The organism is Cobetia sp. Ld8 (assembly GCF_045066615.1).
GTDB classification, from domain to species: Bacteria; Pseudomonadota; Gammaproteobacteria; order Pseudomonadales; family Halomonadaceae; genus Cobetia; species Cobetia amphilecti.
Genome location: NZ_JBISHF010000005.1, coordinates 230,687 through 283,840, shown reverse-complemented (window position 1 = coordinate 283,840; position 53,154 = coordinate 230,687). Strand labels below are relative to the sequence as shown.

The window sequence follows — 53,154 nt, the reverse complement described above, 5'->3', positions numbered from 1 at the left end:
GCCTCTAAGCATCATCAAGCGGTGAGGAGCGTTGCTCGATCACCTGTTCCGTAAGGAGTGCGGCGTATTCTAGCGAATCGCCCGGAATTGTCAATCGATGATTTCGAAGCGGGCTTCAAAAACATCAAGCAAAACAATCACCTGCAAACCTCTTTCACCGCTGGTGACGCCATGCGTCCCCGGCAGCGGATGCGTACTTTACGCACGAACCGCCGTGAGGGCAAGGGATTTTTGGCAGCAATGTCCAAAAGAGTGCAAAGCGGGCCCATGCGTTTCTCTAGCGCCATCAGGACGACATCTCGAAGGGGACCACATGGAGAGCCCTCTATATAGTCAGTTTTCTACCGGCGCTTCCAGCGCCGCCCCATCAAGCGCACCTTCCATCCCCCCCTCAACACGCTTCTTCAAAAGCTTCCCTGCAAGACATGTGAGCCGCTGCATGCGCGACAGCATCGGCCAGCGCACTTTCTCGCCCAGCCGCCATCTGGCAGACACTGCCCACGATGATCAGGCACGGTGTCGGCAATGGATGCTCGGCCAGACGACTCACCATATTGCCGAGCGAGCCATGCAGGGTCTGCTGCTCGGGAAGGCTGGCATTGGCGACCAGCATCATCGGCCAGTCCGCCGGCAGTCCATGACGCTGCAACTCATCACAGATCACCTCGAGACGATTGAGCCCCATATAGAAGAGAAGCGTTTCATCGCGACGCGCCAGCTGCTGCCATTCAGGCTGCTCACTCTTGCTGCAGAGCTGAGCGGTCACGAAACGCAGACGCTGTGCATGCGCCCTGTCCGTCAATGGCATTCCCAGGGCAGCGGCCGCACCGGAAGCCGCGGTGATGCCCGGCACGATATGACGCGTGATGGCGGCATCATCGAGGGCCGCGAGCTCTTCCCCCATGCGGCCGAAGACACCGGGGTCACCGCCCTTGAGGCGTACGACCCGCATGCCCTCCCCCGCCAGGCGTACCATCAGCGCACCGATCTCATCCTGCGGCACACTATGATTGCCGCAGGCCTTGCCGACGTAATAGCGCTCACAGTGCACCGGTAGCTGAGCGAGAATCTCATCGCCGACCAGGCGGTCATAGACCACCGCATCCGCGGCATTCAGCATTCGCCAAGCCTTGAGCGTCATCAGGTCCGGATCCCCCGGCCCCGCGCCCACCAGCGCGACCTGGCCCGGAAGAAACGCCTCCCAGGCGGGAGAAATCCCGTTGGCATCGCTGCGCGCTGGCGCATGCCGATTCTCGCCACGCCAATCGCGCCGCGACACCAGGCCGTCGGTCAGCCGTGCCATGAGAATCCCGAGAGACTCTGCACTGCTGGATACCGATATCAGGTCACGCCATTTCCAACGAATCAGTCCGCTCATCGGATCGCTCCTCTTCCACAAGACGTTTGAGTTCAGGCAGGCAGGAACCGCAGCGAGTGCCGCAGGCCAGTCGCGCGCCCAGGGCTTCCACGGAACCGTCACCGGACTGGATGGCCTGACGAATGGTCAGTTCGCCGACCTGATGGCAGGCGCAGACCATCGCCCCGACGTCCGCCTGCCCGGAGAGACGGCCGGCCAGCAGGCTGCGCCGCTCATGCGCGGAGAGCTGCTCTGATGCGAAGCACTCGCCCAGCCAGGCGATATTGGGTTGGCGATCGAGGTGTGCGTCACCCGGCATCACCTTCAGCCACCAGACAAGACGCCCATCACGAAAGCCCGCTGCGCTGATACCACCCTGGGCGGCGTCCTGTGCCCAGAGCCCCGCCGAGACACCCAGATGGCTTTCGCACCAATGCTGCCAATCCGGCTGACCCTGACCTGCCAGCTGGTAGCGCACCAATGCCGATTGCGGAATACGCGCCCAGTAGCGTCCGTCGAGCTGGGCCACGGCATCTGCCAGATCCTCACGCCCGGCCAGAATGGAGGGGGCGATCAACAAGGTGGCCTGCCACTCGCACGGCAATGACTCGACCTCGACCGCGCCATGCTTGGATTCCGGCTGTCCGGAGAAGGGATCGACGAGCCCCGCCAGCAGCGCACCGGCCCGAGCGTGACTCGCGAAGTGGTCGCTCCAGTGCATCGGAATGAATACCTCCCCGCGACGCTGACCACTGCTGATGCGGACGCGAGCCCGATAATCTCCACGCAGCCCGCCCTGCTCATCACGCCCCTTGAGCTGCGCGAGACCGCCATCCTGCAAATCACGAGCCGCCGCATCCTGCGGATGAAGCTCCACGAAAGGCTCGGCACGATGATTCATCAGGCGAGCACTGCGCGCGGTGCGCGTCATGGTGTGCCACTGATCACGGATACGCCCGGTATTGAGGCGCAGCGGCGCCGCATCGCTCAGCGCCTGTTGCGGCAATTGCGGTACCACGGGCACCAGCCGTGCGCGCCCATTGGGTGTGTTGAAGGTGGCATCCTCGAACAGGCGCGGCGTGCCGATCAGCTCGCCCTTGTCCCCACGGCGTACCGGCCACTGGATCGGCTTGAGCGCGTCGTAACCCGCGCGATCCAGCTCCGCCAACGGCGCGATGTTGAACAGCCGCTTGACCGAGGAAGTCGCCGATGGCTTGCGACCGGCCTTGAGACGCGGCGCAGAATTGCGAAACCCCGAGAGGCGGGCGTGCTCACGAAAGATCGCGTGGGGGCCCGAGTAGTCGAAAGCCTCCTGAAAGCCCATGCGCTTTCCGACCTCCGCCAGCTGCCACCAGTCATGACTCGCCTCACCCGGCGGAGTTAGCAGGCCACGCTGACGCGAGATGCAGCGCTCGGAGTTGGTGACGGTGCCATCCTTCTCGCTCCAGCTGCTGGCCGGCAGCACCACATCGGCGTACGCCAGGGTGTCACTGTCGGCCATGCACTCGGAGACGATCACCAGTGGGCAGGCCGCCAGCGCCGCACGCACTCGTGCGCTATCCGGCAGGCTCACCGCCGGGTTGGTCGCCATGATCCACAGTGCCTTGATCTCGCCACGCCCCAGCGCCGCAAACAGCTCGACCGCCTTGTGACCAGGCCCCTCGGGCAAGTTCGATGCCTTCCAGAACTCGCTGACCAGCGCCCGCGCGCCCGGCGTGTCGTAATCCATATGTGCCGCCAGCTGGTTCGCCAGCCCACCGACTTCGCGGCCGCCCATCGCATTGGGCTGCCCGGTGATGGAGAACGGCCCCGCGCCCGGCAGTCCGATCTTGCCGCCTGCCAGATGACAATTGATGATCGCATTGCCCTTGTCGGTGCCACTGGTCGATTGATTCACGCCCTGGGAGAACAGCGTGACCACGTGCAGCTGGGTGGCGAACCAGTAATAGAAGGTCTCGAGACGCTCCACATCGATATCGCAATCCCGCGCAATCGCGGAAAGCGAGCAGTCGTCACGCTTCGCCTGCTTGAGTGCCGCATCGAAACCCTGGGTGTGGGCCTCCAGATAGAGGCGATCGGTGCGTCCGCGCTCGGCCATATAGGCCAGCAAGCCATTGAAGAGGCGCGCGTCGCTGCCGGGGCGAATGCCTAGGTACAGGTCCGCGATCTCGCAGCTGTCGGTCAGGCGCGGGTCGATCACCACGATACGCAGCAAGGGATTGTCGATACGCGCCTGCTTGAGGCGCTGGAACAGCACCGGGTGATTCCAGGCCAGATTGCTGCCGACCAGCACCACCAGCTCGGCACGTTCGAGATCCTCGTAGCTGCAAGGCACGGCGTCTGCCCCGAAGGCACGCTTGTGCGCCACGACCGCCGAGGCCATGCACAGCCGCGAATTGGTATCCAGGTGCGGTGTGCCGATGAAGCCCTTGAACAGCTTGTTGGCGAGGTAATAGTCCTCGGTCAACAGCTGCCCCGACAGATAGGCGGCGATGCTGTCCCCACCCTGGGTGCTGCGCAGCTCACCGAAGCGAGCGGCGATCAGGTCCAGCGCCGTATCCCAGCTCACCTCTCGCAGCACGCCTGCGGCATCGCGTATCTGAGGCCGTGTCAGACGGCCGCTGGGTGACAGTGTCTCGGCAAGCGCAGACCCCTTGACGCACAGACGCCCGTAATTGGCCGGATGGTCGTTGTCGCCGCTGACGGCGGTGATCCTGCGCTTGAGCTCACCGCCCTCCTGCACCTGGGTTTCCAGCTCAAGCGATACGCCACACCCGACACCGCAATACGGGCAGGTCGTCGAGGCGCTACAGGGGGAAGACTCACTTGTGCTCTGGGGCTTGCTGGCCTGCATCGACATCACTCCCTGGTGCAGTAAGCATGAAAAAAGGCGCCTGATGACCCGCCACGTAATGTGCGGTCATCAGGCGCCTTTGCCTGTCGTTGTCAGTCCTGGTCTGCCCTGCAGACTGACAATGGAAACTGACGGTGGATACGGTCTCGTCATGCCGATGGGTGCGCAATCTCGTCTTCGAGACGTCGACATGGCGTGCATGATTGAAGAGCCGCCGTTGGCCGGTTCGCGAGTCTCGCAACAGTGAAGCTTGCGGAGTCGCGAACCCTCAATCAGGTATCACACCAATGACCTGACAGACGCACTTAACAGACCAACCCTGACCAATCACCAGAAATAACAATCACTTGGCCGTCATAAGCTACCGAAGCAGGAGGCGAACAGCGCGAGACGGCCAGCGCCAGGCACCGCTGACGCACCAGCCATGTGCATCAGCGCATGCGACTGCACCAATCCCTGCCTTGATGCCACCCACAACCGCGACCGACTCGACCATGGCAGGACCTCGCCTCGAGCATCTGCAACTGCAAGTGGATGAAAAATAGCGACTTTCTCTGAAGCGGCACCGAATTCGCCTGAGTATCGGCAGGTTGGGTCAATGACGACCCCGAATCGCAGGTCTCGCAGCGCATCACTCCGATGAGTGACATGCAGCAGCCAACGGTCCGCCAGACCTGCCGCAGTTGTGGGTGACATCGACATCGTCACCTGAACACTGCAACTCGCTATCCAATGCTTAGCCCTCATCTTCCAGGCAAAGGCGCCTGCTTGACGTCGTGATCATCACGGCGGCAAGCAGGCGCTTTTTTTATGCGTCCAGAACGTCAGCGCAAGGAGGCAGAATGCATCCGTCATCTACCACCCGCGAGCCTACGCCAGCACTGGTCATCATCGGCCACGGCATGGCGGCGCAGAAGCTGTTGGAGCAGCTGGTCTCGCTGAGCCCTGATCAGCAGCTGCCCTGGCCGGTCACGGTGATCGGCGAGGAGCCCAACCTCCCCTACAACCGCATTCAGCTCTCGCCGCTATTGGCCGGCGAGACACAAACCGAAGGCCTGATCAGCCAGCAGGCCGACTGGTTCTCGCGGCACGGCATCACACGAATCAGCGGCGACCCCGTCAGCCAGATCGATCGCGCCACCCGCTGTGTCGAGACCGCCAGCGGTGGCCGCATCCCCTATCAGCGGCTGGTGATCGCGACCGGCTCACGCCCGGCGTTACCCCTGCCTCTGCCCGCTCACCTGCCAAAGGCGTCGTCCGCCAATGACTGGCCGCCGGGACTGATGGGCTTTCGCGATCTGAAGGATGTCGAGCAGATGCAGGCCGCCTGCCTTGCTGGACGGCAGGCGGGCGCCGGCGCACTGGTCATCGGCGGCGGGCTGCTCGGGCTCGAGGCCGCCGAGGGCCTGCGCAAGGGTGGCCTTGAGGTGACGCTGCTGCAGCGCAGCGAGCGCCTGATGAACCGTCAACTGGATGAGGTCGCGGCCGGACTGCTGGAGCAGGAACTTCGCGAGCGTGGCCTCGACATCATCACTGGCGCGCACCTCGAAGAGTGGCTCGAGTCGCCGGTGGGCCGCATCAGCGGCGTACGCCTCACGGATGGCCGCGAACTGCGCGCCGGACTGACCATCGCCGCCACCGGCATCCGCCCCGAAATCGAGCTTGCACGTGCTGCGGGGCTGACCTGTCAGCGCGCCATCCAGGTCGATGGCTACCTGCTCACGAGCGATCCACACATTCACGCGCTGGGCGAATGCTGTGAGGTGGCTGGCGAGACCTTCGGCCTGATCGAGCCCATCTGGGCGCAGATCGAAGTGCTCGCCCGCCAGCTTCTCGTGCAACCGACTCCGCCCTATCGCAATGTGCCACTGGCGACGCGTCTCAAGGTCAGCGGCATCGACCTCTATAGCTGCGGCGAGCTTGCCCCCCAGCCGAATGACGAGGTGCTGGTCTATCAGGACCACTCCCTGGGCGACTACCGCCGACTGCTGCTGCGCGAGGAGCGCCTGGTCGGCGTGGTGCTCTACGGCGACGTCAGTGCCGGCAACGCCCTGTTCGAAGCGCTCAAGGCCGGTACGCCACTGACCCGGATTCGCGAAGACCTCCTGCTGATGCCGGCAGAAGCCCTGGCAGGACTGACCCAGAACGGCCCGCCGACGGCGCCCGATGACCCCAGCGGGAAGCCGGGCACTCAAGACATGACAGACCAGCATCGTGATCGCGACACCACAAACAAGACCGACAAGACCGACAACACCCCTGACACCTTCGAGGAGGCCGCATGAAACACCTGATCATCATCGGCAATGGCATGGTTGGCCATCACTGCGTCGAGCAGCTGATCGCACTGGGCGCTACCGCGCACTACCAGATTCATGTCTTCGGCGAAGAACGCCACATCGCCTACGACCGCGTGCATCTCTCGGAGTATTTCACCGGGCGTGATGCCGAATCTCTCGCGCTCGGCACCGCCGACGACTACCGCAAGGCGGGCGTCACCCTGCACCTCGACGAGTGCGTCACCGCCATCGACCGCGATGGCGGCCATGTCATCACCACGCGCGGGCGCTACCCCTACGACAGCCTGGTGCTGGCGACCGGCTCGACCCCCTTCGTGCCGCCCATCCAGGGCCTCGGTGAGCCGGGAAGCGAGGCCGCCGCCAGCAATCGTCTGGTCTACCGCACCCTGGAAGATCTTGATCAGATTCGCGCTGCCGCCGATGGCAAGACACATGGCGTGGTGGTCGGCGGTGGCCTGCTCGGGCTGGAAGCCGCCAATGCCCTCAAGTCACTCGGCCTGGAAGCGCATGTCGTCGAATTCGCGCCACGCCTGATGCCGGTGCAGCTGGATGAGGATGGCGGCCTTGCGCTCAAGCAACACATCACTGCGCTGGGCGTGGGGGTGCACCTCAATCGCGCCACCACCGACATCGTGCCCGGCGAGCACCATCAGTGGCGGATGAACTTCGCCGATGGCGAGTATCTGGAGACCGACCTGATCGTGTTCTCCGCCGGCATCCGTCCTCAGGACGCGCTGGCACGCAGCGCCAGCCTCGAGATCGGCGAGCGTGGCGGCATCATCATCGATGACGAATGCCGCACCTCGGACCCGGAAATCTTCGCCATCGGCGAGTGCGCTCTGTGGCAATCACGCATCTTCGGGCTGGTCGCGCCGGGCTATCAGATGGCACGCGGCGTGGCGTCCCTGCTGGCCGCCAGCGCTGGCGATGCCGCAAGCGCCTCTCAGGAGAGCTTCCGCTTCCAGGGCGCCGACATGTCCACCAAGCTCAAGCTGCTGGGCGTGGATGTCGGTTCCATCGGCGACGCCCATGGCAAGAGCGAGGGCGCGATCAGCTATCGCTACTGTGACGAGGCCGACGGCGTCTATCGCCGCCTGATCGTCTCGCAGGACCGCAAGCAGGTGCTGGGCGCGGTACTGATCGGCGACAACTCGCGCTACGACACCCTGCTGCAGTACGTCACCAATGGCATCGCGGCGCCCAAGGACCCGGCGGCACTCATCCTGCCGGATGCCAGTGGCGAAGCCATCACGCTGGGCGCGGATGCCCTGCCCGACAGCGCCACGCTGTGCTCCTGCCACAACGTCTCCAAGGGCGATGTCTGCAGCGCCATCGATGCCGGCAACAGTGATCTGGGCGCCATCAAGGCCTGCACCAAGGCCAGCACCGGCTGCGGGGGCTGTGCGGCGCTGCTCAAGAAGGTGGTGGATGCCGAGCTGGAAAGTCGTGGCGTCGAGGTCGATCGCTCACTGTGCGAGCACTTCGCGCACACGCGTCAGGAGCTCTACTCGCTGGTGCGCGTCGAAGGCATCGAGACCTTCGCCGAGCTGATGGCCAGCCACGGCCGCCATCCGGATGCCTTGGGCTGCGAGATCTGCAAGCCGGCGGTGGGCTCGATTCTGGCCTCGTGCTGGAACGCGCCGATCACCGAGTCCTCGCACATTCCGCTGCAGGACACCAATGACACCTTCATGGCCAACATGCAGAAGAACGGCACCTATTCCGTGGTGCCACGCATCCCCGGCGGCGAGATCACGCCGGACAAGCTGATCGCCATCGGTGAGATCGGCAAACGCTACAACCTCTATACCAAGATCACCGGCGGTCAGCGCATCGACCTCTTCGGTGCCCAGCTGCATGAACTGCCGGATATCTGGAGCGAGCTGATCGCCGCTGGCTTCGAGACCGGCCACGCCTACGGCAAGTCCACCCGCACGGTGAAATCCTGCATCGGCAGCACCTGGTGTCGCTATGGTGTGCAGGACAGCATGGCGATGGCGCTGACGCTGGAAGACCGCTACAAGGGCCTGCGTTCCCCGCACAAGCTCAAGTTCGCCGTCTCCGGCTGTACCCGTGAATGCGCCGAGGCCCAGAGCAAGGATGTCGGCGTGATCGCCACCGAGAACGGCTGGAACCTCTATGTCTGCGGCAACGGCGGCATGCGCCCGCGTCATGCCGAGCTGTTCGCGACCGATCTGGATGACGAGAGCCTGATTCGCACCATCGACCGCTTCCTGATGTTCTACATCCGCACCGCCGACCGCCTGCAGCGTACTTCCGTCTGGCGCGAGGGCCTCGAAGGCGGCCTCGACTATCTGAAAGAGGTGATTCTCGAGGACAGTCTGGGGCTCGGCGAGACCCTCGAAGAGCAGATGCAGCAGGTGGTGGACCGCTACGAATGCGAATGGGCCAATGCGCTCAAGAGCCCCGAGAAGCTCAAGCGCTTCCGCAGCTATGTGAATGACCAGCGCCCGGACCCTGACGTGGTCAATATCGTCGAACGTGACCAGATTCGCCCCGCCAGCCGCGATGAACTGGCCAGTGGCAACCTGATCATCAGCGACGGTGGCGCCCGCGAAGCAGTGGCAGAACATCAACCTCAGTCAACGACCCACCTGGCCACGGAGGTACGCTCATGACATCGCCTGCACTCGCCACGACATCTACCGATCCGCTCTCCAGCCCGTCCTCTGCAACACAGGACACCTCTGCCACGGCACAGACGCCGCTACGCTGGGTGACACTCTGCCAGCGCGAGGACCTGGTGCCGGGCTCCGGCGTGGCCGCCTGGCTTGAGGCGGACGGCCAGGCCTGCCAGATCGCCCTGTTCACGCTGCCGGCCACAGCCGATAGCGATGACCTCACGCTGTTCGCCATCGACCATCATGATCCGGTGTCAGGCGCCAACGTGATTGCCCGCGGCCTGCTGGGTGATCACGCCGGAGAGCCACTGGTGATCTCGCCACTCTACAAGCAGCGCTATCGACTCAGTGATGGCCAATGCCTGGACGACGACACACTCGCATTGACGGTGTGGCCTGTGCGTCTGGCTGGCGGCGAGGTACAGGTACAGTGCCAGCGGGCAGACGATGCCTGCTAGCCACACCCGCTATCCACACCCGCTATCCACACCCGCAAGCCACATAAGTTATTGATGACGTACGGATATGCTCGAAAAACGGCACGCATTTGGTGCACAACCATGCTGCAACGCACCATGAATCGCCCAACAGCGCGCACGCCTCGAGTCATCTGACCGCCACCTGGCAGCCCACAAACAGGCACCAATACCTCAAGCCATTGTTTTTATTGAGGATACCAAAAAGCTGGCATCGGGCATGCAATCTATACAGCGAGATGGCAAATGGCGGCTATCTCGCATGGCGTGCTCATTGCTGAGTCGAGGATCCGGGACCGGCGTATCCCCCTCGATATACAATGGCATTTAAGTCCACCCTATTTGGGGTGGACTTTTTTTATGCCTGAAGTCATCGGCAAGTCATTGATTTCTTTGCTTCAGAGCACGATGGGCCACTCACTCTGTCTCGCTTCCCCCCTCTCGCTTCTCGCCGCTCATTTTTCTTCCCGCTGCTGACGACGCGCGATCCAGCGCTGACATTCCCCGATGATGCCGCTGCGGAAGCTGAGCACGCAGACCACGAAGATGGCGCCCAGAATCACGCTGACCCAATCCCCCAGCGCGGATTGCGCCAACTGATGCTGCAGCCCGATGACCAGCCCGGAGCCCACCAGTGGCCCGAGCAGCGTGCCGACGCCGCCCAGCAATGTCATCAGGATCACCTCCCCCGACATGTGCCAGCTGGCATCACCCAGCGAGGCGAGCTGGAACACCAGCGTCTTGGTCGCTCCCGCCAGGCCCGCCAGCCCCGCCGACAACACGAAGGCCACCAGCTTGTAGGCATCGGTGTGATAGCCCAGCGAGATGGCGCGCGGTTCATTCTCGCGGATGGCCTTCAGCACCTGACCGAAGGGGGAATGCACGACGCGCCGGATCAGGGCAAAGGCCGCCACGAAGATCGCGAACACGAAGTAATAAAGGGTGTGGTTGTTCGCCAGATCGAACACGCCGAACAGCTCACCGCGCGGCACGCCATGCAGGCCATCTTCCCCGTGGGTGAACGGCGCCTGGATGAAGAAGAAGAACATCATCTGGGCCAGGGCCAGCGTGATCATCGCGAAGTAGATGCCCTGCCGTCGGATGGCCAGCGCCCCGAATAACGTCCCCAGCACTACCGCGCCGAGCGTACCGGCCACGATGCCCAGCGCCGGACTCAGGCCCGGGTATTCCGCGAGCAAGAAGCCGGTGATATAGGCGCCCGTGGCCAGGAAGGCGGCATGCCCGAAGGACAGCAGCCCCACGAACCCGAGCAGCAGATTGAAGGCGCTGGCGAACAGCGCAAAACACAGAATCTTCATCAGAAAGACGGGATAGGCGACCCAGGGTGCCAGCAACCCGAGCAGGAACAGCACGAGATACAGCATGCCCAGCGGGGTGATTCTGCGCGGCGCGCTGCCTGCACGCGCGGCCTGGTGATCCTGTTGCAGTACGGCCATGTCAGGCCTCCTTTCCGAACAGCCCGGCAGGGCGAAGCATCAACACCATCACCATCACCACGAAGATCACCGTATTGGCGGCCTCGGGATAGAACACCTTGGTCAGCCCCTCGATCAGCCCCATCGCGAGCCCGGTAAGAATGGCGCCGAGAATCGAGCCCATCCCGCCGATGACCACCACCGCGAACACCACGATCAGCAGGCTCGAGCCCATGGTCGGCGAGACGGGATACAAGGGCGCGGCCAGCACGCCGGCGAAGGCGGCAAGCGCCACACCGAGCCCGTAGGTCAGCGACACCATCAAGGGCACATTGATGCCGAAGGCCTGCACCAGCTCGGGGTTCTCGGTTCCCGCGCGCAGATAGGCACCGAGGCGCGTGCGCTCGATCAGGAACCAGACTCCGAAGCAGACCACCAATGCCGCCACCAGCACCCAGGCGCGGTAGGTGGGCAGGAACATGAAGCTAAGCTTGAAGCCACCACTCAGCGCCTCGGGGATCGGATAGCTCGCCCCCGAGACACCGAACAGATTCACCAGCGTGCCCTCGAAGATCAGCGCCAGCCCGAAGGTCAGCAACAGGCCATAGAGGTGATCAAGGTGCTGGATGCGCCGCAGCAGCAGACGCTCGACCACGATGCCCAGGGCCCCTACCACCAGCGGCACCACGATCAGCGCCGTCCAGTAGTTGAGCCCCAGATATTGCGCTCCCAGCAGCGCCGCGAAGGCGCCCAGCATGTACTGGGCACCATGCGCGAAGTTGATGATGCGCAACAGACCGAAGATCACCGCCAGCCCAAGGCTCAGCAATGCATAGAAGGCACCGTTGATCAGCCCCAGCATCAGCTGACCGAACAGCACCATCAGGGGTATTCCAAAAATCATGGTCATCCGCACATTCCTTTTCAGCGCCCATTCGCGTCAGCCGCTCGGCGCTGCCGATCATCCGACCGGCAGCGCCATGTCATACGCCTCAGCGACTCGACTGACGTTCGGCTTCAGCCCTTGACCAGCTCGCACTGGCTGTCCGCCAGCGGTCGGTAGGCTTCAGCGCCGGGAATGGTGCGGATCACGTCATAGACATCCCACTCGCCTTGGGATTCGGAGGGCGCCTTGACCTTGACCAGATACATGTCATGCACCATGCGCCCATCGGCACGGATGGCGCCGTTGTTGGCGAACATGTCGTTGACCGGCGTCTCGCCCATTCTGGCGCGCACGGTGGCGGTGTCATCGCTGCCGGTGGCCGCGACCGCATTCAGGTAATGCAGGGTGCTGGAGTAGATACCGGCCTGCACCATGGTCGGCATGCGCTCATTGCGCTCGTGATAGCGCTGGGACCAGGCACGTGTCTCGTCATTGAGGTCCCAGTACCAGCCGGTGGTGAGCTGCAGCCCCTGCGCCACCTCAAGCCCCAGGGCATGCACGTCATTGAGGAAGATCAGCAGCCCCGCCAGCGACTGCCCGGCCTGTACCACGCCGAACTGACTCGCCGTGGTCAACGCATTGACGGTGTCCGACCCGGCATTGGCCAGCCCGACGATCTTGGCCCCGGAACCCTGCGCCTGCAGGATGTAGGAGGAGAAATCACTGGTCGGGAAAGGATGGCGCACCTTGCCGACGATGGTGCCGCCGTTCTCGTTCACCACCTTTTCCACATCGCCTTCCAGGGCATGACCGAAGGCGTAATCCGCGGTCAGCAGGAACCAGCTGTCGCCGCCTTCATCGACGATCGCCTTGGCCGTGCCATGCGCCAGCGGATAGGTGTCGTACACCCAGTGGACATGATTGGGCGTGCAATGCTCATTGGTGATGCTGGAAGCCGCCGAGCCGGAGACGATTCCCAGCGTGTCCTGTTCGGCGAGAATCCGCGTCACCGCGATGCTCACCGATGAGGCCACCAGCCCGGCGACCATGTCGACATTCTGCTGATCGATCCAGCCGCGTACCGTATTGGCACCGACATCGGCGCTGTTGCGGTCATCGGCACTCAATACCTCGATCGGCATGCCGTTGACGCTGCCGCCGAAGTCCTCGACGGCCATCTTGAGCGCATCGAGACCGCCCGGGCCTGCCAGGTCACGATAGGTGCCCGACATGTCGGCCAGATAGCCGATCTTGATCACGCCATCGCTGATATCGGCCTGCGCGATTCCCGCCGACAGTAGTGACCCCATCATGAGCGCGGACAGCGGCAACAGGCGCCGGCGTGTGGCCGCCGTGATGCAGCGTGACAACGGTGACGCGACAGGGGTGGCGTTGGATGAAACGGTGGCGTTGGATGAAGCAGTGGCGTGCATGACATCTCCAGACCGGTTTCCCGGCAATATTGTGATTGTTGTGGCGAGACGTACGGACTTCAGATTGGCGAGTGCAAGGCTGTGCATGGCGGCCAGCCCTGTGCAGCTCAGCTCGAGCGGGAGCTCAGACCCCCAGTACCTTGTGCAGATATTCGTGGCGGGCCGGCAATTCGGCCGCGCTGATCTCTTCCAGAATGGTGCCGTGCTCCATCAGGTAATGACGGTCGGCCAGCGGTGCAGCAAAGCGGAAGTTCTGCTCCACCAGCACGATGGTCATGCCGCGCGCCTTCAGCATCATCAGCACTTCGGCCAGCTTCTGGTTGATGACCGGCGCCAGCCCCTCGGTGATCTCATCCAGCAGTAGCAGGTCTGCCCCGGTGCGCAGGATGCGCGCCAACGCCAGCATCTGCTGCTCGCCACCGGAGAGGCGCGTTCCCTGACTGGTGCGCCGCTCATGCAGATTGGGGAACAGCGCATAGAGCTCATCCAGCGACATGCCCTGGCCCTGGCTCTGGCTCTGGCCTTGGCCCTGACCATGTCCTGTGCTCCTAACCAGCGGTGGCAGCAGCAGATTCTCCTCGACGCTCAGGCTGGCGAAGATGCCACGCTCCTCGGGGCAGAAGCCGACACCGAGATGGGCGATGCGATGCGGCGCCAGCCCCATGCTGTCCTGCCCCTTGATGAGGATCTCGCCGCTGCGCCGGCCGACCATGTTCATGATCGCGCGCAGCGTACTGCTGCGACCGGCCCCGTTGCGCCCCAGCAAGGTCACCAGTTCGCCGCGCCGCACCGTCATGTTGACGCCATGCAGCACATGGGACTCGCCATACCAGGCGTTCAGCTCGCGCAGGCAGAGCTGCTCTTCCCCCAGCGGCGAGTCGGCCGCCGAGGCTTGCCTGTCCGTCGCCTGCTCCATAACCACCGTCATGAAACCTCCTTGTGCTCATCCGCCGTGGACTCGGGCGCTTCACTGCCCAGATACGCTTCACGCACCTCGGGGTTGGCCGACACACTGGCGTAGTCGCCTTCCGCCAACACCCGGCCGCGCGCCAGCACGCTGATGCGATCGCACAGACGGCTGACCACGCTCAGATTGTGCTCGACCATCAGCACCGTACGGCCCCGCGCCGCGACACGAATCAGCTCGACCACGCGGTCCACATCCTCGGCGCCCATGCCCTGGGTCGGCTCATCCAGCAGCATCAGCGTGGGCTCAAGCGCCAGCGTGGTCGCCAGCTCCAGCGCGCGCTTGCGGCCATAGGGCAGACTGGCGGTCACACGGTGAGCGTCATCGCGCAGCCCTACCTGCTCCAGCAGATGCAATGCCTGCTCGTTCAGGCTGTCGAGGCTGCGTTCCGGCTTCCAGAAATGAAACGAGGTGCCCTGGGGGCGTTGCAGGGCGACCCGCACGTTCTCGAGCACCGTCATCTGGGAAAACACCGCCGATATCTGGAAGGAGCGAACCAAGCCCAGGCGCGCGATCTCATGCGACTTCATGCGAGTGATGGATTTGCCGCGATAGAGAATCTCGCCGCGGGTGGCCGGCAGAAAGCGCGTCAGTAGATTGAAGACTGTCGTCTTGCCGGCGCCATTGGGGCCGATCAGGGCATGGATATGCCCTTCCTGCACCTGGAGATTGACGTCATCGACAGCCGTGAAACCTCGAAAGTCCTTGCTCAAGCCACGCGTCTCGAGAATCGGGGCTGTCGCAGATGCGCCCCCGCTGGCACGCGGCCCCTGAATGGGCGGTGATGGCATGTCAGTACTCCGTCCTGACCGGCAAGCCGGTGGTCTGTGTCTTCCAAGAGACATGAGGGCTGTTCGTCAGCGCGGATGCCCGCAACATCGCGGTTCGTCATCGGCACGCAGCATCAACAGGCGCTATCCACAGGCCCTTGATATGCGCCATCGTTGCGATCGGCGCAACTGACGTTAACGTAAACTAGAACAGCGAGAGGCGCGCTGCCAGCGGCAAGCGCGCTCACTCGACCAATAGCCGATATATCAGCGACTTCTTTACAACGCAGCCCTCCCGAGACATCTCGAGGCCGGCAGATTCCCCCACCAGCCCGAGCCGAACAGTCGAGATGAGCGCAATTCCCGCCATAAAAAAGACGCCTGTCCGTCGCGGAATACCGCGCCGAAGAGGCGTCAACGAGGGTTGCCGAGATCATGACCTCTGGCCGGAGATCATGTACCTGACAAGAGACAACGGGTTTGGCCGGAGGCGGCTGGCCTCCGGCGGAAAGTCATGGCAGTTCGACTCAGGTTCACATCACACAGGTTCACATAGCGCGGGTTCAAGTCACGCAGACTCAATTCAGTCAGACTCAATCCAGTCCAGGTCACGGAACCTGCCAGTGGCTAGCGGTCGTATCAGCATTCGATGGCGTTGACCGCGAGACCGCCCTTGGAGGTCTCCTTGTACTTGTCCTGCATGTCGCGGCCGGTGTCACGCATGGTGCGTATCGCCTTGTCCAGCGAGACGAAGTGATCGCCATCGCCGCACATCGCCATCTGGGCGGCATTGATCGCCTTGACCGAGGCAATCGCATTGCGCTCGATGCAGGGAATCTGCACCAGCCCGCCGATCGGGTCACAGGTCAGTCCCAGATTGTGCTCGAGACCGATTTCCGCCGCGTTCTCGACCTGCTCCGGCGTCGCGCCCATCAGCTCGGCAAGCCCGGCGGCCGCCATGGCGCAGGCGGAGCCCACCTCGCCCTGACAGCCGACTTCCGCGCCAGAGATGGAGGCGTTCTTCTTGCACAGGATGCCCACCGAGGCTGCCGTGAGCAGGAAATCGACCACGTCCTCCTCGCGAGCATCTTCCTGGAATTTCATGTAATAGCTGAGCACCGCTGGGATGATGCCGGCCGCGCCATTGGTCGGCGCCGTCACCATGCGACCACCGGCCGCGTTCTCTTCATTGACCGCCAGCGCGAACAGGTTGACCCAGTCCATCGCCGAGAAGGTCGAGGTGATGATCGACTTGCTGGATTCCACATCCAGCAGGCGTGCATGCAGACGCTTGGCACGACGCTTGACGTTGAGCCCGCCGGGCAGCACGCCTTCATGCGTCAGGCCGTTGTCGATGCACTCGTTCATCACTTCCCAGATGCGCCAGAGCCCACGACGTACCTGGGTCTCACTACGCAGCGCACATTCGTTGGCCATCATCAGCTCGCTGATGCGCATCTTGTGCATGCGACACAGCGCCAGCAGTTCATTGGCGGTGTTGAATTCATACGGCAGACGCAGGCTTTCGTCTTCCAGCAGCGGGTCACGCGCGGCCTCGACTTCGTCGACCACGAAACCGCCGCCCACCGAGTAATAGACATTGCGATACAGCTCATCGCGATGGCCGTAGGCGATCAGACGCATGGCATTGGGGTGATACGGCAGCGGCGCATCGTGCCACTGCATGTCACGTACCCACACGAAGGGCACCGCGATGCGGTTGTCGAGCAGCAGTGTCTGGGACTCCAGCAGCTCTTCGATGCAGGGGTCGATGATCGCAGGGTCGATCGTTTCCGGCAGCTCGCCCATCAGGCCGAGGATGGTCGCCTTGTCGGTACCGTGGCCTACGCCGGTGGCAGACAGCGAACCATGCAATTGCACCTCGATGCGCGCCACGCGCTCCAGCTGGTCACGCGAGCGCAGGGTCTCGACGAACTGCGCGGCAGCACGCATCGGGCCGACGGTGTGCGAGCTGGAGGGGCCGACACCGACCTTGAAGAGATCAAATACACTGATGGACATGACAACACCTCATCTCGGAAACTCGCCGCGCCTGAGCGCCTGCCAGTGGATGAGGCAATGATGATGGATGGGGGCGGACGCGACAAACCATAAAAATTGGTCGCGGGTTTAGCCTGACTAAACCCTATGCATCAAAAACGGCGTAAACTATGCTCTTCGCGCCACCTTGTGCCCTGATGCCTTTAGCTACCACCGCCATCTGGCCATCGCGGCTTCTCCCTCACTATCTGCCTCCAGCGCTTGCATGAGACCCGCCCATGACGTCTTCCCTCGACAACACGCCTGGTACTGGCCCCGTCGTGCCGCCGACGGCGACCGGCACGCCCGCCACCACACCGAGCCTGCGCCACCTGAATGGTCAGACCCATGCCTGGCTGCAGGTATTCGCCTGCGCCGCGCGTCATGGCTCCTTCACGCGTGCGGCGGAAGAACTGCACGTCACCACCGGCGCGGTGAGTCAGCAGATCAAGCAGCTGGAGGAGCGGCTGGGCTTCAAGCTGTTTCTGCGTCGTTCACGTGGACTCGAGCTGACAGGGGAAGGCGCGCGACTGGCGCGTGTCGTGGAGCAGTCCTATAGCGCGGTGGGACTGGAGGTCAAACGGCTGCGCAGCGGCTTGATGAGCGGTGTACTCAGGTTGCGTTCGGTGCCGTCATTCCTCTCCAAATGGCTGGCGCCCCGACTGCCGCGCCTGCAGGCACGCTTTCCGGATATCGAGCTGCACGTGCGCGCCGAGGACAGTGACTCACCGCTGCGCGAGGGTGATTTCGAGCTGGCGGTCGACCTCAACGACGGCCACTACCCGGGCATGCAGGTCACCGACCTGATGGAAGAGGAGATCTTCCCCGTCTGCCATCCTGGCCTGATGCGCGGCCGCCCGCCGCTGCGCAGCGCAGAGGACCTCGCCTGGTATCCGCTGCTGCACGACATCACCGCCTGGCGCGGCAGTCACGATCACGCCGAGTGGGAATTCTATCTGGCCAGCATCGGCGCGCCCGAGATCAACGTTCAGCGTGGCTATACCTTCAACCGCAACCACCTGTCGATGGAGGCTGCCATCGCCGGCATGGGAGTCGCGATGGCAAGACGCACGCTGATCACCGACGAGCTGTCGCGCGGCACGCTGATCGCGCCCTTCGCGCAGCGGGTGCTGACCGGCAAGCGCTACGTCATCGTCCATCCCCACGGCACCCTGGATGATGGCCGCATCCAGGCCGTGCATGACTGGATCGTCGAGGAAGCCGAGCGGGATCGGTTACGTCAGAGCTGACGAACATTTCCGCTCGGCGCAACATCGATGCTGAAATGGAATCTCACAGTTTTCTTACCAGAATATTAACTGAGCACCTTTGCATCGTTATAATGAGCAGGCAAACAACACCCTCACCCTGACAGGCAGTCCATGGACTGTCCGGAGAGTCCCTTGTCTCGCCTGACTTCGCATACCCAGCACCATAACGCTGTCCCGCTCCCCATCAGCGCCGAACAGCCGCTGTATGGGCGCAAGCCCACTTCGCTCTTCATGCAAGCCTGCCTGCGCCTGGCCATCTATGCGCCGCTGGTGGCCGCGATGATGTCGCTGGTCATGCATGATGCCCACCACTTCGGTGATGTCGGCTTCAGCGAAGCCAGCTGGACAGAACACATGCAGAGCACTCTGCTGGCGTTGAGCGCAGCCACCATGTGGTTGGTGCATTCACGCCTGCCGGACCTGCGCACCATCAGCCTGCTGCTGTTCGGCCTGTTCGCGGCGTCCCTGATCCGTGAACAGGACGCCCTGCTCGACGGCATGATCGGCGATGGCAGCTGGCAGTTCCTGGTCAGCGTGGTCGCGATCCCGGTCATCATCGGCGTATGGCGCAACCGCAGCCGCTTCATTGCCGAGTTCGAGCACTTCGGACGCAGCTTCGCGTTCGGCCTGTTCGGAGCCGGCTTCCTGGCGACCTACGTCTTCTCACGCCTCTACGGCCGCTCGGAATTCTGGGAAACCCTGATGGGGGACTCCTACCTGCGTTCGGTCAAGAATGCCGCCGAGGAAGTCACCGAACTGTTCGGCTACACCCTGATGGCCATCGCCGTGATCGAGATCGTGCTGCTGGCGATCCGCATGGGCCGCCAGCGCCGCGCCCTGCTGCGTGAACTCAACGCCAACGACTGAGCCCGGCAGCAAAACCCTCTTGCCGAGCTGCGCGCATGACCTGTCGCATGGCCGTCACTTCGCCCTGCCCCATGAAACAACGCGAAGTGACGTGACAAGACATGAAGCACAGCATGAAGCGCAAGAGACAGACAGACCCGTGACTCTCCCAAAAGCCGCTGCTCACCTGAGCCGCGGCTTTTTTTCGTTTCTACTCTCAACAGGCTTCGCGAGACAGTCTCTGCTCGACAGTCTTCTCTCGACAGGCTGCGCTAGACAGCCGTCTCTCGATAGCCATTGCGCGAGGCGCTGAAAGGAAACGGCTGGACATCAAATGAGAATGATTATATTTTACTAAGCAGTGGATACAATTCAACTATCGCCACTGCCACAGGAAAGCACCGACAGGATCTTGACCGTGTCATGCCCTCATTCTCAAGGAGCCTCACATGCGCTGGTTCAGTAGCTACCGCTTGCACGGTCATAGTCTTGCCCCCAGTCTCCCGCAGCACAGCCTCATCATCAGCATGCGCTGGCCCAGTCGCTGGCGATTGACGCCCGGCGCCACCGTCGTGGTGGAACATCCCAGGCTCGGCCAGCTGGTCAAGCGCCTGCATCGCATCGATGACAACGGCCGCCTGTGGCTACGTGGCGAGCACCCCGACGGCTTGAGCAGCGAGCAGATGGGGCCGGTCTCCCGTCAGTGCATCAAGGGCCGTGTCGTCTTCAGCGTGGCGGCAACGCCTTCGTCTCACCAGTTGCGCCACGGCGCCTGATAGCCCCCAGGGCACATCACGCAGCTCTGGAACGACACAGTTCGAAGGTGGCAAGGTCCGTAAAGAAAAGCCTGAAGGCGACACAGCCCGTAGAGAAAGACCCGCAACGTAAAGCCCACAAACGACAACGCCCGCCTCCCATTCGCATGGGGGCGGGCGTTGTCTTGTCAGCGGGGCCAGCAGTTTAGGTGTGGCCCCGAGCGCTTCAGATCACTCTTCCATGAAGGAACGCAGTGACTCGGAGCGTGACGGGTGACGCAGCTTGCGCAGCGCTTTCGCTTCGATCTGACGGATACGCTCACGGGTGACATCGAACTGCTTGCCGACTTCCTCGAGGGTATGGTCGGTGTTCATGTCGATACCGAAGCGCATGCGCAGCACCTTGGCTTCACGTGCGGTCAGGCCGGACAGGATGCCGCGGGTCGCTTCGATCAGACCTTCGCCGGTGGCGGAGTCGATCGGCGAGACCATGGTGCCGTCCTCGATGAAGTCACCCAGGTGCGAATCATCATCGTCACCGATCGGCGTCTCCATGGAGATGGGCTCCTTGGCGATCTTGAGCACGCGACGCACCTTGTCTTCCGGCATCTCGAGACGTTCGCCCAGCTCTTCCGGCGTCGGCTCGCGACCCATTTCCTGCAGCATCTGACGCGAGACACGGTTCAGCTTGTTGATGGTCTCGATCATGTGCACCGGAATACGGATGGTGCGCGCCTGGTCCGCGATGGAGCGAGTGATCGCCTGACGGATCCACCAGGTGGCGTAGGTCGAGAACTTGTAACCACGACGGTACTCGAACTTGTCCACGGCCTTCATCAGACCGATGTTGCCTTCCTGGATGAGATCCAGGAACTGCAGACCACGGTTGGTGTACTTCTTGGCGATGGAGATGACCAGACGCAGGTTGGCCTCGACCATTTCCTTCTTGGCACGACGCGCCTTGGCTTCACCGATCGACAGGCGACGGTTCACTTCCTTCAGCTCGCTGACCGGCAGCTGGACCATGTCCTGCTCGAAGGCGATCTTGCGCTGGGCACGCAGCACGTCGGCACGGAACGGCTCGAGCTTGTCGGCGTACTTCTTGCTGCCACCGATGAAGCTGTCGAACCAGTCCATGTCGGACTCGTGGCCCGGGAAGGCCTTGATGAAGCTCTTGCGAGGCACCTTGCCGCGCTTGACGAAGATCTGCAGGATGACCTTTTCCTGCTCGCGCACCTGCTCGACGGACACGCGAACCTGGCCGACCAGACGCTCGAAGTGCTTGGGCACCAGCTTGATCGGCGAGAACAGCTCGGCAAGACGGTCCTGTTCGGCTTTCGCCTCGGCAGAGCCGGAACCGTACTTCTCGATGGCGGCCTTGGTCGCCTCGTTCTGCTCACGGATCTGCTCGAAGCGGACGCGGGCCAGCTCGGGGTCCGGGCCACCTTCAGAGGCGGAATCGTCGTCTTCGTCTTCGTCGCCTTCGGACTCTTCGCCCTCGGGAATCTCTTCGACTTCCTCGACTTCGACTTCGGCGACACCCGGTACGCCTTCGTCAGGGTCGATGAAACCGGAGAAGAGATCGGACAGACGTCCGCCGTCTTCGCCCAGAGTGCCGTCGTAGGCTTCCAGGATGGAGTCGACTGCCCCCGGCAAGAATGCCAGCGACGACATCACCTCACGCGTGCCCTCCTCGATCCGCTTGGCGATCTTGATTTCGCCTTCGCGGGTCAGGAGTTCCACGGTGCCCATCTCACGCATGTACATGCGGACGGGGTCGGTGGTGCGTCCCACATCGCTTTCCACCGCGGCGAGGGCGGCAACGGCCTCTTCGGCGGCAGACTCGTCAGTGGAGGAATCAGACATCATCAAGGTATCGGCATCGGGCGCTTCTTCCGCGACCTTGATGCCCATATCGTTGATCATGCTGATGATGTCTTCCACCTGTTCGGGATCAGCGATATCCTCGGGCAGGTGATCGTTGACCTCGGCATAGGTCAGGTAACCCTGTTCCTTGCCGCGCGCGATCAACTCCTTGAGACGCGACTGCTGCTGCGCATTACCAGCCATAGAACCCCTATCTCGACGAAGAAGAATGAAGCACCTGGACGCGACGCGGCTCAGCGAGTGAGCATGGCGCCGGTATAGGGACGAAGAGAGCATCAAGCGCACCAGTATAGCGTGCCATCAGGAGATGCTGCCAGCGGCGTATTTGCCGGACCATCCAGGTGTGTTAGCGTTATCGGTTACGTTGCGGCAGTCCGCATCGGGAGCTACCTCCTTAAATAGTGGGCATGAGTGCGTCTTTCAAGGCCATGGGGCGTATTTTCCTGCGCCATCGCCTCAGCTCTCACGGCATTTCCACCATTGTCGGCCTTCCTGGCACCGAGACTGCGTCAGCGCCGTGTTGCCAGCTCCATCAGCAGGGCCATCAGCCGCTGCTTCTCTTCTGCCGACAACTTCTCGCCACGCTTTTCCTTGGCCAGCAAGGCCTGATATTCCGCTTCCGGCGTGGTGCGCGCCTGCTGATGCTGGCAATGCTCCACCAGCCCCTTCAGCTCTTCGCTGCGCACGTCACGCGGAATCAGCAATTCGCGGGCTGCCAGCTGCTCAAGTCTCGGCCCCTGTGCGGTACCGAGGAAGTGCGCCAACAACACCTGTGGCGAACGATACTGCCCCGCCTTCAAGAGACGCACCACATCGTTCAACAGCTGCGCATCCTCGCTGTCGGCCGGCTCGCCCGCTCCTTCGATCCACTCATTGGAGTCAGGTAGCTCGGCGACCAGCTGCGGCTCGTGCACCAGAAGATGCAACAGGCGCGTCAGCATGCTGACCGAGGTGCGCTTCTGAGACCTGGCCGGCGTCGCGCGCGCGGCTTGAGCGCCCTGCGCCGCTGGCATCTCGCCATGCGACTGCCAGTCATCCGGCTGCCAGCCATCGGGCTCGCTGTCGCCGAAGCCGGCATCTGCCATCGCCTCCAGCGACGACCACTCGTCCTGCGCGTCACTCAGCGTCGCGCCGTCCTGAGGACTGGCAGCGGACGCTGAGCGCGGTGCCGAGTGTGTCGCGCCGGGCTGACGTTGTTGCGGTTGCGAACGCTGCTGTTGCTGAGGGTGCTGACGTAGCTGCTGGTGCTGACGCAGCCGTGCCTGCTGGGCTTCACGCGCCGCGGCGCGCTCCACCAGCATGGCATCCAGCCGCTCACGCTCCAGGCCACTGCGCCGCTCAAGCTCCTTGAGCAGCAGCGAGCGCAGCACCCCTTCGGGCACGCGCGAGATCCACTCCAGCGCCTGGGTCACGAACCGCTCGAGCTGCTCCATGCGCTTGAGGTCACGCCCTTCCGAGGCCTGCTCGAACAGGAACTCGGAGAGCCCGGAGGCGCAGGTGACACGCTTCTCGAATGCCTCCTGACCCTCGCTACGCACCAGGGAATCCGGGTCCTCGCCTTCCGGCAGGAACAGGAAGCGCGCCTGACGCCCATCGATCATGACCTCAAGCACGGTCTCCAGCGCGCGGCGCGCCGCCTGCCGACCGGCCTTGTCGCCGTCGAAGCAGAACACCACCTCATCGACCAGGCGATAGAGGCGCTTGAGGTGCTCCTCACTGGTCGCGGTGCCCAGGGTCGCGCAGGCATTGCGAATGCCATACTGCGCCAGTGCCACCACGTCCATGTAGCCTTCGACGATCAGCATGCGTTCCAGCTTGCGATTCGCCTCACGGGCTTCAAACAGACCGTAGAGCTCGCGCCCCTTGTGGAAGACGGGAGTCTCGGGAGAATTCAGGTATTTGGGCTTGGCATCGCCCATCACGCGACCGCCGAAGGCGATGGTACGGCCTTTCCAGTCACGGATCGGGAACATCACACGATCGCGGAAGCGGTCATAGCGGCGACCGCTTTCCTCGTGATGGATCAGCAGGCCGTATTCGATCTGCACATCCTCGCTGACACCCAGCTTGCTCAGGTGATGCTTGAGGTGCTCCCAGCCTTCCGGTGCGAAGCCGATGCCGAAATCACGCATGACCTCACGCGACAGACCACGGCCTTCCAGATACTCACGTGCCGGCTGCGCGGCCGGTTCCGTCAGGCGCTGACGATAGAAGTCCGCGGCCGCCTCGAGCAGATTGACGCCCTCTTCGCGGGCCTGCTCGCGACGCTGGCGCTCACGGCGCTCGTGCGGACTCTGGTTGCCGCCTTCGCGCGGCACTTCAAGCGCCAGCCGCGAGGCCAGCTGCTCCACGGCCTCGGGGAACGGCAAGCGATCGAATTCCATCAGGAACTTGAGGGCACTGCCGCTCGCCCCGCACCCGAAGCAGTGATAGAACTGCTTGTCCGGGATGACGTTGAACGAGGGAGAGTTTTCCTGATGGAACGGGCAGAGGCCGACATAGCTCTTGCCGGCCTTCTTCAGCTGGACGCGCTCACCCACCACCTCGACCACGTCGGTGCGGGCCAGCAGATCGTCAATGAAGCCTTGGGGGATGAGACCAGCCATGATTCGCCAGAAGTCGTGGAAAAACGGACTGACCGCAAGATAGTGTCGGCTCAGCAAAGTGAGCGGCTACCTTCGGGTCAGGCCATTCCTCGAGTTAGCGACATGCGCCAGGCAACGGCACACGGCTCGAGAACAAACGGACCACTAGAGACAAAAACAAGCGGCCACCGTGAGGCAGCCGCTTGGTGTCCTTCCAGAGAGCAGAATATCACTCCCCAAAAGTACGGATCAGTAGAGACGCTCGAAACGCTTGCGCTCACGCTGAACCTTCTTGGCGTGGCGCTTTACAGCGGCCGCCTGCTGACGCTTGCGAACAGCTGTCGGCTTCTCGTAGTGCTCACGACGACGCACTTCGGAAAGAACACCGGCTTTTTCGCAGGAGCGCTTGAAACGGCGCAGGGCGACGTCGAACGGCTCGTTGTCACGTACTTTAACTGAAGGCATTAAACACTCACCTACCTTGAGATCATGAGTTCGGTTTGAACGCACATCCGGTGCAGCCACTCCTCAGGAGCCACCAGCCAGCGACGGTAAACCGCCACCTGCAGGTCGATCCAGCATCAATCAGTCGCCTGCGACACCACCGGTGAGGGTAGCCGTCGCTGGCTGGAATCATGATTCGGGGAGCTTTTGCGGGGTGGTCGGATGCACGACCCAGTCTTGCAGAGTGCCATATTCTAGACACCCGCCCCCGGCTTTGCAAACGCGGAAACCGGAAATCCTCTCTGCCTCAACGCCAGCTGGCGCGACACCCGTGCTCACAGCCAGTAGAATGTCGCGCATTCACGGCACACACGCCTCTCGGGCTCGCTCAGGCAGCCTCGCTGGCCGTGCCGCCCTCTACTTCTGATATTTCCTGAGAGTCAGCCATGCGTGTGCTCGGCATCGAGACTTCCTGCGACGAGACCGGCGTCGCCATCTACGACACGGACCAGGGCCTGCTTGCAGATGCCCTCTACAGCCAGATCGCCATGCACGCCGAATTCGGCGGCGTGGTGCCGGAACTGGCGTCGCGTGATCACACTCGCAAGCTGCTGCCGCTGATCCAGCAGGTGATGGACGAAGCGCAGCTGAAGGCCGCTGACATCGATGCCATCACCTATACCGCAGGCCCGGGCCTGGTCGGCGCGCTGATGGTCGGCGCGTCCACCGCCCATGGCCTCGCCAAGGCATGGGGAGTGCCGGTGCTCGGCGTCCACCACATGGAAGGCCACCTGCTGGCACCGATGCTGGAAGACGATGCACCGGAATTCCCCTTCGTGGCGCTGCTGGTCTCCGGCGGACACACCCAGCTGGTCGCGGTGCGCGGACTGGGCGAATACGAGCTGCTCGGCGAGTCCGTGGATGACGCCGCCGGCGAAGCCTTCGACAAGGCCGCCAAGATGCTGGAACTGCCCTACCCCGGTGGCCCGCAGGTCGCGAAGCTGGCCGAACAGGGCGACCCCAAACGCTATCGCTTCCCGCGCCCGATGACGGACCGCCCGGGCCTCGACTTCAGCTTCTCCGGCCTCAAGACCCACACCATGGTCACGCTCAAGAAGGCCAAGGCCGCGGATGACCTGGATGAGCAGCACTGCGCCGATATCGCACGCGCCTTCGAGGAAGCCGTGGTCGACACCCTGGTCATCAAGTGTCGTCGCGCACTGGACCAGACCGGTCTCAAGCGCCTGGTCGTCGCCGGTGGCGTGAGTGCCAACACCCGCCTGCGTGAGCGCCTGAGCCATGAGCTGACCAAGCGCAACGCTCGCGCCTACTACCCGCGTGGCCGCTTCTGCACCGACAACGGCGCGATGATCGCCTACGTGGGCGCGCAGCGCCTGAATGCCGGCGAGCAGGACACCGGCCCGATGAAGGCCGTGCCGCGCTGGCCGCTGGACAGCCTGGCGGCCCCGAGCACGGCGCAAGACTGAGGCTCAGTCCTGCCAGACGCCAGCGCCCTGCCAGACGACAGTACCCTACCAGACGACAGTACCCTACCAGACAACAACGCCCTGCCGATGAGAATCGGCAGGGCGTTGTCATTGAGGGGCCGGTCACACTCACCGCCGGACACTGACACCAGCAATATGGCGCCTGATAGCGTCAGGCTGGGGCATCAGAGAGCAGCGTCAGACCGTGGCATCAGCGCGAGAGATCATGCGGCAGCGCCAGCTGAAGTCCACCGGCCATAGCGGCTGCTGTTCGGCGCGCCCGGCGGCCACGAACGCCTTCCAAAGCGAAGCGTAATCCTCGCCGGTGACGGGGTGGCGCTCTTCGCCGAACGACTCGGCCAGCGGCAGCAGCACGAAGGCATTGCGATCGACCTCATCGCGCGGCAGCATCACGCCATCGATCTCTCCTGTCAGGGTACCGACGGTCAGCAGGTCCAGATCCAGGGTGCGCGGGCTGAACTTGGCGCTGTTCTTGAGGCGACCGTTGGCCAGCTCGAGCTGCTTGCACCAGGCCTGCAATTCGCCGACGCTCCAGTCGCTCTCGAAACCTGCGACCAGGTTGAGGAAGTTGCGCCCGTCGACGAAGCCCACCGGCTCGCTCTCGTAGACAGAGGACAACGTCAGGTTGCCGAAGGTCGCCTCCAGCGCATCCAGGCAGACCCGCACATGATGCTCGCGCTCGATATTGCTACCGATGGAGATCAGTACCAGACTCATGCCGGCGCATCCGAGGTGGTCTCGAGGCTGCCGCGCACGATGCGCACGCCAACGGCGGCGGCTTCCGGCACGGCGCCCGGCTTGCGCACCGTCATGGTCAGCCAGGGAATGCCGAACTCTTCACGCAGCAGCGCTGCCAGGCGCTCGGCGAAGGTTTCCACCAGCTCGAAGTGGCTCTCTTCGGCGAAGGTCTGGATGCGCGCGCTGATGGCGGCGTAGTCCAGGGTGTGCGTCAGGTCATCGTCGGCAGCTGCGGCACGAATATCCGTGGCCATTTCCAGATCCATCACCAGACGCTGGCGAATGGTACGCTCCCAGTCATAGACACCAATCACGGTTTCCACGGCCAGAGCCTCGATTAGCACACGATCCACGGCGTTACCTCTATGCTTGTCGAATGAACGAATAAAAACGACGCCCAAGGCCCCGCCATCATGCGACTGATTCTACTGCACCCGGCCCCTGCTTGGCCAAGCTGCCTGCCCCTCTCTCCCTGCCTGTGTGCGACACCTCGGGCACGCAGCGAGTCGACATCATGCTGACGGGCCTGATCGAGTGGGCCGCGCAACTGGCCGCCTGGCAACAGTTGAGCCTGCTGATGGCCGTGGCCTATGCCAGCGGTTCGGTGCTGGGCGCGGTGTGGATCTGTCAGCGACTGGGGCTGGCCGACCCACGCCTGGCGGGGTCCTTCAATCCGGGCTTCTCCAATGTGCTGCGATTGCATGGCGCGCTGCCCGCCGCCCTGGTGCTGGTCTTCGATGCCGCCAAGGGCATGCCGGCACTCTGGCTGGGGCTGGCGCTCTCGCTGCCGCCCTGGGCACTGGGAATGATCGGGCTGGCCGTGCTGATCGGCCACAGCCTGCCGCTGTGGCACCGCGGCCACCGCGGCGGCAAGGCCGTGGCCGCCGCCTTTGGCGTGCTGCTGATGCTGGCGCCGGGCGTCGCCTTGAGCTGCGCCGCGCTGTGGGTCGGGCTGGCCTGGCGACTGCGTACGGCGGCCATCGCCTCGCTGGTGGCCGGACTGGCGGCACCCCTGTTCAGCCTGTGGCTGGCGCCGCAGATGAGCGGCGTGATTCTGGTCTTCGCCAGTCTGATCGTGATTCGTCATGCGCTGAATCTGCGCCGCCTGAGCGATGGCAGCGAGCCGCGCCTGTAAGCATGCTCTGCTCGCACGCTGCGCTCCGCTCATGAAAAACACGCTCTGCCCATAAACAGCACGCTCGCCCTCACAAAACCCTTCCTGATGCCACGACGCAAAAGCCCCGGCGCTGGGCCAGGGCTTTCGGGGTCATATACTCGGATCATTTGCTCAGAGCAGGTGCTCAGCAGCGGGCAGGTGATCAGTGACTGTGTCCGCAGCCGCAATGAGGCGCGTGCACTTCCGGCATGGCCTGCCATTCGCTCAGCGCCTGCTCGATGGCCTGCTGGCGCTGTTCACTGAGCGCACGCCCGATCTCCGCCCCTTTCAGGCCCTGCTCGACCAGAGACTGCGGCGACACCGCCGTCGCGGCTTGCCAGACGGCATTGCCCAGCCGTGCCAACCCCTTGTCCTCGACGGCCAGCAGAGCCACCAGCACCGACTGGCGCTCGCCACGCCGCCAGGCATCGACACCATCCAGCCAGGCCTTGAGATCGGCTGCGCTCACGCCACCTTCCCGCCGCGAGGCCTCGTTCAATTCCCGGCACAGACGTGCCTGCTGGGCGGCGTCACGCGCGGCGCTGGGCAGGCGCAAGTCCTGCGCCAGGGCATCGATCTCGTCGCGTGACAGGTGCTCCACCAGGCGCGCCATGCGCCAGCAGACCATCTCCGCCTCATCGACCAGCTGACGCGGCAGGCGGTCCAGACGCGCTAGCGCCGCTGTGAGCTGTTCGGCATCGCGGGTCAGCGGCGGCATCAGCACCGCCAGCGCTCCCAGCTCATCGAGCAGCTGGAAGTAGGCCTCGGGACTGGCCTCGCCCAGCGCCTTCTCGGTCTCCTTCCAGACCCGCTCGGCCACCAGATGCGAGACCTCGCCGCTCTCGACCATGGCGACCATCATCTGCCGTGTCTCCTCCGCGACCGTGAAGCCGAGCCTCTGATAGCGCGCCAGAAAGCGTGCCACGCGCAATACGCGCAGCGGGTCTTCGCTGAAGGCGCTCGAGACGTGACGCAACACGCGCGCCTCGAGATCCGCCAAGCCACCGTAAGGGTCGATCACTTCGCCCTGACCCGGCGTGCTGTCGAGCGGTTCGGCCATGGCATTGATGGTCAGATCGCGACGAATGAGGTCCTCTTCCAGCGTCACATCGGGGCTGGCATGCACGCTGAAGCCGACATACCCGTGGCCGGACTTGCGCTCGGTACGCGCCAGCGCGTACTCCTCCTGGGTCTGCGGATGCAGGAAGACCGGGAAGTCCCGTCCGACCGGCCGGAAGCCACGCGCCTGCATGTCTTCCACCGTCGCGCCCACCACCACGAAGTCACACTCGTGCCACGGCCAACCCAGGCGCGCATCACGCACCGCGCCGCCCACGCGATAGACCTCAAGCCCGCTCAACAGGCGGTCACGCGAATCGGTCAGTGAAGAAGGCGTCGTCTGAGTCATGCGAATGTCCTTGCCCTGCGGCACGAGATACAAAGCTGAATGAGGAAAGCGAGGAAGTAAGGCCAGTGATGGCAGTCACGTGCAGGCGGCGTCAGCTACCGCTCTCGACGTCATCGCCATGCGTCAGTTGGTACTGGGTAAAGCCACCATCGAGGGAATAGACCTTCTCGAAGCCCTGCCCCGCCAGCCAGGCGGCGGCCTGCTGACTGGAATGGCCGTGATAGCAGACCACCACCAGCGGCTTGTCGCGCGGGGTGTCTTCCAGGATGGCACCGGCACTGGCGTTGTCCAGATGACGGCTACCCGGGATACGCCCCTGCGTGAAGCTGAGCGGATCGCGGATATCGAGTACCACGAGCGACGGGTCGCGTTGGCGCCAGTCACTGAGGGTTGTGAGATCAAGATGTTCGAAACTCATGCGGACTCCGCTTGTTGAGTAAGGGAAAGGCATTCGCCAGCGTCGGCAGACCTGCTGTCACTGGCGACGGGAGGGCGCTCAGCGCGAGGTCAGCGCCGGCTCGAAGACGCGCTCTTCCGTCTCGAGATTGAGCGCCGTCAGGCCACCGCCCCACACGCAGCCGGTGTCCAGCGCCTCGACATCCTGACGCGCCGCCGGCGCCTCGCCTTCCAGAGCAGCCCAGTGACCGAACAGCAGGCGCGGCGAATCATCCCAGGCCCCTTCGGGACGCGGGTACTGAAACCAGGGACGGCTCCCCTCCGGCGCGCTGTCCAGCCCTTCCTTGGCCGCGAAATCCAGTCGGCCATCACTGTGCAGAAAGCGCATGCGCGTGAAGACATTGACGATGCAGCGCAGGCGCGGCGTGCCTTCGAGATCCTCCTGCCAGCGGTCCGGCGTATTGCCGTACATCTCGCCGAGAAAGCCTCGATAGTCGTCGCCCGCCAGCACGGCGTGCGCTTCGCGGGCATAACCGGCCGCCTGGTCCAGCGTCCAGCTCGGCAACACGCCGGCATGGCTCATCACCGTGCGGCGATTGCCGACCAGCGCATCCACCATCAGCGGCTGACGACGCAGCCAGTCCAGCAGCTCCTCACGGTCCGGCGCCTCGAGAATCGGCGTCAGCGTATCGGAGCGCTTGTGGCGGCTGAAGCCTTCGGCCACCGCCAGCAGGTGGAGGTCATGGTTGCCCAGCACCACCCGCGCATCATCGCCCAGCGACTTGACCAGACGCAGGCACTCCAGCGAGCCCGGCCCGCGATTGACCAGGTCTCCCGCCAGCCACAGCACATCGCGCCCCGGCGTGAAATCGAGGCGCTGCAACAGAAGTTCGAACTCTTGATGGCAGCCCTGCAAATCGCCAATCGCCCACTGCGTCATGCCCACTCCCTGACCGCCGTGGCGGCCTGACTTGCTGTCTTGAATACGAAACGCTGCGTCACGCGGCCACCCTAGTGAACCTGATGCGGACCGGCGAGACGGAACGGTGCGATGGCGACCTCGAAGGTGCGCGCATGGGTCGCGTCACAGAAGGTATAGGCCCCCTGCATCACGCCGACCGGCATGTCGAGCACGGCGCGCGAGGTATAGCGAAAGCTCTCGCCGGGCGCGATCAGCGGCTGCTTGCCGACCACGCCCTTGCCACGCACTTCCTGCTCATCGCCGCTGCCCTGGGTGATCTTCCAGTAGCGCGCCAGCAGCTGCACGGTCTCATCCGTCCCGTTGTGCACGGTAATGGTGTAGCGGAACACGTGTCGGTTCTCGCTCGGACGACTCTCGTCGGCGCAGTACTCGGGTACGGCGTCGATACGGATGTCCGCCACGCTACTCATGCGTCGTGGTCGCTGGCGTTGCGGGCGTCGCCCTTGGCATCGCTCTCGGCATCGAGGCGCTCGCCACTGTCACTATTCCCATCACTACCACTGGCACTGTCGGCTGCCGGCGCACCGTGGCCGACATTGCTGCGCGGACGCTTCTTCGGTGCCTTGTCGGCCTTGTCCACCGTCATGCCCTGCTCACTGAGGTGGTTGCTGATCATCACCAGCTCAGCGACGGTCAGCGTCTGCGGACGACGCGAGGGATCGATGCCCAGCGCGGTCAGCTGGTCGGCATCGATGCGGCCCTTGAAGTTGTTGCGCAGCGTCTTGCGGCGCTGGGAGAAGGCTTCGCGCACGATGACGGCGAGCAGCTTCTCGTCCTTGGCCGGATGCGGCAGTTCACGGTGCGGCACCAGACGCACGATGGCGGAATCCACCTTCGGCGCTGGGAAGAAGGCGCTCGGCGGCACCAGGAACAGATTTTCCACTGCGCAGTAATACTGGGTCATCACCGACAGGCGGCCCCAGTCGGTGCCACCCGGCTCGGCGGCCAGACGCTCGACGACTTCCTTCTGCAGCATGAAGTGCATGTCGGAGATCGCGCCGCGTGCTTCCAGCAGGTGGAAGATCAGCGGAGTGGAGATGTTGTACGGCAGATTGCCGACCACGCGCAGTGCCGGGCCGTCACCGACCAGCTCCGGGAAGTCGAAGCGCAGGGCATCGCCTTCGTGGATCACGAAGTCCGGGTAGTTGAAGAACTGCACGCGCAGACCCGGGATGAGGTCACGGTCCAGCTCGATGACTTCCAGCTTGCCTGCCGCTTCCAGCAGCGGGCCGGTCAAGGCACCCTGCCCCGGACCGATCTCGACCAGGCGCTCGCCTTCCGCGGGACGAATGGCATTCACGATGCGAGAGATGACGCCAAGGTCCTGCAGAAAGTTCTGACCGAAACGCTTGCGAGCGCGATGCGCGGGGAAATGTTGGGACATGGGACTGACCTTCCTCCTGGGAATCCGTCGGGATTCCCGACAACAAGACGCCGCCATGGCCTGCAGGGACACAGGCAGACCGGGGCGGCGAGACCATCCTCGATGGTCGAATGACTGGGGTAGCGAGACGCCACGCTGTGGCGCACGCCTGACGTGCCGCCATGCGGTCACGCCCGAGTGATGCGGGGATTATCTCAGGCTCGCGCGGCGGCTGCCATCTCGATGGCGACACGCACGGCCTGCAACAGGCTGCCGACGTCGGCACGTCCGCTGCCGGCAAGATCCAACGCCGTGCCGTGATCCACGGAGGTACGCACGATCGGCAGGCCCAGCGTGATGTTGGCGGCTTCACCGAAGCCGGCATACTTGAGCACCGGCAGGCCCTGGTCGTGGTACATCGCCAGTACCGCATCCACGCCCTCCAGATGCCGCGGCGTGAACAGGGTGTCGGCCGGCAGCGGGCCATCCAGCTGCATGCCGGTCGCGCGCAGGGCGTCGAGCGTCGGGGAGATCACCTCGATCTCCTCATGCCCCAGGTGCCCGCCCTCGCCGGCATGCGGATTGAGCCCGCACACCGCGATGCGCGGTGCGGCGCAGCCGAAGTAGCGCGTCAGGTCCTTGGCGAGGATCTTCATCACCCGCGTCAGGCCCTCGGGCGTGATGGCATCGGCCACCTCGCGCAGCGGCAGGTGCGTGGTGGCCAGCGCCACCCGCAGCCCGGGGCACGCCAGCATCATGACCACTTCCTCGACCCCGCAGACATCGCGCAGGTATTCGGTGTGGCCGGTGAAGCCTGCATGCCCGGCCTCGATCACGGCGGCCTTGGACAGCGGTGCCGTCACCATCGCACTGGCATGACCCGCCTGGCAGGCGGCGATGGCGACATCCAGCATCCCCAGCACATGATCGCCGTTGCGCGCATCGATCACGCCCGGCTCGCTGGGCACTGCCAGCGGCACCGGCCATACGGCCAGCTCACCATTGCGGGCCGGCGGCAGCGGGTCACCCGGCGCCAGCTCATGCACCACCAGCGGCAGACCCAGCAGGCGGGCACGACTGACCAGCAAGGCGGGGTCTGCCACGGCGACCAGCTGCGCGGGGAACGCTTCCGCCTGACCGGCGAGCATGACCAGCAGTTCCGGGCCGATGCCCGCCGGCTCACCGGCGGTCAGGGCGATGATGTCGGGCGCAGTCTCTTCGCGACGATTCATGACGGTGTCTCGCTGCTCCACTCGGACTTACTGCTCATCGAGACGGTTGTCGACGTAGGCCTCGGCACGCACCTGCTGCTGCCAGGCTTCGAGCTCATCATTGAGCTTGCGCTGAAACAGGGTCTTGCGCACCTTGTCACGCTGGCTGGAGTTGGTCACATCCTGCTGGCGACGCTCCTCGACTTCGATGATGTGATAGCCGAAGCGGCTCTTGACCGGCTGGCTGATCTCGCCCACGTCCAGGCCATTCATGGCCGTCTCGAAGGAGGAGACCGTCTGGCCCGGGCTAACCCAACCCAGCTCGCCACCCTTGAGGGAGCTGCCCTTGTCATCGCTGAATTCCTGAGCCAGCGCGGCGAAGTCCTCGCCTCCCAGCAGACGGCGGCGAATGGACTCGGCACGCTCAAGCGCCTGCTGATCGCTGAGGTTCGGGTTGGGCTGGATCAGGATGTGGCGTGCGCGCGTCTGGGAAATCAACGCCTTGCCCGCGCCACGCTTCTCGATCAGCTTGACGAGGTGATAGCCACTGGCACTGCGCAGCGGCTCGGAGACCTGACCGGCCTGCATGTTCGGGATGACATCGGCGAACACCGTCGGCAGCTCACCGCCGGAACGCCAGCCGAGATCGCCGCCGCTCAGCGCCTGACTGCCGGCGGATTCGGCGGCAGCCAGCTGGGCGAAATCGGTGCCCTGCTCGATCTGCTGGCGCAGGCTGTCGGCCTTGGCGCGCGCGGCCTTGACCTGGTCCGGCGTCGGCTCCTGGGGCAGTGCCACCAGCAGGTGCGCCAGATGGTACTGGACGTCGCTGCCGACATTCTGCTGGTTGAGATAGCGATCGATCTCACGATCGGAGATCCGCACCCGGCTGGCGACGCTGCGCTGCTGGATCTGCTGCACCAGCAGCTCACGGCGCACCTGATCGCGCACCTGGGCCAGTGACATGCCGTCCTGCTCGAGCTTGTCCGCGAAGGCTTCCAGGCTCATGCCGTTGTCCTTGGCGATGCCGCGCAGGGTGGCGTTGAGCTGGGTATCGTCGATGCTGAGGTTGGCCTGTTCCGCCAGCTGCAGCTGAATCTGCTCGTTGACCATACGATCAAGAACCTGACGCTCCAGCACGTCGCGCGGCGGCAGGTTGATGCCACGGCTCTGCAACTGCTGACTCGCCTGGGTGACGCGCTGCTCCATGTCGCTTTGCATGATGGCGTCCTTGTTGACCACGGCAACCACGCGGTCGAGCAACTCGGCGGCACCGGCCGGCAGACTCGCCAGCACAAATGCCAGCCCCAGCGGGGCAATCAGGGTCTTGCGCATCACATGTTCTCTCGGCGTAAAAATGTTGATGGCGCCACCCTGCGGCGGCGCCTTGGCGTCATCGTTCACGGCCTGGCGCGGCGACTCAGAAGCCCGCGTTGCGATAGCCCGGTACGGCCTGTTCCAGGTAGCTGTCAGCACTCTGGCCAACGCCTCCCAAGCCCTTGAATTCAAAGGTCAGGAAGATGCCATTCTTCTCTTCGTCATCCGAGATGGTGTTGGCGGTGTCGTTGTCATCCTGCCATTCACGCCAGGTGACCTGCACGCCGTAGCAGCAATCGTTGTACTGCACGCCCAACACCTTCTCCAGTGAACGGGAATTGGTGCTGTCATACATGTAGCGGCCCAGCAGCGACCAGCTCTCGCTCATCGGCGTCGCGAAGGAGAAATCCCACTCGTTGCGGGTATAGCCCAGCACATCATCCGCGTCCTCATCGTCGTAAGGCACGAAGCCTTCGATCTCACGATTGAAGCCAAAGTTCAGTACCGTGCCTTGTTCCGCGCGATAACGCAGCGAGGTCTGGGCACTTTCGGTCACGCCACGATCGAAATCCTGGAACACGGCCTGGGAGGCAGTCCACTGATCGTTGAGCACCACATCGGCCTGGAAGACCACCGGCGAGCGGTCACGCGTCGCACGATAGTAGTCGGAGTAGCTGTCGAAGTCGGAGCGCGAGGTCTTGTCAGGATCACCGTCCATGTCGATGTTGCGGTCCGACAGGTAGCTCGACTGGCCGACGCCCAGCTTGAGGCGCTCACGGCCGCTTTCATCGCTGATGAAGCGTGACGACACGCCGTAGGAGACCTTGTTGGTATCACCGACGCGGTCACCCCCGCTGAAGCGGTACGGAGACCACAGCTGATTCCAGCTGAAGGCATCTTCCGAGGTGTCGAAGTCGGGCAGATCGGACTGGTCGACCTCCGGCACGTAGGCGTAATAGAGGCGCGGTTCCAGCGTCTGGGTATAGCCGTCACCGAACCATTCGGTCTCGCGATCGAAGATCAGGCCGCTGTCCAGCGACAGTACCGGGATGGTGGCGGACGGACTGGTGCTGCGGTCCGTCTCGCGGTCACCGTAATCCAGGCTGTACGACAGGCTGACCAGCTGGGCGCGCGGCTCGATGAAGCTCCAGCTCTGATCGCTGCGCCAGCCCAGCGCCGGCGCCAGACGCAGGCGCGAACCATTGGCGGCCTGGTCTTCGTCGATGTCGGTATCCGTCTGATCGACATCACGCCAGAAGTAGGTCGCGTTGGAATTCCACTCTTCGTAGAAGCCGTTGGACTGACTCCAGCGACCATCCGCGGTCAGGCTCGGCAGACGGTAGAACGGCTTGTCATCGTTATCCAGCGGGTAGTCCATGCGCTGGTAGCCCTGCGCCTTGAACTGCAGATCCCAGACATCGCCGTGGTAATCGAGCTGTGCCAGACGCTCGAGGCTATCGGTTTCCGTTTCCCCGAAATTGCGCCCGAAGTCGTCGAAATAATTGCCATCGGAGGCGGCGCCGTACTTCAACTGGTAGTCGGTACGGGCGTCATAGCGGCCAGCATGCTGGTAGTTGATGTACCAGCGGTCCTCGCCGATCAAGTCTTCCTCGTCATCGTCGGGGTCGCTGCCGCCATCGTCATCGGCGAGCCAGGCGCCCTCGATGCTGCCTTCATCGCCACGCGGCAATAGATAGCGGAACTCGCCTTCCAGCATCTCGCCACGCTCGGAGATGTAACGCGGCGTAATTGTGGCGTCGTAATTGGGCGCCAGATTCAGGTAGATCGGCTGGGCGTAATCGAAGCCGCTGGAGCTGGTGTAGCTGAACTGCGGCCACAGCAGGCCCGTGTGGCGACGGTCATCGACCGGGAAGCGCACGTAGGGCCAGTAGAAGACCGGCACGCCGCCCATTTCCATGCGCGCATGCTTGGCCGTTCCCCAGCCGGAGTCCTGATCGATGGTGATGTCGCTGCCGACCAGACGCCACAGGCTGTTGCCCGGCTCACAGGAGGTGAAGCTGGCATCCTTCAGGCGGTAGCGACCATCCTCGAGACGCGCCAGCTGCACCGCGTCGCCGCGCACATGCTGCTCGTGAAAGACGTAGTGGCCGTTGTCGACGCTGGCCGCATCGCTGTTGAGCGAAACCCGCGCGTCGTCGCCGCGCAGCAGGACCCCGGGCTGGCGATAGGTGACAGGCCCCTTGGCGGTGGCGGTGTCACGCGCCTCGTTGACGCTGACCTCGGGCGATTCCAGCTGGGAATCGCCGCGGCGCAGCACCACCTCCCCCATCAGGGTGGCGACGCCATCGTTGCCGTAGTTGGCCTTGTCGGCCGAGGTCGTGACCTGCTCCGGCGTGTCGCCCGCTTCGATACGGTAGGCCGGCGTGACATAGCGCCCGGAGCACAGCTTGCCCGGCGGCACCTCATCATAGGGCTGCCAGTCGAGCTGACTGGCTGACAGGGGCTCGGGCGGAGCGGCCTGTGCCATCAGAGGGGCACCGGCGGCCAGTGGCGCCAGGGACCACAACAGACGGAAAACCAGTGGCTTGAGCTGCCAGACCGGGCGGTCATCGCCCAATCGGGCTATCGGTGCCTGCCGGGAATGAGCAGACAGAGAGGGAGTCGCGAAGCGACGCTGACGTCGCCCGGGAGCGGTCGTCGGCTTGCCCGGATGGGATGAATGGCTGCGCTGGGCCATGGCTGCTCTGTGTCCTTGGCTGGGGGAATCGGTATTATACAGGCCCAGCAACCGGCCTTCCTGCTTGCCGGTTCCGCCTGCCTTCTCGTCACCACACGACAGCATGCGGGGCCGCGGCACAGGCGTCAACTGACAGCCGGCCCCGCACACGCCGACAGGAGCCCAAGCCCCATGACATCCGACGCCCGCCGCCAGGCGCTGCACGCCTGGGCCGCCGCCCGCCACGACCTCACGCCAGAGGCCGTGCGCATGAGCGCCGTGGCTGACGACGCCAGCTTCCGCCGCTATTTCCGCCTGCACCTCGAGGAACTCGACCCGGCCATGCCGGCGCGCATCCTGATGGACGCCCCGCCCGAGAAGGAAGACAGCCATGGCTTCGTCGCCATTGCCCGCCAATGGCGCGACGCCGGCCTGCCGCTGCCCGAGGTCTTCGCCTTCGACGAGACACTCGGCTTTCTGGAGCTGGAAGACCTCGGCGATACCCCGCTGATGACCGCCCTGACCAGCACCGAGCACGCCGACCACTACTATGGCGAAGCCATCGGGCTGCTCGAGCAGCTGCATCAGCTGCCGTCCGGCAACCTGCCGGCCTATGACGACGCCCGCCTGTCCGCCGAACTGGAGCTGTTTCCGGAGTGGTGTCTCGGCCAGCTGCTCGACATGCCGCATGACCGCCGCTACGCCGCCTGGAACAAGCTGACTGACCAATTGCTCGCGGCCGCCAGCGCGCAACCGGTGGTGACCGTGCATCGCGACTTCCATGCCCAGAACCTGTTCCTGCATCAGTCGGCATCCCAGCACCAGCCCCGGCTGTGGATCATCGATTTTCAGGACGCCGTCAGCGGCCCCGAGAACTACGACCTGATCTCGCTGCTGCGCGACCGTCACTGGCGCTGGCCGGAACCCGCCATGGCGCGCTGGATCGAGCAGGCGCGTCTGGCCGCCTTGCCACGCTACGCCGCGGCCGGCCTGCCGGCACCGAGCCCGCTGGAATACCGCCAGAGCGTCGAGCGCATGGGCGTGCAGCGCAATCTCAAGATTCTCGGCATCTTCGCGCGCCTGACGCTGCGGGACGCCAAGCCCCGTTACCTGACGCTGATGCCGCGCTTCCTCGGCCACCTGCGCGAAGGTCTGGCCTTCTGCCCGGAACTGATCTCCTTCACCCACTGGCTGGATGAGGTGCTGACGCCGGCGCTGTCGCTGCGCCTGGCCGAGGAATGCGAGGCGCGCGATCTGCGCCTCGCCAATGGCGAGCGCCCCGAGATCAACCTCGATGATTACGATGAGCTGGCGGCACTCGCCGATCGCGCCGCCCGCCTGCAGCGCAATGCGGCCGCCGCTGACACCGCGAAGAGCGCTGCGGCAAGTGGGGAAAGCAAGGAAAACGCAGCAAATGCCGATAACGAGTCAGGGAGCCACTGATGCGCGCGATGATTCTGGCGGCCGGTTTCGGTACGCGCATGCGCCCGCTGACCGACCACACTCCCAAGCCGTTGCTGGAAGTCGCCGGGCTGCCGTTGCTGGAGCACCACCTGCTGCGTCTGGAAGCGATCGATGTGGACAGGGTCGTCATCAATGTCGGCCACCTGGCCGACAGGATTCTGAGCCACTTCGCGGCCACACCCAATGAACAGGGCCAGCTCGAGGCTTGCTGGCAGGGGCGAAAGCGCTGCCTGACGCTGATCTTCTCGCGCGAGGAGACGCCGCTGGAAACCGGCGGCGGCATCGCTCGCGCCCTGTCACTCTCCGATGCGCTGACACAGGACGCAGGCGATGACACGCCCTTCCTGCTGATCAATGGCGATGTCTGGTGTGACGTCGACCTCACGCTGCTGACCATCCAGGCGCTGGCGAGCCATTCACTGGCCCCTCTCGCCGATCAACCCCAGGCGCTGGCGAGTCTGGTGCTGGTGGATAACCCGCCACATCATCCCCGGGGGGACTTCCTGCTCACCCCGACGGGGATAGTGAAGGATGAAGCCGGCGCCACGGGTGACGAGCAGGACGAGAAGAACGAGAAAGATGAGCAGGAAGAGCAGGACGGCACCCGCCTGACCTTCTCCGGCGTGTCGTGGCTGTCACCACGCCTGATCCGCCGCGCCATCGCCGAGACACCGGCCTACCAGGGCCCTGACAGCGTCTTCAAGCTGGCGCCGCTGCTGCGTGACGCCATGCAGCATGGCGAGGTGCGCGGCCTGCATCATCACGGCACCTGGATCGATGTCGGCACCCCACAGCGTCTGGCCGAGCTGGATGAGCTGCTGAGCCACGCCAGGGCCTGACCCAGCGCGATATAAGCTCAGCGCTGGACGTTCCTCCGGGCACGCCGATGACAATGCTACCCTGTGCGCCATCGTGCTCACCGCGCCCTTATTCCTATCGCCCCTGGCCTTTATAGCCACTAGCGCCGGGCCGGTGGCGCATCAACGACTTATCAGAAGGAGAAGTTCCGACATGGCAATGAACGCCAGCATCAAATGGACCGATGGTCGCCAGTTCCTCGCCGAATCCGGCAGCGGCCACAGCGTGGTCATGGACGGCAATCCGGACAACGGCGGCCGCAACACCGGTCCGCGTCCGATGGAAATGCTGTTGATGGGTCTGGGCGGCTGCACCAGCTTCGATGTCATCCAGATTCTGGAAAAGGCCCGCCAGCAGGTCACCGACTGTCACGCCGAACTGAGCGCCGAGCGCGCCGATAGCGTGCCGAGCGTGTTCACGAAGATTCACGTCAAGTTCGTGGTCACCGGTCGCAACCTCAAGGAATCCCAGGTCAAGCGTGCCGTCGAGCTGTCCGCCGAGAAGTACTGCAGCGCCTCCCTGATGCTGAGCGCCGGGGGTGTCGAGATCACTCACTCCTACGAAGTCATCGACATCGCGGCCTGATCACGCCTCGCCCTCCCGCCGCTCAAGGCCCCACCGACGGCGGGAGGGAGCGCACCACTGACGACGTCTCGCCAGGATCGGCGGGAATTGTCGCTGGCGTGTCAGCCCTGCCTGTGCATAATACGCCCCTCAAACCGGTCGTCTCACCGGTCGTCTCGTGGCAAAGATGGTACGCAATGCTCCCTGTGAGTCATGCTGCCAGCGCTCGGGACGGGCCTTTCGAGATGTCCTCTTCGGCCCGATGCCTGCCTCTGCCCCATTGCAATGGCGCATCGGATGTCATACCACCCTCCCATTTCAAGGAGGCCTGGACGTGAGCGATCAACTCCGCCTTCACGGGTTCAACAACCTCACCAGTTCGTTGAGCTTCAATATCTACGACATCTGCTACGCGCAGACCGAAGAGCAGCGCACGGCGTATATCGATTATATCGATGAGCTCTACAATGCCGAGCGTCTTACCCAGATCCTCAAGGATGTCACCAACATCATCGGTGCCCACGTGCTGAACATCGCACGCCAGGACTATGAGCCGCATGGCGCCAGCGTGACCATCCTGATCGCCGAGCACGAGCTGGAAGAGCAGGACGTGTCCCAGACCGCGCCGGGCCCGGGCCCGCTGCCGGAAACGGTCGTCGGCCATCTGGACAAGTCTCACGTCACGGTGCACACCTATCCCGAGTCCCACCCGGACAACGGCATCAGCACCTTCCGTCTCGATATCGATGTCTCGACCTGTGGCATGATCAGCCCGCTGAAGGCGCTGAACTATCTGATCCACAGCTTCGATTCCGATATCGTGACCATGGACTACCGTGTGCGTGGCTTCACGCGCGACGTGGATGGCAAGAAGCTGTTCATCGATCACGACATCACCTCCATCCAGGATTACCTGGCGGAAGACACCAAGCGTGCCTACCAGATGGTCGATGTGAACGTGTATCAAGAGAACATGTTCCACACCAAGATGCTGCTCAAGGACTTCGAACTGGACAACTACCTCTTCGGCACCTCGCGTCGCGAGCTGACCTTCGAGGAAGCCACCAACATCGAAGGCCGTCTGCGTCGTGAAATGCTCGAGATCTTCTACTCGCGCAACTTCGACTGATCATCGTCTGCGTCATGCACGGCAGTCGCAGCGCATGTACCTGCTTGCCTGAGGCCTGATGACAGTCCGCAAAAAGCCCCTGACACCTCACGGTGTCAGGGGCTTTTTGTTGCCTGCCTGCCGGTTCAACGTTCGCCGGCGGGGCCCTCCTTGTCTGGCGGAGCGGCATCCCCCAGGCGCTGTTCCATCTCCTCATTCACCTGGCGATGCAGCGCCTCGCGGTGGCGTTCGCGCTCAGCCAGCGACTCGCCCCGCTCCTGCGCGACCTGATCCAGCCGCTCACGCAGCTCGCGCACCTCCGTCGTCAGCTCGCTGATCTGATGATAGAGCGCCCGCGTCATGTCGCGCTGAGCACGCGCTGCGCGGGCCTCCTGCTCGCTGTCATCCTCGATGAAAATCGAGCTGATATAGGCGGCGAAACTCCCGAACAGCCCCACGCCCCCGACCATCAGCAGCACCGCCACCACGCGACCGAGCGTCGTGATGGGATAGTAGTCGCCATAGCCGACGGTGGTCACCGTCACCACCGCCCACCACAGCGCCTCCTCGGCGGTATTGATGGGGCTGTCGGGATTGGGTGTCTCCACCATCAGCATGGTCAAGGCGCCGAACACCACCAGCAACACCGTGGCGGTGGCCGCCGAGGCGAAGACCCCCTCGGCCCGGTTGCGGAACAGCAGCTTCCAGATCATTTCCATCGACTTGATGGCGCGCAGCACCCGCAGCACCTGCACCACGCGAAACAGCCTCGCGCCCTGGAAGAGCCCCGCCGGGATACAGGCCAGCAGGTCGATCCAGCCCCACTTCATGTACTCACGCTTGCTCTTGGCACTGGCGAAGCGCTTGCAGAAATCGATGAAGAAGAACAGACAGACCACATAGTCCATATATTCCAGCAGCCGCTGGACCTGCGGTGACAGCACAAAGACAAGATCCACCACCATGGCGCCGATCACATAGATCGACAGCACCAGGATGAACAGCTGAAAGGGCGTGACGCGTTCCTGCATCCGAAGACTCTCCGTGAGTGGGGCTCTGGAAAGCCTACCCCATCCTCGTCTCCCTGACAGTGTGCAGCCACCGCTGGCGTGCGCCCGAGCACTCACCTGTCTGATGGTTCATGCATCCTTGGGCTCAGGCGCCCGCGCTCATCAAGCCTTGTTGCGCGACTCCTCGTCACTCGGGGGCTGGAAGGTGGACTGCTCGCTGATGTCCTCCCCACTGATGCGATTCAGAAGCTTGCGCAACTTGTGACGCTGCCTGCGTGATGACAGGCGATTGGAATCCCAGCGCTCCGGTACCAGCGCACATTCTCCATTGGCATCGTGCAGGCGGAAGGCACGCTCGACGCCGATCGGATGGTCCTCACTGCCATAGATGCCGATGATGCGCAGTGTCAGGCGCTGGAATTCCAGCTGCTCATTGCTGGGCCAGTGACCATCGAGCGAGATGCCATTGCGGCGCGCCATGCGCTCGATGACTTCAGAGAAAGTCCCGATATGCAGGAAGTCGCCCGAGCCCAGCGGCCCCTGACGCGTGGTATCGGAGATACGCCATTCACTGCTGCTGGAAGCCTCCTGCGCGGGCTGCTCGCTGTCACCGTCCTGCGCATCCTTGCGCTGCTCGTCACCTTCCTGATAGCTGCGTTCGAACTCGGTGACATCCATCAGCAGGCTGCCATGACTGGTATCCAGACGGGCAATGATGTGCTCGATGAAGATCGATTCGGCACTCATGTTGCTGACGATGCACAGACTGTTGATACCCTTGGACTTGCCGCGATTGATCAGCACTCGCGGGCGACGCTGGCGACGGAAGTTGTGATACAGCAGCTGCGCGTAGACCAGCCAGATAAAGAACGAGCCGATACTGGCTATCGCCGAGATGGTTTTCGAGTGATTCGCAATCCACTCCATCATGCTGACCTCCCCTGTCAACGTTGTCTGGTGCACCCTTTCTTGGGGACAACGACAGGGGATTGCGAGCATTGATTTGGCGTTAAACTCCCTCGTGACTGACCTGATCCTCGCCCAGCAGTGACTGCCAGAGGGTGATGACCCGCTCACGGTGGGCGGCAATCACCGGGTGCTGCTCCAGCCGCATCAGGCTGCCGTGCTTCTCCAGCGCCAGGCGATGACTGACATCGCGGTAGGCCAGATAGGCCTCGCGCAGCTCACCGGCCTGCTCGCCCGGCAACCGTCCACAGGACTCGAGGGTTTCCAGCAACCGCATGTTGTCGCTCCACTCGAGCAGAGCAGGCACCTGATGACTCAGCGCCAGCACGCAGTACTGGGCGAGAAACTCGATGTCGACGATGCCGCCGGCGTCCTGCTTGAGATGGAACTGGCCGGCCTCGCGGTCCTTGGCGCTGCTGCCCAGGTGATCACGCATCTTGTGGCGCATGGCGATCACCTCCTGACGCAGCGTCTTCTCGTCCCGCTGCTGACCGAGCACCTCACGGCGCACCTCCTCGAAGGTCAGCGCCAGCGCCGGGTCTCCCGCCACGGCCCGCGCACGCACCAGCGCCTGATGCTCCCAGGTCCAGGCTTGCGTGAGCTGATAGTCCCGGAAGGCCGCCAGACTCGAGACCAGCAGCCCCGAGTTGCCCGACGGGCGCAGGCGCATATCGACCTCGTAGAGCGCACCGGCCGGCGTCACCGCCGTCAGCAGGTGGATGATGCGCTGCCCCAGACGCGTGAAGAACAGCGGGTTGTCCAGCGGCCGCGGGCCATCCGTCTGGCCCTTGCTGGCCGCATCATGCAGGAAGACGAGATCCAGATCCGAGCCATAGCCCAGCTCGATGCCACCCAGCTTGCCGTAGCCGACGATCACGAAGCTGCCACTCAGGCTGTCGCCGGTGATCGGCTGGCCATCGCGCCCGATGGGGAAGCCATGCTTGCGGGTAAGGGTCTTCCACGCCATCGCCAGCACCTGTTCCAGCACCACCTCGGCGATGAAGGTCAGATAGTCGCTGACCTTCATCAGCGGGCGGGCACCGGCGATATCGGAGGCCGCCACGTGCAGCACCTGGGCATGGCGGAACACCCGCAAGGCCTCGAGCAGCGCTTCTTCATCATCTTCGGGAATGCGCGACAGTGCGGTGCGCAGCTCATCGGCGAGACGCGTCTTGTCGGCGGGTGAGTACAGGTTATGCGGGTGCAGCAGCTCGTCGAGCAACACCGGATAGCGCGCCAGCTGCTCGGCGATCCACGGGCTGGCCGCACACAGGCGCATCAACTGCGCCAGCGCATCCGGGTTCTCGCGCAGCAGCGCCAGATAGGCCGTCCGGCGTAGCACCGCCTCGATCAGCGGCAACACGCGCTCCAGCACTCGGCTGGCATCGTGCTCGCCGGGCTTCTCGGGGTCGCCCGCCGCCGAGCCCAGCGCCTGCAGCAATGGCGGCATCAGCGCATCGAGACGATCAAAGCCAATACGCTGCATGCCCTGCACTGCACGTGACCGCCGCAGGCTGTCGAGACGCCGGAAACTCTCGGCCGCACTCTCAAAGCCGCTCTCGGCGAGCAGTGCCTCGCCCTCCTCGGCCGTCAGCTCGCCGCGCCACAGTGCTCGCCACTCATCCAGCGCCTGCTGGCCTTCGCCCTGCTCGGCCTCGTCGTCTTCCGGCGCGGCGATCACGTTGTCGAAGTGATGGCGGATGCGCGTGCGCACCTCTTCCAGACGCGCGGTGAGCGCCTCCCAATCGGGCAGCTTCATGGCCAGCGCGAGACGCTCGCGGCCCAGCGGGTCCAGCGGCAATGTCTGGGTCTGGCGGTCGGCCTGCGCCTGCAGGGCGTGTTCGAGATCGCGCAGGAAGACGTAGTCCGGCACCAGCTCATCCACGACCGCCTGCGGCAGCAAGCCCAGGGCTGGCAGGCGCGCAAAGGCCTGCTTGAGTGAAGTGACCTGCAATTCCGACTCACGTCCGCCCCGAATCAGCTGGAAGGCCTGAGCAACGAACTCCACCTCGCGAATGCCACCGGAGCCGAGCTTGATGTTGTCGGACAGCCCGCGCCGCTTGACCTCGCGATTGATCATCGCCTTCATCTCGCGCAGCGACTCGATGGCGCCGAAATCCAGATACTTGCGATAGACGAAGGGCCGCAGGTGCGCGATCAGGCGCTCGCCGGCAGCGACGCTGCCCGCCACCGGGCGCGCCTTGAGCATCGCGTAACGCTCCCATTCGCGGCCCTGATCCTGATAGTAGCTGGCCAGCATCGAGAAACTGCCGACCAGTGGCCCGCCGTCCCCCAGCGGACGCAGCCGCATGTCGACGCGAAACACGAAGCCATCGGCGGTCATCGCGTCCAGCGCGGCAATCAGCTTCTGGCCGAGACGCGTGAAATATTCCTGATGATCCAATGACTTGCGACCGCCCGATGTCTCGCCCTTGTCGGGGAAGGCGAAGATCAGATCGATATCGGAGGAGAGGTTGAGCTCGCCGGCGCCCAGCTTGCCCATGCCGAGCACCACCAGCCGCTGCGGCTCGCCGAAGCGGTCCGGCGCGGGGCGGCCGTAACGCGGCTCAAGCGAGGCTTCCAGCCAGCCAAGCGCGCCCTCGAGGGTGACTTCGGCGAGGTGCGAGACCGCCGCCGCGGTCTGCCACATGTCGGCGCCGTTGAGGTCGCGCCACACGATGCCCAGCATGCGCAGCTGGCGGAAGCGCCGCAGCACCTGCTGCATCGCCTTCTCATCTTCGGCACTGGTGAGACCGGCGGCGAGGCTCTCAGTGAGCTGCGCGACCGGCAAGGCGCGCTCCAGCTCGCCACTCTCGAGCAGCTCGGACAGCAGTTCAGGGCGGCGGCACAACGTCTCCAGCGCGAAGTCGGACAGCGTGATCAGACGTCCCAGCTGGCTGCGCTGACGCTCATCGAGGGCCAGGAAGGTCGCAAGCGGAGAGCTGTCATCGCCACGCATCTCGCTGAGGTTCTCAGCCTGGGTCAGGCTCTCTTCGAGACGCTCCTGGGCGGCGCACAAGGCGCTCTCGAGCGTGGCACGGCTGTCAGCCGACTGCTCGGCCAGCAGCGATGACGGCGCAAGGAAATCAGCGGGCAACAGTGGGCGGGACTGCGCGGGGGATGGCTGGGGCATGGTCGTCTCCTTCGATCCAGCCCTCAGCATAACGGAGGCCGCAGGCACATGACACGGCCCTGCCCGCCGACCCTTCCATTGATGAGATCGGGGCGAAGTCGCTCAGCCGAACAGCTTGTCGTAGAGCAAGGTGCCCCAGGTCAGGCCGGCGAAGATCAGGCTGATCATCACCGCCGCCGAGCCCATGTCCTTGGCGCGCCCGGACAGCTCATGGAATTCCGGGCCGATGCGGTCAATCGCGGATTCCACCGCCGAGTTGAGCAGTTCGACCATCAGCACGATCAGCGTGGAGCCGACCAGCAGCAGCCACTCGACATGCGAGTCGCCGATCCACCAGGCAAACGGCAGCAGCAAGGCGCACAGCACGATCTCCTGGCGGAAGGCCTCTTCGTTGCTCCAGGCGGCCTTGAGGCCCTTGAGCGAGTAACGCGCGGAATGCTTGAGGTGGGTCAAGCCGGTATGCCGTGATTTCATCTTCGGGTCTCGTACAGAAGCAGCACGGAGGCTGCAAAGGCCGATCTTTCAATCGGACGACGTCTGCCAGCAGCACGCCTCGGGAGAGCTCGCAGCACACCGGCCAGCGACAGCGCAGCGCTGCCTGCGCGATTTTCACGACCAAAGGCTACCCGAGACCTCATCGACGGGCGTGCTCTAATACCGCCAGGCGCTCGATGACGGCGGCGATGATAGCAAAGCACGCGCTGAAGCGGCATTGCCGATCCCGTCCTCCAACAACAACAAATCAACGCCGGGAACTGCCCATGCCTTCGCTATCACACGACACACGCCAGACGCTCAGCCGCGGACTGGCGCGCAACTTCCTCGGCCAGTCGCCACGCTGGTACAAGCAGTTGATGTGCCTGTTTCTGATCACCAATCCGCTGCTGCTGTGGTTCAGCGGTCCGCAAGGTGGCGTGATCGTCGGCTGGCTGCTGCTGGGGGAATTCATCTTCACGCTGGCGATGGCGCTCAAGTGCTATCCCCTCCAGCCAGGCGGTCTGCTGGCACTGGAGGCCGTCGTCATCGGCATGGCCTCGCCGGAGGCCATCATGCAGGAGATGGAGCGCAACCTGCCGGTGATCCTGCTGCTGATGTTCATGGTGGCCGGCATCTACTTCATGAAGCCGCTGCTGCTGTATGCCTTCACCAAGATCATCCTCGGCGTGCGCTCCAAGACCTGGCTGTCGCTGATGTTCTGTCTCTCCAGCGCCCTGCTGTCCGCCTTTCTCGATGCCTTGACGGTGACGGCGGTGATCATCGGCATCGCGGTGGGCTTCTACTCCGTCTACCACAAGGTGGCCTCGGGCAAGCATTTCGATACCCAGCATGACCATGCCAACGATGTCAGCGTCGAGGCCGTGCACAGTGAAGATCTCGAGGATTTCCGCGGCTTTCTGCGCTCGCTGTTGATGCATGGCGCGGTGGGAACCGCGCTGGGAGGCGTCAGCACCATGATCGGCGAGCCTCAGAATCTGGTGATCGCCAAGGCCGCCGAATGGGACTTCATCGACTTCTTCCTCGCCATGGCGCCGGTCACCGTGCCGACCTTCTTCGCCGGCCTCGCCCTGTGCGTGCTGCTGGAGCGTGGCCGCTGGTTCGGCTACGGCCAGCGCCTGCCCGCCAGCGTACGACGCATTCTCGAGGATTATGACCATCATCAGGACTCAAGGCGCACGCCGCGGGAACGCGCCGCGCTGATCGTGCAGGCCGTGGTGGCCGTGCTGCTCGTACTGGCGCTGGCACTGCATATGGCAGAAGTCGGGCTGATCGGGCTGGCAGTGATCATCCTGCTGACCGCCGGCAACGGCATCACCGATGAGCATCAGATCGGCCGCGCCTTCCAGGAATCGCTGCCCTTCACCTCGCTGCTGGTGGTGTTCTTCACCATCGTCGCGGTCATCCACGAACAGCATCTGTTCCAGCCGTTCATCCAGTGGGTACTGAGTCTGCCCATCGAGGAACAGGCCGGCGCGCTATTCCTGGCCAACGGGCTGCTCTCGGCCATCTCGGACAATGTCTTCGTGGCCACGGTGTACATCACCCAGGTCAAGAACGAGTTCGTGGCCGGCAATATCAGCCGCGAGCACTTCCATGCGCTGGCGGTCGCGGTGAACACCGGCACCAACCTGCCCAGCGTTGCGACTCCCAATGGCCAGGCGGCGTTCCTGTTCCTGCTCACCTCCGCCATCGCGCCACTGGTCAGGCTCTCCTACGGGCGCATGGTGTGGATGGCGCTACCCTACACGGTACTGATGACGCTGGTCGGGCTGGCCACCGTGCGCAGCTTCATCTAGCCAGCGCCTTGACGAGAGCCTTGACGAGAGCCTTCCGCCAGCGCCGCCTGTTACCGGGGCCAGCCGCACCTCCGGCAGGCCCCGGTTGCGTCAGTCTCATCCCAATGTCGATATCCCGAGGCTTCCCCACAGCGTCGCTTGCAGGCACTGTGAGGTGACGCGTCTCGATCAGACGCCGTGACACCTTCAAGCAGGAAGACCGCCAATACCCACGCCATCCACAAGGAGACAGCCATGTCCCGCGCACTGATGCTGCACGAAGAGACACCTCGCGCCCGAGTCGTCGACCTTTCCGATGATCAGCTACCTGACCTGCCTGTCACGGTGGCCATCGAGCGTTCCGGACTCAACTACAAGGACGCGTTGGCCATCACCGGCCGTGGCAAGATCGTTCGCGAGCTGCCCTTCGTGCCGGGCATCGATTTCGCGGGACGCGTCGAAGCCTCCGACTCGCCGGACTATCAGCCGGGCGATGAGGTCCTCCTGACCGGCTGGGGCGTGGGTGAGCGCCATTGGGGTGGCCTGGCCGAGCGCATGCGCGTCAAGCCCGAGTGGCTGGTCAAGCGCCCTGCCAATCTGAGCGCCGAGCAGGCCATGGCCTTCGGCACCGCCGGCCTGACCGCCATGCTGTGCGTGATGCGTCTCGAGGAGGCCGGCCTGACACCCGAACAGGGCCCGGTGATCGTCACCGGCGCCACCGGCGGGGTCGGCAGCTGGGCCGTGCAGATGCTGGCCGGGCAAGGCTTCGAGGTTCACGCGGTCAGCGGCAAGGCCGAGCAGCGCGAATGGCTCGAGTCACTGGGCGCGAGCGAAGTCCATCTGCGCAGTGATTTCGAGGACAAGGGCCGTCCGCTGGAAAAGAGCCGCTGGGCAGGCGCCGTGGATACCGCCGGTGGCCAGGTGCTGGCCAATCTGCTGGCGCAGATGAATTACGATGGCAAGGTGGCGGCCGTGGGCCTCGCGGCGGGCGCCGACCTGCCCACCAGCGTGATGCCGTTCATCCTGCGCGGTGTCTCGTTGTTGGGCGTCGATAGCGTCATGATCAACGCCGAACGCCGGCAAAAGGTCTGGCAGCGTCTGGCCGACCTGCCGGACGAGATGCACGCCCAGATGCAGCTCGAGACGGTCGGTCTGGAAGGCCTCGCCGAACGCGCCGAGGCGATGATCGACGGACGCGTCAGCGGTCGCGTGCTGCTCGACCCGACGCGCTGAAGACACTCGACGCACGACCCGCGACGGAAAATTTGCCCTCGCAGCGCAAAAAACGCTTCAAGCCCTTGATTGTTGCGGTGCAATAGCGATTTTGGCGTTAGCCAACGCCGTCACACAACGCTATGCTCTTGTTATCTCGTTGCGCCCTGTCGAGCGTCCCGAGTGCCCTCCCCTCAGCCATGCCGGGCGTGTGGAGGACCACCCCGCCTTCGGGCGGGGTTTTTTGTGTCTGTCACTCAGACCATGAACACGAAAGCCCCGCCGATTGGCGGGGCTTTCGTGTCATGCGCTCGCGATCAGGAGCTCAGTTACGCTCGATCATCGCGGTCAGGTCCTCGGCGACCGGATCCAGCACCTGCGGCCAAGACAGATAAGGCACCGCCGCCCGGCCATTGACCATCACCGCGAAGGCGCCCCAGCGGCCACTTTGCGTGCGGAAGTATCCCGAGATGGCGCGCACCGGCACCGGGTTGTTGAGCGTGCCCGTCTTGACCATCACGTGATTGCGGAAGGTCTCGCTGCCACGCCGGATGAAGCGCATCGGGCCATTGACCGGAGCCTGCAGGCCCGCCACGAAGGTGGGGAACAGCGCCGGGCGGTGATACATGCTGTCGAGCAACGCCACCAGCCCACTGACGCTAGTGCGGTTCTGTGAGGTCAGGCCGCTGCCGGAATACATCGTCAGCGGGCCGTGACCGGGAATCGCGCTGGCGAAGGTCTCGAGCTTGGCGCCGCCCTGGCGCAAGGTGGCCTGACTGCCGCCGACCAGCGCCAGCGTCAGCTGGTCCGCCATGAAGTTGTTGGAGTAGTTGAGCATGCGCGTCAGCAACTCCTGCATCGGCTTGCCTTCGACGCTACCGAGCTGCGCGGCGCTGGAGGGCGGCGCCGTCGAGGTGATGTCCACCCCGCCGGTCACCGTTATCCCGGCGCGCGCCAGGATGTCACGCATCAGCTCACCGGTGTACAGCGCAGGATTGGAGACGGCGCGGTAGATGCTGCGCGGCTGGCTGTCGGCGGCGATGGTGCCAGTGACGACCAGCGTATCGCGACCGTTGCTGGTGGTGCGCCGGGCATTGATGGCGCTCTTGCCCCCCGCGCCGACCGTGGTGACCTGGTTGTCGAAGATCTCGGTGGGCTGGGTGGTGTCGCAGCTGGCCAGTCGCGCCGGCGCCTGACTGCCCGCACCCGGCATCACCTTCACGCACCAGCTGGCATAGTTGCTGGCCGCGGACGACAGCAGCGCATCATAGGCATTGCTGGAACGCCGCGAGGCATTGCAGCGATCGGTACTGATGCAGGGCACCGGCCCGAAACGCCACTGACTGATCAACAGGCGCCCTTCGACGCGGCGGATGCCCCGAAAGCGCAGCTCCTCGGTCAGACGCCACAGCTCTTCACTGGTCAGCGCCGGGTCGCCGCTGCCCTCGAGCACCAGGTCACCGGTCAAGACGCCGCCGCTGATCGTGCCAGTGCTGCGCAGACGCGTGGAGAAACGGTACTGCGGGCCGAAACGGTCCAGCGCCGCACCGGCGATATAGAGCTTGGAAAGCGAGGCAGGCGTCAGTTGCTGGTCGGGATTGACCGAGGCCAGCGTCTCGCCGGTATCGAGCATGCGCGCCTGGGCGCTGACGATGAAGCCCTTGTCAGTCAGTCGCGTCAGGTTGTCAAAGCCCGCCGCCTGCGCCGGGCCCGCCACGACAAGCGTCGTACCGGCCGCCATGGCCAGTCGGCGCAGCGAGCGCGTGAAACGCAGCGACTTGCCCGCTGCTACGGGGCGCGCTGCCTTCAGCAAGGGCAACAGGGGAGACAGTCGGGAGGGTCGCGCAGAGGTCGGTGCAGTGCGAAATAGGGGCATGAGGCATCCAGTGACGTCGTCGGTGAGCATCCATGTCACAGCCGGAAGGCGCCGTGATGCCCCTAGCTTAATGAGGACTGGCGCTGGAAAACAGATGCAGGACGGCGACACCGCCCACGATCATCGCCAACCCCAGGATGGCCGGCAGGTCCGGCATCTCGCGATAGACCACCGCACCGAACACGGTGACCAGCACGATGCCGAGCCCGGACCACACCGCATAGGTCACGCCCAGCGGCAGATCACGCAGTACCAGCGTCAGGAAATAGAAGGCGATGCCGTAGCCCACCACCACGATCACGCTGGGGCCGAGTCGCGAAAAGGACTCGGAGGCCTTGAGCGCGCTGGTCGCGATGACCTCCGCCAGTATGGCCACTGCCAGGAAGACATAACTCATCGAATCACCTCGTATTGTGGGGGGCCAGCTGCTGCTCACGCGCGGCCTTGCGCGCCAGCAGACGACTCATCACGGCATCGAACAGCGGATTGAAGATCATGGCCCAGACCAGGAAGAAGGCAACGAAGCCCAGATCCAGCAGCAATGCCTGCCACAGCCCCAGGTCGAGCCAGGCGGCCACGATGAAGACGGTCACCAATACCAGGCCGAGCTCGAAGCCGAGTGCCTGAGCGATGCGCTGGGTCGCGCTGCGCTGGCGGGTCGGCACCCAGCGGTCGAACATCCAGTTCCAGACCGTACTCCAGATCACCGCCAGTGTGGACATCACCACCGCCAGGCTGCCCATGCTCGCCAGGTCATGCCCCGTGACCAGTGCCGACAGCGGCGCCACGAGCAGGATGCCGCCCAATTCCAGCAATCCTGCCTGGGCCAGACGTTCTTTCTTGGAACGCATGTCATACCTCCTCTCGATCACCGCGCGTGATGCCGGATGGGCTGAACGACGCGGATGGAGGAGGCATTCTAGAGAGATACAAGATGGTTTAAAGTTGGTATCCATCTATTATTCAGATGGATCAAGGCGCGAGGCGA

Annotated in this window: 41 protein-coding genes and 1 pseudogene; 14 read left to right on the top strand and 28 right to left on the bottom strand. The window is 64.0% G+C overall.

The window, feature by feature from the left end; genetic code table 11:
* Window positions 1–391: 391 nt before the first annotated feature.
* Entirely contained in the window at window positions 392–1,378 is a 987-nt protein-coding gene (gene cobA / locus ACJJV2_RS01785; protein WP_405277887.1) for a uroporphyrinogen-III C-methyltransferase, read from the bottom strand.
* Window positions 1,347–4,211, bottom strand: a complete 2,865-nt coding sequence (locus ACJJV2_RS01780) for a molybdopterin-dependent oxidoreductase (protein WP_405277885.1) — start codon at window positions 4,209–4,211, stop codon at window positions 1,347–1,349. Before ACJJV2_RS01780 ends, cobA begins: the two co-directional genes overlap by 32 nt.
* An 842-nt stretch (window positions 4,212–5,053) precedes the next feature.
* Here ACJJV2_RS01780 and ACJJV2_RS01775 point away from each other — a divergent pair.
* The 3 genes from ACJJV2_RS01775 to nirD are packed head-to-tail and all read left to right on the top strand — an operon-like array spanning window position 5,054 to window position 9,611.
* Window positions 5,054–6,496, top strand: coding sequence for an NAD(P)/FAD-dependent oxidoreductase (locus ACJJV2_RS01775; protein ID WP_405277883.1), 1,443 nt, complete (start codon window positions 5,054–5,056; stop codon window positions 6,494–6,496).
* A complete protein-coding gene (gene nirB, locus ACJJV2_RS01770; protein WP_405277881.1) occupies window positions 6,493–9,150 on the top strand; it encodes a nitrite reductase large subunit NirB in 2,658 nt (885 codons plus the stop codon). The genes ACJJV2_RS01775 and nirB overlap by 4 nt, the downstream gene beginning before the upstream one ends.
* Window positions 9,147–9,611: a nitrite reductase small subunit NirD gene (nirD, locus tag ACJJV2_RS01765; protein ID WP_405277879.1), complete on the top strand. Its 465-nt coding sequence runs from the start codon at window positions 9,147–9,149 to the stop codon at window positions 9,609–9,611. The genes nirB and nirD overlap by 4 nt, the downstream gene beginning before the upstream one ends.
* A 473-nt stretch (window positions 9,612–10,084) precedes the next feature.
* Here nirD and ACJJV2_RS01760 read toward each other — a convergent pair whose 3' ends face one another.
* The 6 genes from ACJJV2_RS01760 to ACJJV2_RS01735 form a co-directional block, all read right to left on the bottom strand.
* Window positions 10,085–11,014, bottom strand: a complete 930-nt coding sequence (locus tag ACJJV2_RS01760; protein WP_199852415.1) for a branched-chain amino acid ABC transporter permease — start codon at window positions 11,012–11,014, stop codon at window positions 10,085–10,087.
* 73 nt (window positions 11,015–11,087) lie between these two features.
* Window positions 11,088–11,975 carry a branched-chain amino acid ABC transporter permease gene (locus ACJJV2_RS01755; RefSeq protein WP_192839126.1) on the bottom strand — a complete coding sequence of 296 codons (888 nt, stop codon included), beginning with the start codon at window positions 11,973–11,975 and terminating at the stop codon, window positions 11,088–11,090.
* 107 nt (window positions 11,976–12,082) lie between these two features.
* Window positions 12,083–13,264 (bottom strand): ABC transporter substrate-binding protein, encoded by a 1,182-nt coding sequence (locus tag ACJJV2_RS01750; protein ID WP_405277904.1) that lies wholly within the window; start codon window positions 13,262–13,264, stop codon window positions 12,083–12,085.
* 244 nt (window positions 13,265–13,508) lie between these two features.
* Window positions 13,509–14,312, bottom strand: a complete 804-nt coding sequence (locus ACJJV2_RS01745; RefSeq protein ID WP_405277876.1) for an ABC transporter ATP-binding protein — start codon at window positions 14,310–14,312, stop codon at window positions 13,509–13,511.
* The gene (locus tag ACJJV2_RS01740) at window positions 14,309–15,142 is read right to left on the bottom strand and encodes an ABC transporter ATP-binding protein (RefSeq protein WP_052384708.1); all 834 of its coding nucleotides are present in this window, start codon (window positions 15,140–15,142) and stop codon (window positions 14,309–14,311) included. Before ACJJV2_RS01740 ends, ACJJV2_RS01745 begins: the two co-directional genes overlap by 4 nt.
* A gap of 618 nt (window positions 15,143–15,760) precedes the next feature.
* A complete protein-coding gene (locus ACJJV2_RS01735) occupies window positions 15,761–17,143 on the bottom strand; it encodes an L-serine ammonia-lyase (protein ID WP_043334655.1) in 1,383 nt (460 codons plus the stop codon).
* Window positions 17,144–17,400: 257 nt separating this feature from the next.
* Here ACJJV2_RS01735 and ACJJV2_RS01730 point away from each other — a divergent pair, with 257 nt between their 5' ends.
* From ACJJV2_RS01730 to ACJJV2_RS01720, 3 genes are all read left to right on the top strand, one after another.
* Window positions 17,401–18,411, top strand: coding sequence for a LysR substrate-binding domain-containing protein (locus tag ACJJV2_RS01730; RefSeq protein ID WP_131432742.1), 1,011 nt, complete (start codon window positions 17,401–17,403; stop codon window positions 18,409–18,411).
* Window positions 18,412–18,564: 153 nt separating this feature from the next.
* Complete coding sequence (locus ACJJV2_RS01725) at window positions 18,565–19,299, top strand: hypothetical protein (RefSeq protein ID WP_107335965.1); 735 nt, start codon at window positions 18,565–18,567, stop codon at window positions 19,297–19,299.
* A 428-nt stretch (window positions 19,300–19,727) separates the two neighbouring features.
* Window positions 19,728–20,054 (top strand): hypothetical protein, encoded by a 327-nt coding sequence (locus tag ACJJV2_RS01720; protein ID WP_054557224.1) that lies wholly within the window; start codon window positions 19,728–19,730, stop codon window positions 20,052–20,054.
* A 210-nt stretch (window positions 20,055–20,264) separates the two neighbouring features.
* On the opposite strand, the gene rpoD is transcribed toward ACJJV2_RS01720, so the two are convergent.
* From rpoD to rpsU, 3 genes are all read right to left on the bottom strand, one after another.
* Window positions 20,265–22,103, bottom strand: coding sequence for an RNA polymerase sigma factor RpoD (rpoD, locus tag ACJJV2_RS01715; protein ID WP_043334650.1), 1,839 nt, complete (start codon window positions 22,101–22,103; stop codon window positions 20,265–20,267).
* 326 nt (window positions 22,104–22,429) lie between these two features.
* Window positions 22,430–24,526 (bottom strand): DNA primase, encoded by a 2,097-nt coding sequence (dnaG, locus tag ACJJV2_RS01710; protein ID WP_405277872.1) that lies wholly within the window; start codon window positions 24,524–24,526, stop codon window positions 22,430–22,432.
* A 228-nt stretch (window positions 24,527–24,754) separates the two neighbouring features.
* Entirely contained in the window at window positions 24,755–24,970 is a 216-nt protein-coding gene (rpsU, locus tag ACJJV2_RS01705) for a 30S ribosomal protein S21 (protein ID WP_024951433.1), read from the bottom strand.
* A gap of 425 nt (window positions 24,971–25,395) precedes the next feature.
* Here rpsU and tsaD point away from each other — a divergent pair, with 425 nt between their 5' ends.
* A complete protein-coding gene (gene tsaD, locus ACJJV2_RS01700; RefSeq protein ID WP_054557225.1) occupies window positions 25,396–26,436 on the top strand; it encodes a tRNA (adenosine(37)-N6)-threonylcarbamoyltransferase complex transferase subunit TsaD in 1,041 nt (346 codons plus the stop codon).
* Between the two features lie 198 nt (window positions 26,437–26,634).
* On the opposite strand, the gene folK is transcribed toward tsaD, so the two are convergent.
* Window positions 26,635–27,174 (bottom strand): 2-amino-4-hydroxy-6-hydroxymethyldihydropteridine diphosphokinase, encoded by a 540-nt coding sequence (gene folK / locus ACJJV2_RS01695; RefSeq protein ID WP_054557226.1) that lies wholly within the window; start codon window positions 27,172–27,174, stop codon window positions 26,635–26,637.
* Entirely contained in the window at window positions 27,171–27,548 is a 378-nt protein-coding gene (folB, locus tag ACJJV2_RS01690) for a dihydroneopterin aldolase (RefSeq protein ID WP_107335961.1), read from the bottom strand. The genes folK and folB overlap by 4 nt, the downstream gene beginning before the upstream one ends.
* Before the next feature lie 161 nt (window positions 27,549–27,709).
* Here folB and ACJJV2_RS01685 point away from each other — a divergent pair, with 161 nt between their 5' ends.
* On the top strand, window positions 27,710–28,330 hold the full coding sequence (locus ACJJV2_RS01685; protein WP_405277868.1) for a glycerol-3-phosphate acyltransferase: 621 nt from the start codon (window positions 27,710–27,712) through the stop codon (window positions 28,328–28,330).
* A gap of 184 nt (window positions 28,331–28,514) precedes the next feature.
* On the opposite strand, the gene ACJJV2_RS01680 is transcribed toward ACJJV2_RS01685, so the two are convergent.
* From ACJJV2_RS01680 to ACJJV2_RS01645, 8 genes and pseudogenes are all read right to left on the bottom strand, one after another.
* Window positions 28,515–29,759 (bottom strand): polynucleotide adenylyltransferase, encoded by a 1,245-nt coding sequence (locus ACJJV2_RS01680; protein WP_405277866.1) that lies wholly within the window; start codon window positions 29,757–29,759, stop codon window positions 28,515–28,517.
* A gap of 91 nt (window positions 29,760–29,850) precedes the next feature.
* Window positions 29,851–30,177, bottom strand: a complete 327-nt coding sequence (glpE, locus tag ACJJV2_RS01675) for a thiosulfate sulfurtransferase GlpE (protein ID WP_405277864.1) — start codon at window positions 30,175–30,177, stop codon at window positions 29,851–29,853.
* A gap of 78 nt (window positions 30,178–30,255) precedes the next feature.
* Window positions 30,256–31,095 (bottom strand): symmetrical bis(5'-nucleosyl)-tetraphosphatase, encoded by an 840-nt coding sequence (locus ACJJV2_RS01670; protein ID WP_054557229.1) that lies wholly within the window; start codon window positions 31,093–31,095, stop codon window positions 30,256–30,258.
* 71 nt (window positions 31,096–31,166) lie between these two features.
* Window positions 31,167–31,547 (bottom strand): Co2+/Mg2+ efflux protein ApaG, encoded by a 381-nt coding sequence (gene apaG / locus ACJJV2_RS01665; protein WP_043334633.1) that lies wholly within the window; start codon window positions 31,545–31,547, stop codon window positions 31,167–31,169.
* Window positions 31,548–31,732: 185 nt separating this feature from the next.
* A pseudogene (rsmA, locus tag ACJJV2_RS01660) lies at window positions 31,733–32,521 on the bottom strand (16S rRNA (adenine(1518)-N(6)/adenine(1519)-N(6))-dimethyltransferase RsmA); the annotation flags it as partial.
* Between the two features lie 194 nt (window positions 32,522–32,715).
* Window positions 32,716–33,732 (bottom strand): 4-hydroxythreonine-4-phosphate dehydrogenase PdxA, encoded by a 1,017-nt coding sequence (gene pdxA, locus ACJJV2_RS01655; protein WP_405277861.1) that lies wholly within the window; start codon window positions 33,730–33,732, stop codon window positions 32,716–32,718.
* Window positions 33,733–33,759: 27 nt separating this feature from the next.
* Window positions 33,760–35,043, bottom strand: a complete 1,284-nt coding sequence (locus tag ACJJV2_RS01650) for a peptidylprolyl isomerase (RefSeq protein ID WP_043334629.1) — start codon at window positions 35,041–35,043, stop codon at window positions 33,760–33,762.
* A gap of 85 nt (window positions 35,044–35,128) precedes the next feature.
* Window positions 35,129–37,513, bottom strand: coding sequence for an LPS-assembly protein LptD (locus tag ACJJV2_RS01645; RefSeq protein ID WP_405277902.1), 2,385 nt, complete (start codon window positions 37,511–37,513; stop codon window positions 35,129–35,131).
* Between the two features lie 381 nt (window positions 37,514–37,894).
* Between ACJJV2_RS01645 and ACJJV2_RS01640 the strand changes: the two genes are divergently transcribed.
* The 4 genes from ACJJV2_RS01640 to speD all read left to right on the top strand — a co-directional run bounded on the left by ACJJV2_RS01640 (window position 37,895) and on the right by speD (window position 41,717).
* Window positions 37,895–39,145, top strand: coding sequence for an aminoglycoside phosphotransferase family protein (locus tag ACJJV2_RS01640; RefSeq protein WP_405277859.1), 1,251 nt, complete (start codon window positions 37,895–37,897; stop codon window positions 39,143–39,145).
* Window positions 39,145–40,005 (top strand): NDP-sugar synthase, encoded by an 861-nt coding sequence (locus ACJJV2_RS01635; protein WP_405277857.1) that lies wholly within the window; start codon window positions 39,145–39,147, stop codon window positions 40,003–40,005. The genes ACJJV2_RS01640 and ACJJV2_RS01635 overlap by 1 nt, the downstream gene beginning before the upstream one ends.
* A 178-nt stretch (window positions 40,006–40,183) precedes the next feature.
* Window positions 40,184–40,609 (top strand): OsmC family protein, encoded by a 426-nt coding sequence (locus tag ACJJV2_RS01630; RefSeq protein WP_054557233.1) that lies wholly within the window; start codon window positions 40,184–40,186, stop codon window positions 40,607–40,609.
* 313 nt (window positions 40,610–40,922) lie between these two features.
* Window positions 40,923–41,717 (top strand): adenosylmethionine decarboxylase, encoded by a 795-nt coding sequence (speD, locus tag ACJJV2_RS01625; RefSeq protein WP_043334620.1) that lies wholly within the window; start codon window positions 40,923–40,925, stop codon window positions 41,715–41,717.
* A gap of 125 nt (window positions 41,718–41,842) precedes the next feature.
* Here speD and ACJJV2_RS01620 read toward each other — a convergent pair whose 3' ends face one another.
* The 4 genes from ACJJV2_RS01620 to ACJJV2_RS01605 all read right to left on the bottom strand — a co-directional run bounded on the left by ACJJV2_RS01620 (window position 41,843) and on the right by ACJJV2_RS01605 (window position 47,279).
* A complete protein-coding gene (locus ACJJV2_RS01620; RefSeq protein ID WP_216060524.1) occupies window positions 41,843–42,727 on the bottom strand; it encodes an ion transporter in 885 nt (294 codons plus the stop codon).
* Window positions 42,728–42,868: 141 nt separating this feature from the next.
* Window positions 42,869–43,636 (bottom strand): hypothetical protein, encoded by a 768-nt coding sequence (locus tag ACJJV2_RS01615; RefSeq protein WP_405277854.1) that lies wholly within the window; start codon window positions 43,634–43,636, stop codon window positions 42,869–42,871.
* 79 nt (window positions 43,637–43,715) lie between these two features.
* Window positions 43,716–46,805 carry a bifunctional [glutamate--ammonia ligase]-adenylyl-L-tyrosine phosphorylase/[glutamate--ammonia-ligase] adenylyltransferase gene (gene glnE / locus ACJJV2_RS01610; RefSeq protein ID WP_405277852.1) on the bottom strand — a complete coding sequence of 1,030 codons (3,090 nt, stop codon included), beginning with the start codon at window positions 46,803–46,805 and terminating at the stop codon, window positions 43,716–43,718.
* Window positions 46,806–46,907: 102 nt separating this feature from the next.
* Window positions 46,908–47,279 carry a diacylglycerol kinase gene (locus ACJJV2_RS01605; protein ID WP_043334615.1) on the bottom strand — a complete coding sequence of 124 codons (372 nt, stop codon included), beginning with the start codon at window positions 47,277–47,279 and terminating at the stop codon, window positions 46,908–46,910.
* A 287-nt stretch (window positions 47,280–47,566) separates the two neighbouring features.
* Here ACJJV2_RS01605 and nhaB point away from each other — a divergent pair, with 287 nt between their 5' ends.
* Both nhaB and ACJJV2_RS01595 read left to right on the top strand, forming a co-directional pair.
* The gene (nhaB, locus tag ACJJV2_RS01600; protein WP_043334613.1) at window positions 47,567–49,099 is read left to right on the top strand and encodes a sodium/proton antiporter NhaB; all 1,533 of its coding nucleotides are present in this window, start codon (window positions 47,567–47,569) and stop codon (window positions 49,097–49,099) included.
* A gap of 234 nt (window positions 49,100–49,333) precedes the next feature.
* Complete coding sequence (locus tag ACJJV2_RS01595; RefSeq protein WP_279834640.1) at window positions 49,334–50,311, top strand: oxidoreductase; 978 nt, start codon at window positions 49,334–49,336, stop codon at window positions 50,309–50,311.
* A gap of 304 nt (window positions 50,312–50,615) precedes the next feature.
* Here the strand turns inward: ACJJV2_RS01595 and dacB are convergent, their stop codons facing one another.
* The 3 genes from dacB to ACJJV2_RS01580 all read right to left on the bottom strand — a co-directional run bounded on the left by dacB (window position 50,616) and on the right by ACJJV2_RS01580 (window position 53,017).
* On the bottom strand, window positions 50,616–52,166 hold the full coding sequence (dacB, locus tag ACJJV2_RS01590; RefSeq protein ID WP_347421973.1) for a D-alanyl-D-alanine carboxypeptidase/D-alanyl-D-alanine-endopeptidase: 1,551 nt from the start codon (window positions 52,164–52,166) through the stop codon (window positions 50,616–50,618).
* Window positions 52,167–52,233: 67 nt separating this feature from the next.
* Window positions 52,234–52,563 (bottom strand): multidrug efflux SMR transporter, encoded by a 330-nt coding sequence (locus ACJJV2_RS01585; RefSeq protein WP_043334608.1) that lies wholly within the window; start codon window positions 52,561–52,563, stop codon window positions 52,234–52,236.
* A gap of 4 nt (window positions 52,564–52,567) precedes the next feature.
* Entirely contained in the window at window positions 52,568–53,017 is a 450-nt protein-coding gene (locus ACJJV2_RS01580; RefSeq protein WP_054557236.1) for a PACE efflux transporter, read from the bottom strand.
* Between the last annotated feature and the right edge of the window lie 137 nt (window positions 53,018–53,154).

What these genes read in the sequence shown, in the direction of transcription:
- cobA (WP_405277887.1), bottom strand. Translation starts at nt 1,378, where the DNA reads ATGAGCGGACTGATTCGTTGGAAATGGCGTGACCTGATATCGGTATCC.
- ACJJV2_RS01780 (WP_405277885.1), bottom strand. Translation starts at nt 4,211, where the DNA reads ATGCAGGCCAGCAAGCCCCAGAGCACAAGTGAGTCTTCCCCCTGTAGC.
- ACJJV2_RS01775 (WP_405277883.1), top strand. Translation starts at nt 5,054, where the DNA reads ATGCATCCGTCATCTACCACCCGCGAGCCTACGCCAGCACTGGTCATC.
- nirB (WP_405277881.1), top strand. Translation starts at nt 6,493, where the DNA reads ATGAAACACCTGATCATCATCGGCAATGGCATGGTTGGCCATCACTGC.
- nirD (WP_405277879.1), top strand. Translation starts at nt 9,147, where the DNA reads ATGACATCGCCTGCACTCGCCACGACATCTACCGATCCGCTCTCCAGC.
- ACJJV2_RS01760 (WP_199852415.1), bottom strand. Translation starts at nt 11,014, where the DNA reads ATGCTGTATCTCGTGCTGTTCCTGCTCGGGTTGCTGGCACCCTGGGTC.
- ACJJV2_RS01755 (WP_192839126.1), bottom strand. Translation starts at nt 11,975, where the DNA reads ATGACCATGATTTTTGGAATACCCCTGATGGTGCTGTTCGGTCAGCTG.
- ACJJV2_RS01750 (WP_405277904.1), bottom strand. Translation starts at nt 13,264, where the DNA reads ATGATGGGGTCACTACTGTCGGCGGGAATCGCGCAGGCCGATATCAGC.
- ACJJV2_RS01745 (WP_405277876.1), bottom strand. Translation starts at nt 14,312, where the DNA reads ATGACGGTGGTTATGGAGCAGGCGACGGACAGGCAAGCCTCGGCGGCC.
- ACJJV2_RS01740 (WP_052384708.1), bottom strand. Translation starts at nt 15,142, where the DNA reads ATGCCATCACCGCCCATTCAGGGGCCGCGTGCCAGCGGGGGCGCATCT.
- ACJJV2_RS01735 (WP_043334655.1), bottom strand. Translation starts at nt 17,143, where the DNA reads ATGTCCATCAGTGTATTTGATCTCTTCAAGGTCGGTGTCGGCCCCTCC.
- ACJJV2_RS01730 (WP_131432742.1), top strand. Translation starts at nt 17,401, where the DNA reads ATGACGTCTTCCCTCGACAACACGCCTGGTACTGGCCCCGTCGTGCCG.
- ACJJV2_RS01720 (WP_054557224.1), top strand. Translation starts at nt 19,728, where the DNA reads ATGCGCTGGTTCAGTAGCTACCGCTTGCACGGTCATAGTCTTGCCCCC.
- rpoD (WP_043334650.1), bottom strand. Translation starts at nt 22,103, where the DNA reads ATGGCTGGTAATGCGCAGCAGCAGTCGCGTCTCAAGGAGTTGATCGCG.
- dnaG (WP_405277872.1), bottom strand. Translation starts at nt 24,526, where the DNA reads ATGGCTGGTCTCATCCCCCAAGGCTTCATTGACGATCTGCTGGCCCGC.
- rpsU (WP_024951433.1), bottom strand. Translation starts at nt 24,970, where the DNA reads ATGCCTTCAGTTAAAGTACGTGACAACGAGCCGTTCGACGTCGCCCTG.
- tsaD (WP_054557225.1), top strand. Translation starts at nt 25,396, where the DNA reads ATGCGTGTGCTCGGCATCGAGACTTCCTGCGACGAGACCGGCGTCGCC.
- folK (WP_054557226.1), bottom strand. Translation starts at nt 27,174, where the DNA reads ATGAGTCTGGTACTGATCTCCATCGGTAGCAATATCGAGCGCGAGCAT.
- ACJJV2_RS01685 (WP_405277868.1), top strand. Translation starts at nt 27,710, where the DNA reads ATGCTGACGGGCCTGATCGAGTGGGCCGCGCAACTGGCCGCCTGGCAA.
- ACJJV2_RS01680 (WP_405277866.1), bottom strand. Translation starts at nt 29,759, where the DNA reads ATGACTCAGACGACGCCTTCTTCACTGACCGATTCGCGTGACCGCCTG.
- glpE (WP_405277864.1), bottom strand. Translation starts at nt 30,177, where the DNA reads ATGAGTTTCGAACATCTTGATCTCACAACCCTCAGTGACTGGCGCCAA.
- ACJJV2_RS01670 (WP_054557229.1), bottom strand. Translation starts at nt 31,095, where the DNA reads ATGACGCAGTGGGCGATTGGCGATTTGCAGGGCTGCCATCAAGAGTTC.
- apaG (WP_043334633.1), bottom strand. Translation starts at nt 31,547, where the DNA reads ATGAGTAGCGTGGCGGACATCCGTATCGACGCCGTACCCGAGTACTGC.
- pdxA (WP_405277861.1), bottom strand. Translation starts at nt 33,732, where the DNA reads ATGAATCGTCGCGAAGAGACTGCGCCCGACATCATCGCCCTGACCGCC.
- ACJJV2_RS01650 (WP_043334629.1), bottom strand. Translation starts at nt 35,043, where the DNA reads ATGCGCAAGACCCTGATTGCCCCGCTGGGGCTGGCATTTGTGCTGGCG.
- ACJJV2_RS01645 (WP_405277902.1), bottom strand. Translation starts at nt 37,513, where the DNA reads ATGGCACAGGCCGCTCCGCCCGAGCCCCTGTCAGCCAGTCAGCTCGAC.
- ACJJV2_RS01640 (WP_405277859.1), top strand. Translation starts at nt 37,895, where the DNA reads ATGACATCCGACGCCCGCCGCCAGGCGCTGCACGCCTGGGCCGCCGCC.
- ACJJV2_RS01635 (WP_405277857.1), top strand. Translation starts at nt 39,145, where the DNA reads ATGCGCGCGATGATTCTGGCGGCCGGTTTCGGTACGCGCATGCGCCCG.
- ACJJV2_RS01630 (WP_054557233.1), top strand. Translation starts at nt 40,184, where the DNA reads ATGAACGCCAGCATCAAATGGACCGATGGTCGCCAGTTCCTCGCCGAA.
- ACJJV2_RS01620 (WP_216060524.1), bottom strand. Translation starts at nt 42,727, where the DNA reads ATGCAGGAACGCGTCACGCCCTTTCAGCTGTTCATCCTGGTGCTGTCG.
- ACJJV2_RS01615 (WP_405277854.1), bottom strand. Translation starts at nt 43,636, where the DNA reads ATGATGGAGTGGATTGCGAATCACTCGAAAACCATCTCGGCGATAGCC.
- glnE (WP_405277852.1), bottom strand. Translation starts at nt 46,805, where the DNA reads ATGCCCCAGCCATCCCCCGCGCAGTCCCGCCCACTGTTGCCCGCTGAT.
- ACJJV2_RS01605 (WP_043334615.1), bottom strand. Translation starts at nt 47,279, where the DNA reads ATGAAATCACGGCATACCGGCTTGACCCACCTCAAGCATTCCGCGCGT.
- nhaB (WP_043334613.1), top strand. Translation starts at nt 47,567, where the DNA reads ATGCCTTCGCTATCACACGACACACGCCAGACGCTCAGCCGCGGACTG.
- ACJJV2_RS01595 (WP_279834640.1), top strand. Translation starts at nt 49,334, where the DNA reads ATGTCCCGCGCACTGATGCTGCACGAAGAGACACCTCGCGCCCGAGTC.
- dacB (WP_347421973.1), bottom strand. Translation starts at nt 52,166, where the DNA reads ATGCCCCTATTTCGCACTGCACCGACCTCTGCGCGACCCTCCCGACTG.
- ACJJV2_RS01585 (WP_043334608.1), bottom strand. Translation starts at nt 52,563, where the DNA reads ATGAGTTATGTCTTCCTGGCAGTGGCCATACTGGCGGAGGTCATCGCG.
- ACJJV2_RS01580 (WP_054557236.1), bottom strand. Translation starts at nt 53,017, where the DNA reads ATGCGTTCCAAGAAAGAACGTCTGGCCCAGGCAGGATTGCTGGAATTG.